Annotated in this window: 56 protein-coding genes, 1 tRNA gene, 2 pseudogenes and 1 riboswitch (2 of these 60 cut by a window edge); of the genes and pseudogenes, 28 read left to right on the top strand and 31 right to left on the bottom strand. The window is 63.6% G+C overall.

The features are described 5' to 3' along the window. Positions 1 to 603, top strand: the 3' portion of a protein-coding gene (locus AWB78_RS14695) for a DUF72 domain-containing protein (protein ID WP_374729467.1). Its footprint begins 525 nt before the window's first position; the window shows 603 of its 1128 coding nt (coding positions 526–1128); its start codon lies beyond the left edge, outside the window; it ends in the stop codon at positions 601 to 603. 7 nt (positions 604 to 610) lie between these two features. Here the strand turns inward: AWB78_RS14695 and msrA are convergent, their stop codons facing one another. Then, a complete protein-coding gene (msrA, locus tag AWB78_RS14690; RefSeq protein ID WP_062605359.1) occupies positions 611 to 1180 on the bottom strand; it encodes a peptide-methionine (S)-S-oxide reductase MsrA in 570 nt (189 codons plus the stop codon). Positions 1181 to 1230: 50 nt separating this feature from the next. On the opposite strand from msrA, the gene AWB78_RS49310 reads away from it, so the two are divergent. Both AWB78_RS49310 and AWB78_RS14685 read left to right on the top strand, forming a co-directional pair. Continuing rightward, on the top strand, positions 1231 to 1365 hold the full coding sequence (locus tag AWB78_RS49310; protein WP_269768932.1) for a hypothetical protein: 135 nt from the start codon (positions 1231 to 1233) through the stop codon (positions 1363 to 1365). A 150-nt stretch (positions 1366 to 1515) separates the two neighbouring features. Beyond that, positions 1516 to 2028: a flavin reductase family protein gene (locus AWB78_RS14685; protein ID WP_062605357.1), complete on the top strand. Its 513-nt coding sequence runs from the start codon at positions 1516 to 1518 to the stop codon at positions 2026 to 2028. A 16-nt stretch (positions 2029 to 2044) separates the two neighbouring features. Here AWB78_RS14685 and AWB78_RS14680 read toward each other — a convergent pair whose 3' ends face one another. Beyond that, a complete protein-coding gene (locus AWB78_RS14680) occupies positions 2045 to 2548 on the bottom strand; it encodes an Lrp/AsnC family transcriptional regulator (RefSeq protein ID WP_062605355.1) in 504 nt (167 codons plus the stop codon). Positions 2549 to 2681: 133 nt separating this feature from the next. On the opposite strand from AWB78_RS14680, the gene kynB reads away from it, so the two are divergent. From kynB to kynA, 3 genes are read left to right on the top strand one after another with little or no spacing between them, the layout of a single operon-like run. Then, positions 2682 to 3308: an arylformamidase gene (gene kynB, locus AWB78_RS14675; protein WP_062605353.1), complete on the top strand. Its 627-nt coding sequence runs from the start codon at positions 2682 to 2684 to the stop codon at positions 3306 to 3308. A 26-nt stretch (positions 3309 to 3334) separates the two neighbouring features. Continuing rightward, positions 3335 to 4594, top strand: a complete 1260-nt coding sequence (gene kynU, locus AWB78_RS14670; protein WP_062605473.1) for a kynureninase — start codon at positions 3335 to 3337, stop codon at positions 4592 to 4594. 14 nt (positions 4595 to 4608) lie between these two features. After that, positions 4609 to 5478, top strand: coding sequence for a tryptophan 2,3-dioxygenase (kynA, locus tag AWB78_RS14665; RefSeq protein ID WP_062605351.1), 870 nt, complete (start codon positions 4609 to 4611; stop codon positions 5476 to 5478). 6 nt (positions 5479 to 5484) lie between these two features. On the opposite strand, the gene AWB78_RS14660 is transcribed toward kynA, so the two are convergent. Next, positions 5485 to 6285, bottom strand: a complete 801-nt coding sequence (locus tag AWB78_RS14660; protein WP_062605349.1) for an IclR family transcriptional regulator — start codon at positions 6283 to 6285, stop codon at positions 5485 to 5487. Positions 6286 to 6432: 147 nt separating this feature from the next. Here AWB78_RS14660 and AWB78_RS14655 point away from each other — a divergent pair, with 147 nt between their 5' ends. From AWB78_RS14655 to AWB78_RS14640, 4 genes are all read left to right on the top strand, one after another. After that, positions 6433 to 7623 (top strand): acyl-CoA dehydrogenase, encoded by a 1191-nt coding sequence (locus AWB78_RS14655; RefSeq protein ID WP_062605347.1) that lies wholly within the window; start codon positions 6433 to 6435, stop codon positions 7621 to 7623. A 291-nt stretch (positions 7624 to 7914) separates the two neighbouring features. Continuing rightward, positions 7915 to 8217, top strand: coding sequence for an ElaB/YgaM/YqjD family protein (locus AWB78_RS14650; RefSeq protein WP_062605345.1), 303 nt, complete (start codon positions 7915 to 7917; stop codon positions 8215 to 8217). A gap of 183 nt (positions 8218 to 8400) precedes the next feature. Further along, positions 8401 to 8781, top strand: coding sequence for a phage holin family protein (locus AWB78_RS14645; protein WP_062605343.1), 381 nt, complete (start codon positions 8401 to 8403; stop codon positions 8779 to 8781). A 20-nt stretch (positions 8782 to 8801) separates the two neighbouring features. Then, positions 8802 to 9299 (top strand): DUF3318 domain-containing protein, encoded by a 498-nt coding sequence (locus AWB78_RS14640; protein ID WP_062605341.1) that lies wholly within the window; start codon positions 8802 to 8804, stop codon positions 9297 to 9299. An 8-nt stretch (positions 9300 to 9307) separates the two neighbouring features. Here AWB78_RS14640 and AWB78_RS14635 read toward each other — a convergent pair whose 3' ends face one another. From AWB78_RS14635 to glyA, 7 genes are all read right to left on the bottom strand, one after another. Beyond that, on the bottom strand, positions 9308 to 9775 hold the full coding sequence (locus AWB78_RS14635; protein ID WP_062605339.1) for a type IV pilin protein: 468 nt from the start codon (positions 9773 to 9775) through the stop codon (positions 9308 to 9310). A gap of 9 nt (positions 9776 to 9784) precedes the next feature. Next, positions 9785 to 10270 (bottom strand): pilus assembly PilX family protein, encoded by a 486-nt coding sequence (locus AWB78_RS14630; protein ID WP_062605337.1) that lies wholly within the window; start codon positions 10268 to 10270, stop codon positions 9785 to 9787. Continuing rightward, positions 10267 to 11055, bottom strand: coding sequence for a PilW family protein (locus tag AWB78_RS14625; protein WP_062605335.1), 789 nt, complete (start codon positions 11053 to 11055; stop codon positions 10267 to 10269). The genes AWB78_RS14630 and AWB78_RS14625 overlap by 4 nt, the downstream gene beginning before the upstream one ends. Further along, positions 11052 to 11447: a type IV pilus modification PilV family protein gene (locus tag AWB78_RS14620; protein WP_062605333.1), complete on the bottom strand. Its 396-nt coding sequence runs from the start codon at positions 11445 to 11447 to the stop codon at positions 11052 to 11054. Before AWB78_RS14620 ends, AWB78_RS14625 begins: the two co-directional genes overlap by 4 nt. After that, positions 11444 to 11998, bottom strand: a complete 555-nt coding sequence (locus AWB78_RS14615; protein ID WP_082883313.1) for a GspH/FimT family pseudopilin — start codon at positions 11996 to 11998, stop codon at positions 11444 to 11446. The genes AWB78_RS14620 and AWB78_RS14615 overlap by 4 nt, the downstream gene beginning before the upstream one ends. Positions 11999 to 12158: 160 nt before the next feature. Further along, positions 12159 to 12641 carry a transcriptional regulator NrdR gene (gene nrdR, locus AWB78_RS14610; protein ID WP_062605329.1) on the bottom strand — a complete coding sequence of 161 codons (483 nt, stop codon included), beginning with the start codon at positions 12639 to 12641 and terminating at the stop codon, positions 12159 to 12161. A gap of 18 nt (positions 12642 to 12659) precedes the next feature. Continuing rightward, positions 12660 to 13907 carry a serine hydroxymethyltransferase gene (gene glyA, locus AWB78_RS14605; protein ID WP_062605327.1) on the bottom strand — a complete coding sequence of 416 codons (1248 nt, stop codon included), beginning with the start codon at positions 13905 to 13907 and terminating at the stop codon, positions 12660 to 12662. A 166-nt stretch (positions 13908 to 14073) separates the two neighbouring features. Then, positions 14074 to 14172: riboswitch (ZMP/ZTP riboswitch) on the bottom strand. Positions 14173 to 14366: 194 nt separating this feature from the next. Here glyA and ydfG point away from each other — a divergent pair. The 11 genes from ydfG (at position 14367) to AWB78_RS14550 (ending at position 23383) form a co-directional block, all read left to right on the top strand. Continuing rightward, a complete protein-coding gene (gene ydfG / locus AWB78_RS14600; RefSeq protein ID WP_062605468.1) occupies positions 14367 to 15113 on the top strand; it encodes a bifunctional NADP-dependent 3-hydroxy acid dehydrogenase/3-hydroxypropionate dehydrogenase YdfG in 747 nt (248 codons plus the stop codon). A 127-nt stretch (positions 15114 to 15240) separates the two neighbouring features. Then, complete coding sequence (gene ybgC / locus AWB78_RS14595; RefSeq protein WP_062605325.1) at positions 15241 to 15699, top strand: tol-pal system-associated acyl-CoA thioesterase; 459 nt, start codon at positions 15241 to 15243, stop codon at positions 15697 to 15699. Positions 15700 to 15862: 163 nt separating this feature from the next. After that, on the top strand, positions 15863 to 16540 hold the full coding sequence (tolQ, locus tag AWB78_RS14590; RefSeq protein WP_008342801.1) for a protein TolQ: 678 nt from the start codon (positions 15863 to 15865) through the stop codon (positions 16538 to 16540). Positions 16541 to 16554: 14 nt separating this feature from the next. Beyond that, positions 16555 to 16998: a protein TolR gene (gene tolR, locus AWB78_RS14585; protein ID WP_062605323.1), complete on the top strand. Its 444-nt coding sequence runs from the start codon at positions 16555 to 16557 to the stop codon at positions 16996 to 16998. Further along, positions 16995 to 18098 (top strand): cell envelope integrity protein TolA, encoded by a 1104-nt coding sequence (tolA, locus tag AWB78_RS14580; protein ID WP_062605321.1) that lies wholly within the window; start codon positions 16995 to 16997, stop codon positions 18096 to 18098. The genes tolR and tolA overlap by 4 nt, the downstream gene beginning before the upstream one ends. Positions 18099 to 18235: 137 nt before the next feature. Beyond that, the gene (gene tolB, locus AWB78_RS14575) at positions 18236 to 19528 is read left to right on the top strand and encodes a Tol-Pal system beta propeller repeat protein TolB (protein ID WP_062605318.1); all 1293 of its coding nucleotides are present in this window, start codon (positions 18236 to 18238) and stop codon (positions 19526 to 19528) included. A 55-nt stretch (positions 19529 to 19583) separates the two neighbouring features. Continuing rightward, positions 19584 to 20090: a peptidoglycan-associated lipoprotein Pal gene (gene pal, locus AWB78_RS14570; protein WP_062605315.1), complete on the top strand. Its 507-nt coding sequence runs from the start codon at positions 19584 to 19586 to the stop codon at positions 20088 to 20090. Positions 20091 to 20117: 27 nt separating this feature from the next. Then, positions 20118 to 20867, top strand: a complete 750-nt coding sequence (ybgF, locus tag AWB78_RS14565; RefSeq protein WP_062605311.1) for a tol-pal system protein YbgF — start codon at positions 20118 to 20120, stop codon at positions 20865 to 20867. A 149-nt stretch (positions 20868 to 21016) separates the two neighbouring features. Next, positions 21017 to 21092 (top strand) — tRNA-Lys (locus AWB78_RS14560). 399 nt (positions 21093 to 21491) lie between these two features. Further along, on the top strand, positions 21492 to 22565 hold the full coding sequence (locus tag AWB78_RS14555; RefSeq protein WP_062605308.1) for a helix-turn-helix transcriptional regulator: 1074 nt from the start codon (positions 21492 to 21494) through the stop codon (positions 22563 to 22565). Beyond that, positions 22562 to 23383, top strand: coding sequence for an SIR2 family NAD-dependent protein deacylase (locus AWB78_RS14550; RefSeq protein WP_062605305.1), 822 nt, complete (start codon positions 22562 to 22564; stop codon positions 23381 to 23383). The genes AWB78_RS14555 and AWB78_RS14550 overlap by 4 nt, the downstream gene beginning before the upstream one ends. A 6-nt stretch (positions 23384 to 23389) precedes the next feature. Here the strand turns inward: AWB78_RS14550 and AWB78_RS14545 are convergent, their stop codons facing one another. Continuing rightward, entirely contained in the window at positions 23390 to 26851 is a 3462-nt protein-coding gene (locus AWB78_RS14545; RefSeq protein WP_062605302.1) for an ATP-binding protein, read from the bottom strand. A gap of 3 nt (positions 26852 to 26854) precedes the next feature. Then, positions 26855 to 28111 (bottom strand): metallophosphoesterase family protein, encoded by a 1257-nt coding sequence (locus AWB78_RS14540; protein WP_062605466.1) that lies wholly within the window; start codon positions 28109 to 28111, stop codon positions 26855 to 26857. 173 nt (positions 28112 to 28284) lie between these two features. On the opposite strand from AWB78_RS14540, the gene AWB78_RS14535 reads away from it, so the two are divergent. Next, positions 28285 to 28539 carry a hypothetical protein gene (locus AWB78_RS14535; RefSeq protein WP_062605300.1) on the top strand — a complete coding sequence of 85 codons (255 nt, stop codon included), beginning with the start codon at positions 28285 to 28287 and terminating at the stop codon, positions 28537 to 28539. Here the strand turns inward: AWB78_RS14535 and rsmA are convergent. The 4 genes from rsmA to AWB78_RS14515 form a co-directional block, all read right to left on the bottom strand. Then, positions 28521 to 29336 (bottom strand): 16S rRNA (adenine(1518)-N(6)/adenine(1519)-N(6))-dimethyltransferase RsmA, encoded by an 816-nt coding sequence (gene rsmA / locus AWB78_RS14530; protein ID WP_062605298.1) that lies wholly within the window; start codon positions 29334 to 29336, stop codon positions 28521 to 28523. The genes AWB78_RS14535 and rsmA overlap by 19 nt on opposite strands. Positions 29337 to 29362: 26 nt before the next feature. Next, a complete protein-coding gene (pdxA, locus tag AWB78_RS14525) occupies positions 29363 to 30346 on the bottom strand; it encodes a 4-hydroxythreonine-4-phosphate dehydrogenase PdxA (protein ID WP_062605297.1) in 984 nt (327 codons plus the stop codon). Positions 30347 to 30353: 7 nt separating this feature from the next. Further along, positions 30354 to 31715, bottom strand: coding sequence for a peptidylprolyl isomerase (locus tag AWB78_RS14520; RefSeq protein WP_483481511.1), 1362 nt, complete (start codon positions 31713 to 31715; stop codon positions 30354 to 30356). Between the two features lie 127 nt (positions 31716 to 31842). Beyond that, complete coding sequence (locus AWB78_RS14515; protein WP_062605295.1) at positions 31843 to 34233, bottom strand: LPS-assembly protein LptD; 2391 nt, start codon at positions 34231 to 34233, stop codon at positions 31843 to 31845. Between the two features lie 227 nt (positions 34234 to 34460). Between AWB78_RS14515 and AWB78_RS14510 the strand changes: the two genes are divergently transcribed. From AWB78_RS14510 to purB, 3 genes are all read left to right on the top strand, one after another. Beyond that, positions 34461 to 35486 (top strand): aminoglycoside phosphotransferase family protein, encoded by a 1026-nt coding sequence (locus tag AWB78_RS14510; RefSeq protein WP_062605294.1) that lies wholly within the window; start codon positions 34461 to 34463, stop codon positions 35484 to 35486. Positions 35487 to 35492: 6 nt separating this feature from the next. Then, positions 35493 to 36194 (top strand): N-acetylmuramate alpha-1-phosphate uridylyltransferase MurU, encoded by a 702-nt coding sequence (gene murU, locus AWB78_RS14505; protein ID WP_062605293.1) that lies wholly within the window; start codon positions 35493 to 35495, stop codon positions 36192 to 36194. A 74-nt stretch (positions 36195 to 36268) separates the two neighbouring features. After that, positions 36269 to 37657 (top strand): adenylosuccinate lyase, encoded by a 1389-nt coding sequence (gene purB / locus AWB78_RS14500; RefSeq protein WP_062605292.1) that lies wholly within the window; start codon positions 36269 to 36271, stop codon positions 37655 to 37657. A gap of 77 nt (positions 37658 to 37734) precedes the next feature. Here the strand turns inward: purB and AWB78_RS14495 are convergent, their stop codons facing one another. From AWB78_RS14495 to AWB78_RS48295, 3 genes are all read right to left on the bottom strand, one after another. Continuing rightward, positions 37735 to 38232: a gluconokinase gene (locus AWB78_RS14495; RefSeq protein WP_062605291.1), complete on the bottom strand. Its 498-nt coding sequence runs from the start codon at positions 38230 to 38232 to the stop codon at positions 37735 to 37737. 10 nt (positions 38233 to 38242) lie between these two features. Continuing rightward, positions 38243 to 39607, bottom strand: a complete 1365-nt coding sequence (locus tag AWB78_RS14490; RefSeq protein ID WP_062605290.1) for a GntP family permease — start codon at positions 39605 to 39607, stop codon at positions 38243 to 38245. A 280-nt stretch (positions 39608 to 39887) separates the two neighbouring features. Further along, positions 39888 to 40043: a YadA-like family protein gene (locus AWB78_RS48295; protein ID WP_232477707.1), complete on the bottom strand. Its 156-nt coding sequence runs from the start codon at positions 40041 to 40043 to the stop codon at positions 39888 to 39890. Here AWB78_RS48295 and istA point away from each other — a divergent pair. Beyond that, positions 40011 to 40997 carry an IS21 family transposase gene (gene istA, locus AWB78_RS14485; protein ID WP_232477706.1) on the top strand — a complete coding sequence of 329 codons (987 nt, stop codon included), beginning with the start codon at positions 40011 to 40013 and terminating at the stop codon, positions 40995 to 40997. The two genes, AWB78_RS48295 and istA, sit on opposite strands and share 33 nt — an antisense overlap. Next, a pseudogene (locus AWB78_RS43470) lies at positions 40994 to 41221 on the top strand (ATP-binding protein); the annotation flags it as partial. The gene istA and the pseudogene AWB78_RS43470, both read left to right, overlap by 4 nt. Before the next feature lie 488 nt (positions 41222 to 41709). Here AWB78_RS43470 and AWB78_RS14475 read toward each other — a convergent pair. The 7 genes and pseudogenes from AWB78_RS14475 to edd form a co-directional block, all read right to left on the bottom strand. Continuing rightward, positions 41710 to 42369 (bottom strand): response regulator transcription factor, encoded by a 660-nt coding sequence (locus tag AWB78_RS14475; RefSeq protein WP_062605288.1) that lies wholly within the window; start codon positions 42367 to 42369, stop codon positions 41710 to 41712. A gap of 307 nt (positions 42370 to 42676) precedes the next feature. Beyond that, entirely contained in the window at positions 42677 to 43855 is a 1179-nt protein-coding gene (locus tag AWB78_RS14470) for a porin (RefSeq protein ID WP_062605287.1), read from the bottom strand. An 843-nt stretch (positions 43856 to 44698) separates the two neighbouring features. Then, positions 44699 to 45121: a DUF2827 family protein gene (locus tag AWB78_RS14465; protein WP_062605286.1), complete on the bottom strand. Its 423-nt coding sequence runs from the start codon at positions 45119 to 45121 to the stop codon at positions 44699 to 44701. Between the two features lie 72 nt (positions 45122 to 45193). Continuing rightward, positions 45194 to 45358 (bottom strand): annotated as a pseudogene (locus AWB78_RS43460) (DUF2827 family protein); the annotation flags it as partial. After that, complete coding sequence (locus AWB78_RS14460) at positions 45355 to 46512, bottom strand: DUF2827 domain-containing protein (protein ID WP_374729466.1); 1158 nt, start codon at positions 46510 to 46512, stop codon at positions 45355 to 45357. The pseudogene AWB78_RS43460 and the gene AWB78_RS14460, both read right to left, overlap by 4 nt. A gap of 614 nt (positions 46513 to 47126) precedes the next feature. Beyond that, positions 47127 to 47759 carry a bifunctional 4-hydroxy-2-oxoglutarate aldolase/2-dehydro-3-deoxy-phosphogluconate aldolase gene (eda, locus tag AWB78_RS14455; RefSeq protein ID WP_062605285.1) on the bottom strand — a complete coding sequence of 211 codons (633 nt, stop codon included), beginning with the start codon at positions 47757 to 47759 and terminating at the stop codon, positions 47127 to 47129. Positions 47760 to 47838: 79 nt separating this feature from the next. Then, positions 47839 to 49788, bottom strand: a complete 1950-nt coding sequence (edd, locus tag AWB78_RS14450; protein ID WP_062605284.1) for a phosphogluconate dehydratase — start codon at positions 49786 to 49788, stop codon at positions 47839 to 47841. Positions 49789 to 50102: 314 nt separating this feature from the next. On the opposite strand from edd, the gene AWB78_RS14445 reads away from it, so the two are divergent. Continuing rightward, the gene (locus AWB78_RS14445) at positions 50103 to 50942 is read left to right on the top strand and encodes a MurR/RpiR family transcriptional regulator (protein WP_062605283.1); all 840 of its coding nucleotides are present in this window, start codon (positions 50103 to 50105) and stop codon (positions 50940 to 50942) included. A 53-nt stretch (positions 50943 to 50995) separates the two neighbouring features. Here AWB78_RS14445 and AWB78_RS14440 read toward each other — a convergent pair whose 3' ends face one another. The 5 genes from AWB78_RS14440 to leuS all read right to left on the bottom strand — a co-directional run. Continuing rightward, a complete protein-coding gene (locus AWB78_RS14440; RefSeq protein ID WP_062605282.1) occupies positions 50996 to 51412 on the bottom strand; it encodes a CopD family protein in 417 nt (138 codons plus the stop codon). Between the two features lie 32 nt (positions 51413 to 51444). Then, positions 51445 to 52716: a glutamate-5-semialdehyde dehydrogenase gene (locus tag AWB78_RS14435; RefSeq protein ID WP_062605281.1), complete on the bottom strand. Its 1272-nt coding sequence runs from the start codon at positions 52714 to 52716 to the stop codon at positions 51445 to 51447. 97 nt (positions 52717 to 52813) lie between these two features. Continuing rightward, positions 52814 to 53905, bottom strand: coding sequence for a DNA polymerase III subunit delta (holA, locus tag AWB78_RS14430; protein ID WP_062605280.1), 1092 nt, complete (start codon positions 53903 to 53905; stop codon positions 52814 to 52816). Positions 53906 to 53927: 22 nt separating this feature from the next. After that, on the bottom strand, positions 53928 to 54530 hold the full coding sequence (locus AWB78_RS14425; RefSeq protein ID WP_062605279.1) for an LPS-assembly lipoprotein LptE: 603 nt from the start codon (positions 54528 to 54530) through the stop codon (positions 53928 to 53930). Further along, positions 54530 to 54754, bottom strand: the end of a protein-coding gene (gene leuS, locus AWB78_RS14420) for a leucine--tRNA ligase (RefSeq protein WP_062605278.1). It continues 2370 nt past the right edge of the window; only the last 225 of its 2595 coding nucleotides appear in the window; the start codon falls outside the window, past its right edge — the gene reads right to left on this strand; it ends in the stop codon at positions 54530 to 54532. Before leuS ends, AWB78_RS14425 begins: the two co-directional genes overlap by 1 nt.

Raw genomic sequence — 54754 nt, 5'->3', positions numbered from 1 at the left:
CTGAACGCGCAAATCGCCATCGACGAGTTTGTGACGCCGTGCATCGGCGGACTCGGCGCGAAAGCGGGCGCGCTCGTGTTCCAGTTCTCGCCGCTGCCCGACGCGATGATCGTCGAGCCGGCGTGCTTCATCGAGCGGCTGTCGGCGTTTCTGAAGGCGCTGCCGCCGCTCGAAGGCGAGTCGTGCTACGCGGTCGAAATCCGCGACGCCGTCATGCTCACGCCGCGCTTCATCCGCGCATTGCGCGACGCGAACGTGCGCTACTGCATCGGCGTGCACGCGCGCATGCCGGATGTACGCCGTCAGGCGAAGGCGCTTGCATTGCTGGATGAAGAACACATGGGAGCGCTCGTCGTGCGCTGGAGCCTGCACAGCGGCTTTCGCTATGAACAGGCGAAGGCGAAGTACGAGCCGTTCGACAAGATCGTCGACGAAGACCACGACACGCGCGACGCACTCGCCGAACTGGCCGCGCGTTATGCGATCGCCGGCCAGCCGGTGGTGATCGCCGCGAACAACAAGGCGGAAGGCTCCGCGCCGCTCACGTGTTTCGAGCTCGCGCGCGGCATCGTTGCGGAGATCGACCGCGCACGAGACGACTAGAAACGCATCACGCCTTCAGCCGATGCGCGAACTTCTTGCGGAACTTGGCCACCTTGGGACCAACGACCGCCGCGCAATAGCCCTGATTCGGATGCTGCGCGAAGTAGTTCTGGTGATACGCCTCGGCCGGATAGTAGTCGTCGGCGAGCGGCACGACTTGCGTGACGATCTTGCCGCCGTAGATATCCTCGCGTTGCAATTCGTCGATGACGTCGAGCGCGGTCTTGCGCTGCTCGTCCGAATGCGTGAAGACGGCCGAGCGATACTGCGTGCCGACGTCGTTGCCCTGCCGGTTGAGTTGGGTCGGATCATGCGTCGCGAAGAAGATCTCCAGAATCTCGCGATAACCGATGACGGACGGATCGAACACGACCTTCACCACCTCGGCGTGACCGGTGCCGCCTTCGCAGACCTGCTCGTAAGACGGATTGGTCACCTTCCCGCCCGCATAGCCCGATTCCACCGACTCCACGCCCTGCACCGCGAGAAACACGGCTTCGGTGCACCAGAAACATCCGCCGCCGAGCGTCGCGGTCTCAAGTCTCGCCTGCTCGTTCTGCTGGTTAGGTTGGGTCATAAGGCGCAACTCCTCATCAAGTGCATGCGGCGATGCCGCGGATCGTGCATATGGATGCGTCCGGCCGCTTCTTCAACTTCCGTGACGCCAACGCCGGGCGCGATGAATCGAGCTTACTGGGTTTGCCCGAACCGCGCAGAAAGCGCCGGGCGGCCGAAATCTTGCTGCATGAGTACGTTCATTGACGGCTGGCGACCGCCGATTCCGCTAAAATCGAGACAAATCTCCAGCTTTTACATGACTTCTGAAAAGGTTCTTCCGACTGAAGCGCGACGCGCGGCCGGCTCGGCAGCACACGACTCATTCGACCGCCCATTTGCCTGCTCATCTGCCAAATGACACGCGCCAAAACCCCGAATTTCGACCCGACCGCGTTTCGCGCCGCGCTCGGCCAGTTTGCAACCGGTGTCACGGTCATCACGACGCGCACCGAGTCCGGCCAGCTGATCGGCATCACCGCGAGTTCGTTCAACTCGGTGTCGCTCCATCCGCCGCTCGTGCTGTGGAGCCTCGCGACGAAATCGGCGTCGATGCCGGTGTTCCGCACGAACACCCACTACGTGATCAACGTGCTCGCGGCGTCGCAGATCGACCTGTGCCGGCGCTTCGCGACCGTCAAGGGCGACCGCTTCGCGGGCGTCTCCCACGCGGCCGGCGACACCGGCATGCCCGTGCTCGACGGCGCGCTCGCGTGGTTCGAATGCCACAACCGCAGCCGCTATGACGAAGGCGATCACGTGATCTTCGTCGGCGAAGTGGAGCGTTGCGGTGTGCGTGAAGACGCGTCGGAGATCGCGCCGCTCGTCTTTCAGGCGGGCGACTTCCATACGCTGGGGTCGCTGAAGTAAGCGGTCAAGCGCCCGCTCAGGGCGCGTGGCCGCGCCCCGGCTGCTCGATCAACGCGACCGGCACGCCCGCGTCGTCCTTCATCGTCTGAAGCACGATGTTCGAGCGGATGTCGATGACGCCGGGCGCCTTGTACAGCTTCGAAAGAATGAAGTCCGAATAGTGCTTGAGGTTGTGCGCGAGCACCCGCAGCACGTAATGCGTGTCGCCCGTGACGACGAACGCGCCCACCACTTCGGGCCATTCGCGCACGGCAGCGGCGAACGTCTCGTGCCAGTTCTCCTGGTCGTTGCGCATCGAGACGTGGACGAATGCTTCCAGTTCGATGCCCAGCCGCTCGCGGTCGAGGCACGCGCGATAGCTCGCGATCACCCCTTCCTCTTCGAGCAGCCGCATTCGGCGCAGACACGCCGACGGCGAGAGCGAGATGCGCTCCGCAAGGTCCAGGTTACTGATCCGTCCATCTTCCTGCAGTACCGCCAGAATTCGGCAATCCGTTGCATCGAGCGTGAAGCCGGTCATTTTTGAGTCCCCTAGCCCGTTTCATCGAATTATGTTCTAAGCGCGGCAGTTTTGGGTGGTTATTTCGCAAGCACCTTTCGAGATAACGCGACTATGATTTGACGCATCTCCACGCTTTCTGCTAGGGCGCGCCATGACGCTGCTGGATATTTCCCCACCGATCGATACCGCGACGCCCGTATGGCCGGGCGATACGCCTGTCGGCATCGAGCGTGTGTGGCGCATGGAGGCGGGCTCGCCCGTCAACGTCGCGCGACTCACGCTTTCGCCGCATACCGGCGCCCACGCCGATGCACCGCTTCACTACGACGAGCATGGCGCGCCGATCGGCGAAGTCGCGCTCGATACGTACATCGGCGCGTGCCGGGTCGTGCACTGCATCGGCGCGGCGCCGCTCGTGATGCCCGAGCACATCGCCGCGCATCTCACCGACGTTCCGGCGCGCGTCCTGCTTCGCACCTATCCGAACGCGCCGCTCGACGCGTGGGACAGCACGTTCACCGCGGTCGCGCCCGAAACCATCGCCTTGCTGGCCGAAAAAGGCGTGAAGCTCATCGGCATCGATACGCCCTCGCTCGATCCGCAGGACTCGAAGACGATGGACGCCCACAAGCGCATCCGCGCGCACGGCATGGCGATCCTCGAAGGCCTCGTGCTCGATGCCGTCGCGCCCGGCGATTACGAGCTCATCGCTCTGCCGCTCAAATTCTCGACGCTCGATGCAAGCCCGGTGCGCGCCGTCCTGCGTCCGCTTTCCTGATCATCCTCAAATATATGGACTTTTCGATGAAACATCGTGACGAAGCCGCGGCGCTCGACCGCGACGATCCGCTGCGCGCCCTGCGCGACCAGTTCGCGCTCGCGGATGACGCGAAGCGCGTGATCTATCTCGACGGCAACTCGCTCGGCGTGCCGCCCAAAGCCGCCGCCGCGCGCGCCGCCGAGGTCATCGCCGCTGAATGGGGCGAAGGACTGATCCGAAGCTGGAACACGGCCGGCTGGTTCGCGCTGCCCAAGCGCCTCGGCAACAAGCTGGCTCCGCTGATCGGCGCGGGCGAGGACGAAGTCGTCGTGACGGACACGATCTCCGCGAATCTTTTCAAGATCCTGTCGGCTGCGTTGAAGCTCGCGAACGAGCGTGATCCGAAGCGCCGCGTGATCGTCTCCGAACGTTCGAACTTTCCGACCGATCTGTATATCGCGCAGGGTTTGATCGATCAGTTGGATCGCGGCTACGAGCTGCGTCTTGTCGATGATCCGTCGGAGCTTGCGTCGGCCATCGACGAGAAGACCGCCATCGCGATGATCACGCACGTCAACTACCGCACCGGCTACATGCACGACATGGCCGCGCTCACGCAGACGATTCATCGCGCGGGCGCGCTCGCCGTCTGGGACCTCGCGCATTCGGCGGGCGCGGTGCCGGTCGATCTGAACGGCGTCGGCGCGGATTACGCCGTTGGTTGCACGTACAAGTATCTGAACGGCGGACCGGGATCGCCCGCGTTCGTCTGGGTGCCCAAGCGCCATCAGAACGCGTTCTCGCAGCCGCTTTCCGGCTGGTGGGGGCACAGGAAGCCGTTCGAAATGGACCCGGTGTATCGGCCGGATGACGGCATCGGCCGCTTTCTATGCGGCACGCAGCCGATGGTGTCGATGTCGCTCGTCGAATGCGGTCTCGACGTGTTCCTGCAAACCGACATGCAGGCGCTGCGCCGAAAGTCGCTCGCTTTGGGCGATCTGTTCATCAGGCTGGTCGAGGAACGCTGTGGCGAATTCCCGCTTTCGCTCGCGACCCCGCGCGAGCACGCGCGACGCGGCTCGCAGGTGAGCTTCGAACATCCGTACGGCTATGAAGTGATGCAGGCGCTGATCGCGCGCGGCGTGATCGGCGATTATCGCGAGCCGCGCATCCTGCGCTTCGGCTTCACGCCGCTCTACACGCGTTTCGTCGATGTTTGGGACGCCGTCGAAACCCTGCGCGACGTGCTCGCGACCGAAAGCTGGCGCGCGCCCGAGTTCGCCGAGCGCGCATCGGTGACCTGAGAGGAGCGTCGATCATGAGCAACACACAAGGCTGCCCTTTCGGTCACGGCGCGAACGTCGAAGAAAAAGGCTGGCACGACGCCAAGCTCGATTTCTCCGATTCGATGAGCTACGGCGACTACCTCGGCCTCGATTCGATCCTCAACGCGCAGCATCCGCTCTCGCCGGATCACAACGAGATGCTGTTCATCGTGCAGCATCAGACGAGCGAGCTGTGGATGAAGCTCGCGCTGTACGAACTGCGCGCGGCGCTCGCGGCCGTGCATCGCGACGAGCTGCCGCCCGCGTTCAAGATGCTCGCGCGGGTGTCGCGCATCTTCGAGCAACTGGTGCAGGCGTGGAACGTCCTCGCGACGATGACACCCTCCGAATACACCGCGATGCGGCCGTACCTCGGGCAGTCGTCGGGATTTCAGTCGCATCAGTATCGGCAAATCGAGTTCATGCTCGGCAACAAGAACGAGCAGATGTTGAAGCCGCACGCGCATCGGCCGGAGATTCTCGCGCAAGTGCGCGAGACGCTGGAGGCGCCCTCCTTCTACGACGAAGTGATCCGCCTGCTCGCGCGGCGCGGCTTCGAGATCAACCCCGAGCGTCTGAACCGCGACTGGACGCAGCCGACCGTGCACGATCCGTCCGTCGAGGCCGCGTGGCTCGCGGTGTATCGCGATCCGTCGCAGCACTGGGATTTGTACGAGATGGCAGAAGAGCTCGTCGATCTGGAGGATGCGTTTCGACAATGGCGCTTCCGTCATGTGACGACGGTGGAGCGCATCATCGGCTTCAAGGGCGGCACGGGCGGCACCGCGGGCGCGTCGTATCTGCGCAAGATGCTCGATGTCGTGCTGTTTCCGGAGCTGTGGCACGTCCGGACGGTGCTTTGATTCCTGCTATGCGAGACGCGCGGCCAGCGCCTTGAGCTTCGGTCCGATCGTCTCGCGGAAGTACGCCTCGTCCATCGACGATGCCGGACCGCTGCTCGACAGCACGAGCCAGCGCCCGTTGCGCAGATCGCGGAACGGCGCGGCGATGGCGTTGACGTCGTCGTGCCATTCGCGGAACGAGTAGCAGCAGCCGTCGCGCGCGAAGTCTTCGATCGAGCGACGCGCCGCATCGACCTTTTCCGCGTCTTCGCTCTTGCCGATCTCATCGAACAGCGCCTCGCGCGCCGCCGGCTCCTGCACGGCGAGATAGGCGCGGCCCATCGAGCTCGTGAGCATCGAGAGGCGCGAACCGGGCGCGAGCCCGAGCGTCAGCGCCGTCTCGCTGCGGATGGTTTCCAGATAGATCATGTCGAGCCCATCGCGACAGCCGAGCGATACCGCCGCGCCGATCTCCCGTGCAAGCGCGCGCATGTGCGGACGCGCGAGTTCGAGCGTATCCGCGCCCGCGAGCAGCGTGTAGCCGAGCGACAGCACGCCCGTGTCGAGCGCGTACTTGCCGGCGGGTTCGTCAAAGCGCAGATAGCCGAGCGTCGTCAGCGTGTAGGCGAGACGATTGACCGTCGCCTTCGGCAAACCCGTGCGCTCGACGAAATCGCGATTGCCGAGCAACGTCTCGCCAGGGCGAAACGCGCGCAGCAGATCGAGCCCACGCGCGAGCGCGACGACGAACTTGCGCTCGTCGATGTCCTCGGACGACACATGACGCGATGAAATCGACGCGGAATTTCGATTGGAATCGGCTGACATCGGGTGCTAAACTCGGGACTTGATTTGCAAAACATTGTTTCGCTTAGCGGAACTCATGTCAAGCGCCCCGCACGTCGGCCGATCGCAACACGCTGTTCGACACCGCTTCGCTTCCGGCGCTTTTCGATGAAAACAGGAGACACTCACATGGCCGACGCCGCCCGCTTCAACTGGGAAGATCCGCTCTTGCTGGATCAGCAATTGACCGAAGACGAACGCATGGTGCGCGACGCCGCCCGCGCCTACGCGCAGGACAAGCTGCAACCGCGCGTCATGCAGGCGTTTCGCGAGGAAAAGACCGATCCGGCGATCTTCCGCGAAATGGGCGAACTCGGTCTGCTCGGCCCGACGATCCCCGAGCAATACGGCGGCCCCGGCCTCAACTACGTGTGCTACGGCCTGATCGCGCGCGAAGTGGAGCGCGTGGATTCGGGCTATCGCTCGATGATGTCGGTGCAGTCGTCGCTCGTGATGGTGCCGATCAACACCTTCGGTAGCCACGCGCAAAAGGAAAAGTATCTGCCGAAGCTCGCGAGCGGCGAATGGATCGGCTGCTTCGGACTGACCGAGCCGAACGCCGGCTCCGATCCGGCCAGCATGACGACGCGCGCGAAGAAAGTGCAGAACGGTTATGCGCTGTCCGGCACGAAGATGTGGATCTCGAATTCGCCGATCGCGGACGTGTTCGTCGTCTGGGCGAAGCTGGAGGAAGACGGCCGCGACGAGATTCGCGGCTTCATCCTCGAGAAAGGCTGGAAGGGGCTGTCGGCGCCGGCGATTCACGGCAAGGTCGGGCTGCGCGCGTCGATCACCGGCGAGATCGTGATGGACGAAGTGTTCGTCCCCGAAGAGAACATGCTGCCGGACGTGCGCGGCCTGAAGGGTCCGTTCACCTGCCTGAACTCGGCGCGGTACGGCATTTCCTGGGGCGCGCTCGGCGCCGCCGAAGCGTGCTGGCATACGGCGCGGCAATACACGCTGGATCGCAACCAGTTCGGCCGGCCGCTCGCGGCAAATCAGCTGATCCAGAAGAAGCTCGCCGACATGCAGACCGAAATCACGCTCGGCCTGCAAGGCGTGCTGCGCCTCGGACGCATGAAGGACGAAGGCACGGCGGCCGTCGAGATCACGTCGATCATGAAGCGCAATTCGTGCGGCAAAGCGCTCGACATCGCGCGGCTCGCGCGTGACATGCTCGGCGGCAACGGCATCTCCGACGAATTCGGCGTCGCGCGTCACCTCGTGAATCTCGAAGTCGTGAACACATACGAAGGCACGCACGATATCCATGCGCTGATTCTGGGTCGCGCTCAGACGGGCATTCAGGCGTTTTTCTAAGAGCTTCGTTCAATCGATGAAGGGCCGGCGCATGCGTCGGCCCTTTTGCGTTCCGGGCGCCGAATCTCTCCGAAGCTGTGTAACTTTCGATAAGCGGCTGAAACTTTTACGGGTCAGATCGTATCAATCCGAAACGGTGTTGATGCATTGACGAGGCATCGGCCGACCGCGGGCAAGCTCGCGCGACTGGAATGGAATCTGCGTCAGTCCGTCCTGCAAGGGAAAAGGCCTCCTCGTCAGCGATCTCATCTTTGGTTACGATGCGCGTAGCCTCACCGATTGGAGCCTTTAATGTCAGAAATCAATAAGGAGCGATTCATGTCGGATATCAAAACCGTACTCGCTGACGCCGAAGATCTTTTGAAGCAGGCGGCTACCGCCACGGGTGAACGCGCTTCCGAACTGCGCGAGTCCGCGCTCGCGCGTCTGAAGCAGGCGAAGGAAAAGGCCGCCGACGCGCAGGTCGTCGTGATCGAGCGGGGCAGGAAGGCCGCGCGCGCCACCGACGACTACGTGCACGAGCATCCGTGGGCGTCCATTGGTATCGCGGCGGGCATCGGCATGGTGATCGGCCTTCTGATCAACCGCAAGTAAGCGGCTGTCTCCCCTCATCAATGGCCCGCAGATTGCTAATCTGCTTTCCATCGCGGTCCACGTTGGATTGAACCGCGAGCGCCCTTCCCCGGGCGCGCGGCTCGACATTCGCGCCGGCCGGCTGCTTCATGCGCCGATCGGAACCATAAAAAGCGGCACCAACGCGCTTCTCGCATTCAAGCCATGACGACAGAACGGTCAACGCAGCAATCGTCTCCCGGACCACTGCGACGAATTCTGAGCTCCGCCTTCGCCATCTTCGAGACGCGCCTTGAACTCATCGGCATCGAGCTTCAGGAGGAGAAGGAGCGGCTCATCGGCGTGGTGTTTCTCGGGCTCGCCGCCATGATGCTCGCGATGATGGCGCTCATCTCGCTCACGGTGCTCATCGCCATTTTCTTCTGGGACACGTATCGCTGGCAGGCGCTCGGCGGCATTACGCTTCTGTACGCGCTGATCGCGCTTGCCTGCGGCCTGCGCGCGCGCAGCAACTTGCGCGACGCGCCGAACATGTTCGACGACACGCTCGCCGAATTCCGCAAGGACCGCGACACCTTCCGCTGATCCCGCGCCCACACCAAGCCATGAGCCAACACGACGACACCTTCAAGACGCCCAGGCGCCACAAGATGCAGAAGCTGCGCACGCCGCATATGCGCGCGCTGCGCAAGGAACTGTTGATCGCACGCGCGGATGTCGAGCGCATGGAGTTGCGGCAGGCCACTTATGATCTGCGCTCATCCGTGACCCACTTCAGTTTTCTGCGCTTCCTGATGCCGGGCGGCGGATCGCGCCGCTGGGGCAAGCGCCGCGCGTCCTCGGGCGGCATCGGCGGCATCCTCGCCACGCTGCTCGGCTCGGGCAATCTCGGCGTGCTGCTCAAGCAATATCCGATCATCGGCTCGGTCGCCTCGCTCGTGCTCACCAAGCCGGTGCGAACGAAGCTGCTGCGCAGCGCGAAACCCGTGCTCAAATGGGGCGGTCTCGCGCTCGCCGGATGGGAAGGCTGGCGCATCTATCAGCAGATGAAGAACGCCGCGCCCGAAACCTCCAACAACGCCGTCGATCCCACGGTGTTCTGACTTCGCCATCAGCCCTTCCCCGCCCAGCAGGCCGCCGACTGTGCCGCGTCGAGCGGCGCGGTCGAGCCGGCCGGATGATTCCAGCGCAGCCCGGTCGCATCGATGACGAAGGTGCCGCAAGCATCGTCCTGCATCGCGCCGGGCGCGACGGGCGTGGCTTCGATCGCGTAGCCGCCGTTCGTCGACGATTCCGCCAGCACGGCGACGCGATACGCCGCCGCACCGCCCGACGGCGCCTGATCGAGCCCGGCGCCGAGCGCGATGCCCTCACCGCTTTCCGATGACTGCGCGAGCCGCGCCGTTTCGACGAACTGGACAGCACGCATCAAAGCGGACACGACATCGAGGCGATGCGCCTTCGCCACGTGCGCCCGATATGCTGGAATGGCGAATGTCGCGATGATCGCGGCGACGCCCAGCGCGATCATCAATTCCAGCAGAGTGAAGGCGTGTTCGGTCTTGCGCTCGTTCTTCATCGCCACTCCTCAAAACGGTCTGGCGACGACGCGCCGCCAGTATTGCGTGCTCGCGCCATCGGTGATATCGATCCGAAGCTGAAGCCATGCTTCGGAATCCGCGGTGGCGCCGAAACCGCGCGCCGTGACGAGATACGAAGCGCCCACCCACGCTTCGATCAGGCGCTGCGGCGCGCGGCGCGCGTAGGGCCATGCCGCGAACGGCGCGATCGCCGGGGCGGACGGTCCTTCGAACGATGTCTTCAGACGCCAGCGCGACGGCTCGTCGCCCGGCGCTTGGCTCGTCGCGGGCAGCGCGAGGGAAAGCATCCGGCTGCATCGGATCAGCGCGCTGTCCGCCGCGTGAAAGGCCTGCACGCGCTCGCGCGCAGCGACCGTCGCGCGCGCCGCCACGAGCAATGTTTGCAGCCATGCGCTCGCCGTGACGAGCATCATCGCGGCGAGAATCAGGACGATCGGCAACGTGGCGCCCCGTGAACGTGAACTTCGCTTCATTGCGCGCCTCCGAAGGTGGCCCACGGCGAATTGCGTATCGCGACGCGCCGCCAGAACGTCTGGCGAACGCGGCCGTCGTCGGCGTAGGCGGGCACGCCTGTGCAATCGACGTAATTCGTTCTGCGTTTGGCCTGCGGGCTGAAGCAGCGCACGACGACGCAAATGTCGGCGGCGTAGACATCGCGCCAGCGCTCGCGCGCGACCGCCGAAGCGTCCAGCGCCGAGGGCGAGCCCGTCAGCCAAAACATCACGCGAAACCGTTCGATGCCCTCGACGATCGGTTGCGCCTGCTTGCCGCTGCCCTCGCAGTAGAGCTCGGGTTCGCCGGTCGAACTGCTGGCCTTAGCGTAGAAGCGGTTGGTGACGAAGCTATCGGAGACCGCCTGACCGAGGCAGTCGGTCGGCACGCCGCCGGTCGATGGCCATGTCGAAACGGTGTCGGCGAAATGGCGAATCTGCACGCCGTCCGAGCGGCTCGTGAGCGATTCACACGACGCAGCCGTATCCGCACCGACGACGCGCCCTTGCGCGCAGCCGAACATCGACGCTTCGACACTCGCGTTCCGGCTCCCGGCGAATCCGGCCATCTGGATCTGCTGGCCGAGCCTGTCGAGCGCGATCGATCCGGCGTCGTGAATGCGCGCGGTATCAGCGGCGCGATCGAATGCGGCGCGCTGCGCGCGATAGAGCGACAGCGACGCGACCACGATCACCATGCCGAGCGCGAGCGCGATCGTCATTTCGAGCAGCGTGTGGCCGCGCGAGGAAAGAATGCGTGTGGTCATCGCGCGAACGCCACCGCGATGCACGACGTGAGCGGCCTCGCTTGCGGCTCAGGACACGGATCGGAGCGATCCTCCTCGCGCCAGCTCACCGTGGCGACACGCACGCCATCGACACGATCGGACACGGCGACATCGCCCGCAGGCAGCATCGCGGCCGCCCTCGCCTGCCATTGCGAGACGATTGCCGCGCGATCCGCATCGCCGCGAATGCCTTCCGCGACCGAATCCGCGATGAGCGCCGCGCGCTCGCGCAGCAACGCCGCCCGCTCGCCGCGCGCGATCGCACTCTGCACCGCGACGATCCCGAGCGCGGTGACGGCCGTGAGGGAAAGCGCGATCATCACTTCGATCAGCGAGTCACCGCGTTGGACGTTCCAGAGCGCGCGCTTCATGCCGACGCTCCGCAACTGCCTGTCGTGATGCGCGCCCGTCCGCCCGCCGCGAGCCGGACGCATCGGCGTGCCCCCGCGTTCGCGGCGGGATCGGTGCCGCGCGGGCCGAACTCGAAACTGCGGAATCCGCCGATCACTTGCCCGGCGGGCGGCGTGAAGGAAAGCTCGGGCGATGTCCCGGCGATCGAAACCGATGTCATCGCCGGCTGCATGCGCAGGAGCGTCGACACGCCATCGCGCTCGACGAACAAGCCCCAGCCGCACGACCAGTCCGTGACACCGTTGTCGCAGCTTCGTCCGACGGCGAGGCAATCTCGCGACGCGTCGATCCGGCAGAGCGTGACGTGTGCGCCGCGCCGCACGGCTTCGGCACGCGCGAGCGAAAGCGTGGAAAAGAGCGCGCGCGAGCGCGCATCGACCTGATCGCGCATCTGCCACGCGATGAACGACGGCGCGGCGAAGGTCGCGAGAATCGCCATCACGGCAAGCACCACACACAGTTCGACGAGCGTGAAACCTTGTTTGAAGCGCGGATCATCTGCATCCCTTATCGATCGAATCGAGCCGAAAAGCTCAATCTAGCGAGAAGGCACGCGCGCCGCCATTGGCCGAATGGCCGAATGGCCGAGTGTTCACGCCGCTCGCGACCCGGCACACTGCGCGGGCGAACGTTCAGGAATCAGGCTCGGGAGGGAAACAATGCGGAAAGAATCAGCGCTTGCGCGAACTCGATTTCTTCGGCGCGGCACGCCGGAACTCATCGAGCACGTCTTCGAATTCCGAGACGTCTTCGAAACGCTTGTAGACGGAAGCGAAGCGCACGTAGGCGATGGTATCGAGCTGTCGCAGCTCGTTCATCACCAGCTCGCCGAGACGCTCGCTCTGCACTTCGCGCTCGCCGCTGCCGAGCAACTGATACTCGATGCGCGACGCGGCGGCATCGATCGCATCGGCTGCGACCGGGCGCTTTCTCAGCGCAAGCTGCATGCTCGCGACGATTTTGCGGCGGTCGAACTCGGTGCGGCTGCCGTCCTTCTTGACGACGCTCGGCAGCGCCAGCTCAACGCGCTCATACGTGGTGAAACGCTTGTCGCACGCGGGACAGCGCCGCCGCCGCCGGATGGCCGCGCCATCCTCCGACACGCGAGAATCCACGACCTGGGTATCTTCGTGTCGGCAGAATGGGCAGCGCATAGGCGTCGGGCTCGCGAGTTAGCGGTAGACCGGGAAACGCTTGGTCAGATCGGCCACTTGCGCGCGCACGCGCTCGATGGTCGCCTGGTCTTCCGGATTGTCGAGCACGTCGGCGATCAGGTTGCCGACGATCTCCGCTTCCTTCGTGCCGAAACCGCGCGTGGTCATCGCGGGCGAGCCGAGACGCACGCCGCTCGTGACGAACGGCTTTTCCGGATCGTTCGGAATCGCGTTCTTGTTGACCGTGATATGCGCGGCGCCCAGCACGGCTTCCGCCGCCTTGCCGGTGATGTTCTTCGCGCGCAGATCGACCAGCATCACGTGGCTTTCCGTGCGGCCCGAGACGATGCGCAGACCGCGCTTCACCAGCGTTTCGGCCAGCACGCGCGCGTTGTCGATCACGCCTTGCTGGTACGTCTTGAACTCCGGCGAGAGCGCTTCCTTGAACGCGACGGCCTTCGCGGCGATCACGTGCATGAGCGGGCCGCCCTGGATGCCCGGGAAGATGGCCGAGTTGATCTGCTTCTCGAACTCCGCCTTCATCAGGATGACGCCGCCGCGCGGGCCGCGCAGGCTCTTGTGCGTCGTCGTGGTGACGAAATCCGCGTGCGGAACCGGGTTCGGGTACAGGCCAGCGGCGACGAGGCCGGCGTAGTGCGCCATGTCGACCATGAAGTAAGCGCCGACGCTCTTCGCGATCTTCGAAAGACGCTCGAAGTCGATGCGCAGCGCGAACGCCGATGCGCCCGCCACGATCAGCTTCGGCTTGTGTTCCTTGGCGAGCGCCTCGGTCTTCTCGTAATCGATGTCTTCGGCCGCGTTCAGGCCGTAGCTCACGACGTTGAACCACTTGCCCGACATGTTGACGGGCGAGCCGTGCGTCAGGTGACCGCCTTCGGCGAGGCTCATGCCCATGATCGTGTCGCCGGGCTTGAGCACGGCGAAGAACACGCCCTGGTTGGCCTGCGAACCCGAGTTCGGCTGGACGTTCGCGGCTTCGGCGCCGAACAGTTGCTTCACGCGGTCGATCGCGAGCTGCTCGACGATGTCGACGTATTCGCAGCCGCCGTAATAGCGCTTGCCGGGATAGCCTTCGGCGTACTTGTTCGTGAGTTGCGAACCTTGCGCGGCCATGACGGCGGGCGAGGTGTAGTTTTCCGACGCGATCAGCTCGATGTGATCTTCCTGACGGCGGTTTTCCTGCTCGATCGCCTTGAGCAATTCGGGATCGACATTGGCGAGGGTACTTTCGGCTCTGTCAAACATACGTTTTCCGTGAGATCAAAACAGGTTGACCGGATCGCGCGTGCACGGCACGTCGGACGGACGCGAAGGACGCTGGAAACCGATGGAGTCCAGGCGCGACGGATGAAGGATGAATCCGGTTTCGCGGAACGGACAGCCACCAGCAACGCAGCGACGGCGCGCGGATCTCAGCTGCCCAGGCGAACGGCAAAACGACGCTCCGCGCTTCCTGGTGGGTTGCTCCACCTTGAATCCGAAGATTCTATCGCCAGTCACGCGGGGTTTGAGCGTTGTAGTGTAATGGGCGGCCCTGCTTTAGGCAACCGGCTTCCCGAGCAATTCCGCGGCCATGCGGACACGTTTAAAGCACGATCGTTCGCGTCCATGGTTGCTTGCCGCTCCGCATCAATGGAAGTACCCTTTGCGCCGTTGCCGGACACGCTCCGGCTCTTCCCATCGCAATTCATTCGGAGTCCGCTCATGATCGTTTTCGTCACCGGCGCGTCCGCCGGTTTCGGCGCCGCCATCGCCCGCACTTTCGTCAGGGGCGGACATCGCGTGATCGCCGCCGCGCGCCGCAAGGAGCGCCTCGTCGCGCTGTCGAACGAGCTCGGCGATGCGCTTTTGCCAGTCGAGCTCGACGTGCGCGACGAAAGCGCCGTCAAGAACGCCATCGCTTCGCTGCCGGAGGCATTCGCGCAGATCGACGTACTCGTGAACAACGCCGGCCTCGCGCTCGGCCTGGAGCCCGCGCAACGCGCGAATCTCGATGACTGGAAAAGCATGATCGAGACGAACTGCACGGGTCTCGTGACCGTCACGCATGCGATCCTGCCGGGCATGGTCGAAAGGAATCGCGGGCACGTGTTCAACATCGGGTCGGTGGCGGGCACTTATCCGTACTCGGGCGGCAACGTGTATGGCGCGACCAAGGCCTTCGTGCGGCAGTTCAGCCTGAATTTGCGCGCGGACGTCGCCGGCACCGCGCTGCGCGTCACCGATATCGAGCCGGGGCTCGTCGGCGGCACCGAGTTCTCCAGCGTGCGCTTCAAGGGCGACGACACCAAGGCGGCGACCGTATACAAGGACACGCAGGCGCTCACGCCCGAGGACATCGCCGATGCGATCTACTGGATCGCCACGCGCCCGGCGCACGTGAACATCAACGCAATCGAGATGATGCCGGTCGCGCAGACGTTCGCACCGTTGCAAATTCACCGCGGCTGATTCCGATATCTGCCTAAGGATTTGGCGGTCGTGCTTCCGGTTCCGGTAAAATGCCGCCGATGAATATTTGTCAAAAAGCGAGCCGGAGCGGGTTTGAGAGCCTCCGCGCGAGCGGAGCGGCGCAAAGGTGAGTGATTCGTTGATTTTCGAGTGGCCGGTTCGGGTGTATTACGAGGACACCGACGCCGGCGGCATCGTCTTCTATGCGAACTACCTGAAGTTCTTCGAGCGGGCGCGCACCGAATGGCTGCGCGCGTGCGGCATCGACCAGCAGCGTCTCGCGGATTCGAACGGCATCGTGTTCGTCGTGAGACGCACGGCTGTGGAATATACGTCGCCGGCGCGCCTCGATGACGTCATTCGCGTCGTGAGCCGCATCGGCCGGCTTGGCCGCGCGTCGGTGGATTTTCATCAGGAAGCGTGGTGCGACGGCGTGCTGCTCGCGAGCGGCGACATCCGCGTCGCTTCGGTGGATCGCGCGTCGATCCGCCCGGCAGCCATCCCCGACGCAGTGCTCGACGGATTGAAACGCGGCCCGCACGCGCCCGCCACCGCGTCATGCGGCGCAAACCCGGATCGAGCCTGACCGATGAGCACATCGCGCCAGAAGCGAAACTGGGCATCGGGAGCAATGGAAGCATTAACGAGCATGAGCCGGGCACGGCGCGGCTTTCGTTTGATTCACATCCCTTTCACGAAAGCATGACGCTTTGACCAGACGCCCCTTTGGGACGTAACAGCGGACCTTTATGAACAATACACAAGACCTGTCGATCATTTCTCTCGTCGTTCACGCGAGCCTGCTCGCGCAGGCGGTGATGGCGCTGCTCCTGCTGCTGTCGCTCCTGTCGTGGACTTTCATCTTCCGCAAGTGGTTCGCCATTCGCCGGGCGCGCGCGCAAACCGAGCGCTTCGAGCGCGATTTCTGGTCGGGCGGCGACCTGCAGGCGCTTTACCAGAGCGCGGCGAACAATCGCCACACCATCGGCGCGCTGGAGCGTATCTTTGAATCCGGCATGCGCGAATTCCTGAAGGGCAAGGAGCGCCGCATCACCGATCCGGGCGCGATTCTCGACGGCTCCCGCCGCGCGATGCGAGCGGCCTTCCAGCGCGAGATGGACGTGCTCGAAGCGAATCTCGCGTTTCTCGCGTCGGTCGGTTCGGTGAGCCCGTATATCGGTCTCTTCGGCACGGTCTGGGGGATCATGAACTCGTTCCGCGGCCTCGCCAACGTGCAGCAGGCAACGCTCGCGAACGTGGCGCCGGGCATCGCCGAGGCGCTCGTCGCTACCGCGATCGGCCTCTTTGCCGCGATTCCGGCTGTGGTCGCGTACAACCGCTACGCGCACGATATCGATCGCCTGGCGATCCGCTTCGAGACCTTCATCGAAGAGTTCTCGAATATCCTGCAACGCCAGGCGCACTAAGAAAGGAGTCCGCGATGGCAGGCCCCATTCGTTCCAGCATGCGCGGCAGTTCGCGCCGCGCGATGTCCGACATCAACGTCGTGCCGTACATCGACGTGATGCTCGTGCTGCTCGTCATCTTCATGGTGACGGCGCCGCTCGTTTCCCCGTCCATCATCAATCTGCCGACCGTCGGCAATGCGCAGCCGCAGGAGCAGCAGCCGCCGCTCGTCATCAACATCAAGGCGGACGGCAGCATGAACGTCCGCTACAAGGAAGACGGCGGCGCGACGCAGGAGCAGAAAATGTCGAAGGATGAGCTCAACACCTTCGTGCTCAACCGTCAGGAGTCGCATCCGGATCAGCCCGTCGTCATCGCGGCGGACAAGACCGTGAAGTATGAAGTCGTGATGAACGTGATGTCCGATATGAAGGCGCGCGGCGTGAAGCGCGTCGGATTGCTCGTCAAATCGCAATGACCCTCTTGCACAGGCAGACACGCGCATCGTCCGCGCAACCGATCCGCCCGCCGCGCGAGCGCGGCACGGGCAAGGCGTTCGCGCTCGCGGCGTTGATGCATCTGCTGCTCGGCTGGCTGCTGTACCACGGCATCAACTGGCAGAACAACACGCCGGCGGGCGCGGAAGCCGAAATCTGGACCGAGATTCCCGATACGTCGGCGCCGACGCCCCGCCCTGCCCCGCCGCCGCCCGCGCCGGTCAAGGTGCAGCCCGCGCCGCCGCCCGCGAAGGACGAAGAAGCGGACATCGCGTTGCAGGAGAAGAAGCGCAAGCAACAGCAAGCGGCCGCGCGTGAAGCCCAGCTCGCCGAACAGCGCCGTCAGCAGGAGCAGGCTCGCCAGGAAGCGGAAGAAAAGCGCCAGCAGCAACTCGCGGCGCAGGCCGCACAGCAGAAGGCGATGCAGGACAAGCAGAAGCAGATCGAGCAGCAGCGTCAGGCCGAGCTGCAAAAGCAGCAGCAACAAAAGGCGCAGCAGGACAAGCAGCGTCAGCAGCAAGCCGAAGCGCAAAAGCAGGAGCAGTTGAAAGAGCAGAAAGAGAAGGAAAAGGAACAACAGGAAGCCAAGGCGAAGGCCGACGCGCAAGCCAAGGCCAAGGCTGAAGCCGACGCGAAAGCGAAGGCGGCGGCGCAGGCGAAAGCCAAGGCCGATGCCGAAGCCAAGGCCAAGCTCGATGCCGAGCGCAAGGCGCGCCTCTCCGCGCTGCAAGGTCAGTTGGGCGGCGGCACGGCGGGCAGCGGCGAAGGCCTCGCGAAGAGCGGCACTGGCAAGGGCGCGGGCGGCAATGCGACCTCGCCCGGCTATGCCGAGAAGGTGCAGCGGCGCGTGCGGCCGAACATCGTGTGGGCGGGCGAAACCGCCGGGCTCGAGACGGTGGTGTCGGTCCGCTGCTCGCCAACCGGCACCCTGCTCTCTGCGAATATCACCCGCTCCAGCGGCAACGAGCAATGGGATCAGGCTGCGTTGCGCGCGGTGCAGCGCTCGGATCCGATGCCGGTGGATATCGACGGCAAGGCGCCTGATCGATTCACGATCACGCTGCGTCCAGCGGGTGGCTGATCGCCCGAATCCAGTGGCATCCGGGCAAAAATGGCCGTGAAGGCGGCCATTGAGCAGCGGGAACGAATTGTGCGACCGCGGGTCTTTTCTGAAGTCCGCGGACACCTGAAAACGCTTTTATCTGGAACCTATACAGCATGAGTTTGATGACGAAGCTTGGCCTGAAAACGCTGGTCGCGTCCTGCCTGATCGCAGCCGGCACCGCCGCACACGCCCAGTTGAACGTACTCGTGACCGGCGTCGGTTCGACCCAGTTTCCGATCGCGACGGCCAATTTCGCCAACGAAGCGAGTTCGGCGCAGCAGGTCAGCGCGATCATTCGCCAGGATCTGCAGAGAAGCGGCAAGTTCACGAATATCGACGCGGGCGGCACGCCCGTCGCCGAAGGCGATTCGGTCGATCTCGGCGCGTGGAAGGCGAAAGGCGCCGACGCGTTCGTGTCGGGCAGCGTGAACAAGCTGCCGAACGGCCAGTACGAAGTGCGCTTCCGTCTCTACGACACCGTCAAGCAGCAGAACCTCGGCGGCCTGTCGCTCGTCAGCGCCGAAAGCGGCCTGCGCATGAGCGCGCACAAGATCGCGGACTACATCTACGCGAAGCTGCTCGGCGGCCGCGGCGTTTTCGCGACGCGCCTGTCCTACGTCATTCAGACGGGCGGCCGTTATCAATTGCAGATTTCGGACTCGGACGGCCAGGACGCGAAGATCGCCCTCTCCAGCCCGGAGCCGATCATCTCGCCGGCATGGTCGCCGGACGGCACGAAGGTCGCGTACGTCTCCTTCGAGAAGAAGAAGCCGGTGGTCTACATCCACGATCTGCCTACGGGCCGTCGCGTCGTCGTGTCGAACCAGAAGGGCAACAACAGTGCGCCGGCGTGGTCGCCTGACGGCCGCAAGCTCGCGGTCGCGCTCTCGCGCACCGGCAACACGCAGATTTTCGAAGTCAACGCAGACGGCTCCGGCCTGCGCCGTCTCACACAAGGCAGTTCCATCGATACCGAGCCGGCCTTCTCGCCCGATGGCAACTCCATCTACTTCACGAGCGATCGCGGCGGCCAACCGCAGATCTACAAGATGCCGGCGGCGGGGGAAAGCGCCGGCGCGGCCCAGCGGGTGACGTTTGCGGGCAGCTACAACACGAGCCCGCGCGTGAGCCCGGACGGCAAGCAACTCGCGTACATTTCGCGCACTGGCGGCGGCTTCAAGCTGTATCTGCAGGACCTTTCGTCCGGCACGGCGACGGGGCTGACCGACACGACGCATGACGAATCGCCAAGCTTCGCGGCGAATGGTCAGTACATCCTCTACGCCACCCAAGTGAACGGACGTGGCGTGTTGGCAGCCGTTTCGACCGACGGTCGTACGCGGCAAGTCTTGTCTGTTCAGGGCGGTGTGGTGCGCGAGCCGTCCTGGGGTCCGTTCATGCAATAAGTTCAGCAATAACGTTTCAAAGACAACGTTCAGCTACAACACAAGGAGAGGTACCATGATGTCGAAACTTCGTATCGGCCTGGCAGTTGCGATGGTCGGCGCATTGGCGGCGTGTCACTCGGGCGTGAAGCTCGACGAAGGCCAGAACAAGGGTGCAGTCGGCACGCAGCCGAACCCGACGGACGTGAAGCAGGTCAACATCGATCCGCTGAACGACCCGAACAGCCCGCTCGCCAAGCGCAGCATCTATTTCGACTTCGACAGCTACGCCGTGAAGGACGACTATCAGCCGCTGCTGCAGCAACACTCGTCGTACCTGAAGAGCCATCCGGAGCGTCACGTCCTGATCCAGGGCAACACCGACGAGCGTGGCACGAGCGAGTACAACCTCGCGCTCGGCCAAAAGCGTGCGGAAGCCGTGCGTCGCGCAATGTCGCTGATGGGTGTGGCCGATACGCAGATGGAAGCCGTGAGCCTCGGCAAGGAAAAGCCGATGGCGACGGGTCACGACGAATCGTCGTGGGCGCAGAATCGCCGCGCCGACCTCGTCTATCAACAGTAACGTAACCAGACACGGGTGAGTCGCCCTATGTTGTATCGCTTCCCCTTGCTGCGCGTCGCCGCAGCCGCATGCGTGCTCGGTTCGACGATGCTGAGCGTGCCCGCGCACGCCGGCGTCTTCGACGACAACGAGGCACGCAAAGCCGTGCTCGATCTGCGCACGAAGACTGATAGCCTGTCCAATCAGTTGCAGGCCGCGCAGCGAACGATCCTCGATCAGCAAAATCGTATCGACCAGCTCAATCAGCAGGTCGCGACGGTTCGCGGCCAGAACGAGGATCTGGCCAATCAGGTCGCGACGCTGCAGAAGCAGCAGAAGGACTACTACGCCGATCTCGACTCGCGCATGAAGAAATTCGAGCCGCAGCAGGAGACGATCGACGGCATGACCGGTTCGGTGCAGCCTGGCGAGACGGAAGCGTTCAACACAGCGTCGACTCAATTCCGTAACGGTGACTACAAGAACGCCGCGGCCTCATTCAAGGCGTTCGTGGCGAAGTATCCGCAGAGCCCGTATCAGCCCACGGCGCGGTACTGGCTCGGCAATGCCTTGTACGCTCAGCGTGACTACAAGGGATCGACGGCGATCTGGCAGGACCTGGTGAAGCAGTATCCGACGCATCCGCGAGCGCCCGAGGCGTTGCTCGCTATCGCGAACAACCAGATCGAGCAAGGCCAGAAGGCGGCTGCAAAGCAGACGCTGCAGCAGATCATCTCGCAGTACGGCGGTACGGAAGTCGCGCAGACCGCGCAGAGCAAGATGTCGCAGGTGAAGTAAGCGGTGTGTCCGGCGCCTGTGTTTCGCGCCTCTCGAAGAGAATGCCCGCGGGCAATGAAAGCTGCGGGCGTTTTCTCTCGAAGTTTCGGCTGTTCTTCGGCGAAGGGTTGACAAATCTCCGAACCGCCGATTATAATTTTGCCTCTTTCGGGTCGTTAGCTCAGCTGGTAGAGCAGCGGACTTTTAATCCGTTGGTCACAGGTTCGAATCCCGTACGGCCTACCAAAAGAAACAAGTAGAAAGCCCAGTCATCGCGACTGGGCTTTTTGCTTTGTGGATTTCTTGTAGACAACCGATTAACGATGGCCGGCTTGCTTAGCGCCATATCTTCAGTAGCCGCCCGCACGCATCGGTGCGCCCTGCGCCACCGACGCTTTTCCTCAGTCCGACGTTCCCATTGCGCGCCGCACCTGCGGTTCTCAATCGATTCAATCGGCATCTAAGACGTGCCACCTTCCGCAGGCGTCTAGAAAAGGCGGATAAACCACTCGCATCCACTATTACTACGGATTCCCTAGCGTCATAGCCGGATAAGAGCAGCGCGATTCACCTCCTGTGCCATCAAGACACCATCTGTCTCGATCGTCCCTATAATCGAGACCGACACTCTTCTTTCCGAGCCCCATGACCTCCAGCCTCGACGAAGCCATCCTCCGCGTGCTGCCTACCGAACGGGACGCGACTGCCTGGCTTTCGACGCCCGAAGTGCGCCGGCGGCTTGAAGAGCGCGGCCATCGCGTCGGCTATACGAAGAAGGTGCAGCGCCACCTGAGCGCGCTCGAAGCTGACGCGCGCGTCGTGTCGATGATCAACGGGCGCGAGCTGCACTGGCAGCGCAAGCCATGGCTGCACGGCTTGCAGGAAGGCGTGAGCGGCCTGATGAGCGCGTCGGAGGCGGTCGCGTTTCACATCCTGCAGCGCTTCGCGGGCAACAAGCTGCCGAACGCCGTCACGCGCGACATCGATCCGCTCTTCAAGGCGGCCGAAGCGCGGCTGTCGCAGGAAAAGGCCGACAGCCGCATCTACCGGGCATGGGCGGACAAGATCGATTCCGTCGATGGCGCCTTCACGCTGATTCGGCCGAAGCTGCGTCCGGAGATCTTCCAGACCGTCGCGACCGCCACCTTCTTCGAGCGCGAACTGCTCGTGCAATACCGCGCCGCCTACAAGAGCGAGCCAGGCAACGAGCCGAGAACGAGGACGCTCTGGCCGCTCGCGCTCGTCGAATCGGCCGGCGTGATGTACATGGTCGCGCAAGACCCGAATCGCGCGCCGCGTCCGGAAAAGGGCGAAACGGAGTGGATGCGCACGCTCTACCGGCTCGACCGCATCCGCTCGGTGACAGAATCCGGCGCTTCGTTCACGTACCCGGAAGACTTCAAGCTGCGCAAATACATCGAGACGCAGCAGGTATTCGACTTCCTGCCCGAGCCGCCGGTGCGTCTCGAACTCGCTTTCGACGGCAACGCCGGCAATCAGCTGCGCGAATCGCCGATGTCGAAGGATCAGCAAATCGACACGCTTCCCGATGGCCGCATGAAGGTCACGGGCACCGTGACGCCGAGTCTCAAGCTGCGCTGGTGGCTGCGCGCGCTCGGCGCGGGTGTCGAGATTCTCAAGCCTCACGGTTTGCGCGACGAATTCGCCGAAGACTATCGGAAGCTCGCGCGGCGCTATGGTCAGGGCGACGCGCAATGAACCAAGCCGCGATCTTCGAGCAGGCCGCCGCATGGCTCCGCGAAGCCGATGGCTTGCTGATCACCGCCGGCGCGGGCATGGGCGTCGACTCCGGACTGCCGGATTTTCGCGGCCCTGAAGGGTTTTGGCGCGCCTATCCGGCGCTGCGGAATCACGGCTTTTCGTTCGAGGAAATCGCGAACCCTGAAGGCTTCGTGCGTCATCCCCAGCTCGCGTGGGGTTTTTACGGGCATCGGCTTGCGCTGTATCGCTCGACCGCGCCGCATGACGGTTTTCATGTGCTGAAGCGCTGGGCCGCGCGCATGCCGCGCGGCGCGTTCGTCTTCACGAGCAATGTCGACGGTCAGTTCCAGCGTGCGGGCTTCGGGCCCGAGCGCGTGGCCGAGTGTCACGGCGCGATCGACGCGCTGCAATGCATCGACGCGTGTACGAACGACATCTGGCCCGCCGACGGTTTCGATCCCATCGTCGACGAGCGCCGCTGCGAGCTCGTCAACGCGATGCCGCGCTGTCCGCATTGCCACGCACTCGCGCGTCCGAACATCCTCATGTTCGGCGACTGGAGCTGGATCGAGACGCGCTCGGCGCGGCAGGCGCGGCGGCTCGCCGCGTGGCTCGATGGCGTCGCAAGGCTCGTGGTCGTGGAGCTCGGCGCGGGCCGCACGGTGCCCACGGTGAGGCGCTTCAGTGAGCGCAACGGGCCGCGCGTCATCCGCATCAATCCGCGCGAGCATGCGATTGCGCCGGCCTTCGGCGTCGGCATAGCGGGCGGCGCGCGCGAAACCTTGCTGCGCCTCGACGGCATGCTGCGCGCCTGAAGCGTGTCAGCCCATGTAGCGCACGTTGACTTCGGGTCCGAACACGTCGCGAACGATATCGACCAGATGATCGTGGTGGCTCAGAAAGATCACCTGCGTGCGTTTTGCGATGTGCGCGAGCACGCGCAGCCCGGCGCGCGCGCGGCCATCGTCGAAATTGATGAAGAGATCGTCGGCGACGAACGGCAGCGCCGACGCCTTCTCGCCATGCTCCTCCAGCGCCGCCAGCCGCAGCGCGAGATAAAGCTGATCGCGCGTGCCTTCGCTCATGCCCGCGATCTCGACGTGCTCGCCGCTGGTGCGGATCGCGGACAGCGCCATCGGCTGACGGTCGTAATCGACGACGAGGCGTGAGAACGTGCCGAGCGTGAGTTCCGAGAAGATCGTGCTCGCGCGCGAGAGCATCGGGCCCTGACGACGCTCGCGATAACGGTCGATCGCCCACTTCAGCAGCGTCGATGCCGTCTCGACCTTCACGAAGCGCTCGGCGGCATCGGCCATGACGGCGAGCGCTTCCTGGCGCTTCGCTTCGGCGCGCGCGGCGTTCGCTTCGCCTGCGATCGCGTCGAGTTCGCGGCGCGCGGTGCCGAGCGCGGCCGCGCTTTCGCTCGCGATTCTCACCGACTCGGACAGCGCAGCGCCGATGCGCGAAAGCTCGGCCTGCACGTTCGGCATGTCGGCGTCCTCGAGTTCCGCGACGAGCTCGTCGAGCGTCAGGCCGTCGCCGCCCTTGATGAGCGCGGCGCGCGCGTCGTCGACGGCGGCGGTCAGCTCGCGCTTTTTCTGCGATTGCGCGATCAGGACCGCGAGCGCGTCGGGCGCATCGACACGGGCCCGTTCGTAGAGCGGACGCAGCGTTGCCTTCGCCTCTTCGACGTCCGCACGGGCTTGGCTCACCTGCTCCGTCGCCTGTGCGTGTCGTTTCTTCAGGCGCTCCAGCTCGGTTTGCGCGGCGCACGCGCGATCCAGGCGCGCCGATAATTCCGTCGCGATCGCGTGCGCGCCGAGCGTGGCGAGGGATTCGTCGAGTTCGCGCGCGAGCTGTGACGCATCGGCGTCGAGCGCGGCGAGCGCCGCGCGCATCGTGTTGATCTGGCCGCTGCGCATCGCGTCGATCTGTGTCAGCTGCTCGCCGATCTTCTTCGCGATGTCGATGGCCGCTTCGGCCGCCGCCTGCGAATCCGCCGCGTTCGCGAGACCCGCCTTCGCGATCGCCGCCGACCACTCGCGCTGCCAGCGCTCGAATGCTTCGCGAGCCGCTTTCGCCGCGCCTTGCCGCGCGATGCGCTCGGCGTGCGCTTCGTCGAGCTGCGTCGCGACGTGGCGCCGCGTCACAGCTGCCTCGTCGATTGCGCCGATATGGGCTTCGGCCCCGTCGCACAGCATGCCGAGACCGGCGTCCGCGTCGATGCGCGCGCCCGCTTCTTCCAGATGCCGCGCGAGCTCGCTGCGGCGCGCGTCGGCATCGGCGGATTCGCGCGCGAATTCTTCCGTGCGTGCATCAAGCGTCTGCGCCGCCGCCAGCGCCTTGTCGCGCGATGCGAGCCACGACGGCGCATCGTCCAGCGACATCTCTGCGAGCTGCGTTTGTGCCGCGAGCGCGCGCCACGCTTCGTCGAACACCGTCAACGACGACTCGGCTTCGCGCACGCTTTCTTCGCGCCGCGAAAGCGTCGATTGCTCGCTCGCGATACGCCGCTTCAACGCCGCGAGCTGCGTCGCGTGGCCGACCGAGCCAAGCTGGCGATCCGCCAGGCCATCCGCCGCGTGCATCGCATGCTCGAAGCCGGACGCGCCTTCACCGGGCGCCACGTCGCCGGATTTGATCGCGCGCCATGCCGCATCGCGTGTGGCGCGTGCATCGCGCACCTGATCGCCGGTCACGACATCGTGCGCTTCGACGAGATCGTCGAGTTCCGCGCGCGTCGCGTGGAGGGTGTCCTGCGCCTCCCTCGCACGGTCCGCCGCGAGCGTCACCCGCGACATCAGATCCAGCCGTTCCGTGCGCAACGCGGCGATGCGCTCCGCTGCCGGCAGCGTCATCGCCTTCAGTTCGGCGATCGGCCGCGACCATCGACCGAGCGACGCAATCGCTGCTTCGAGCATGTGCGCCGCGTCACGCTTCGCGTCGTCGAGGCGCTGCTTCGCCGCGCCCGCGTCGCGATACTTCTGCGCGGCACGAAACGCCGCGCGCAGGCCCGGCGATACGTCCCCGCTCGCGATCGCCGCGAGCTTCGCTTTCAGCGCGTCGATCTGCGCCGCGCATGCTTCGGCTGCCTGCTCCGCGTTGCGTGCCGCGAGTTCCAGTTCGCCGCGTTCGAGCATCAGGCTCGTGACCGTCTGGAGCGCGAGCGCGCCGGGCATCGCGCACCGCGCGCCCGCTTCGTCTTGCGGCCAGCCGAGTTGCGCGCCGTCCTGCGCGATCTGCCGCAGGCGCAGCGCGACTTCCTGTTCGAGCCGCGCGATGTCGTTCGCGTGATTCGCGCAGCGCTGTCGCATCGCGTCGAGCGCCCGAATGCGCGCTTCTGCCGCCAGCAACGCGCGATCGACGCGCACCGCCGCCAGATCCATCTGCAATTGCTCCGCGGTTTTCGCGTGCACATCGAGCGCGCCTTGCGCCGTCGCGAGCCGCGTCAGCGCGTTTTGCAACGTCGCTTCGGCGTTCGCGGGCAGATCGACGACGTCGCCCAGTTCGCGCAGCTCCGCCGCCTTCTCGCGCCACACGTTCAGATAAGGCGCGACGCGCCTCACCCGCTCCAGCTTGCCGCGCTGCGCTTCGAGTTCCACGCGGTGCGTTTCTTGCTCGCGGCTCTTCTCCTCCGCCTCTTCAACGGCCCCATGCGCGCGACGCCACTGCGTCGTTCTCACGCTCGCGGTCTTCAGCTCGGCGATGGCTTCGTCGTATTGCTTCAGGCCGATGTAGTACGCGCGGTCGCCCGACTTGCGCTTCGCCCAGAGCTTGTCGGCCTCGTCCGCGAGACGCTGACGCACGTCACCGAGACTCGCGATGCCCGCCGCCGACTGGAACAGCACCTGCCCGACATCGCTCGACGCATCGAGAATGGCCTCGCCGCCGCGGCGAAGCGCCTCGTGATTGAGGCAGTACATCTGCTCGAAGAAGCTCTTGTCGGCCGCGCCGAGAAACGTGGCCAGGGCATCGGCGGGCAGCGCATCGCCGTTCAGCGCACTGAGCGATGATTTGCGGCTCTTGGTGCGATGAAACGCGAACGTCTCGCCGCCCGCTTCGATCGACGCGCCGAGACGCAAATCGCTCTGCGGATGCACGAACGCGAGCGGCGAGCTGTGCGGCATGCCGAACAGCAGTTCCGATATCGCGTTCTTGATGGTCGACTTGCCGGCCTCGTTCGGACCGACGACGAAGTGGAAATCGAGCTCCGCCGCCGGAAACTCGACGGCGTGATCGGTGAACTTGCCGTAGCGGATGAGTTCGAGCTTGCCGATACGCATGGCCTACTCCGCGTCCGCGAGTTGTGCGATCAGGCCTGAGCGCACCTCGCTCACGAGCTTCGCGAGTTCGCCGTTGCGCACGTGGTCGAGCTCGGGCACGGACTTCTGCAATTCGCTCGGCGCCTGCGACGCCAGCGCGAAGAGTCTTTCCTTCAGCATGCTCAGAAACTCCGGGTCGGTTTCGGCCTCGATCAGGAGGCCATGAAGATCGGCGAGCGCATCGATGCGCCCGGTTGCCGGTTCGCTGTGTGCGAGCGGCTCGGTCGCGATCTTCACTTTTTCGAGCCAGAGGCGGTCGTGGCTGATCGCGGCGATCTGCGCGAGCACTTCGGCGCGCAGTTGCGTTGCCAGGCCGAACAGTTCGCCATGCGCCTGCGTCGCGCCAGTGATCGTCACGCGCACCGCGTGCGGCACCGGCGACGCCGCCGACTCGACGAGCGCTTCGAGCTCACGCCCGATGGCGAGCGCCACTTCATCGAGCGTGCTCGCCTGCGACGCATCCACGGTGACCGACTCCCAGCGCAGCACGTCGATGAAAAGCCGCTCGACGCTCACCTCTTCCGTGTCCGACACCGTGACGAGCACCGCGCCGCGCCGGCCCGTCTCGCGGATGTTGCGTCCTTGCAGATTGCCCGGAAACACGATGGTCGACGCTTCCTGCCAGATGGCGTAATCGTGGACGTGGCCGAGCGCCCAGTAGTGATATTCCTTCGCGTGTAGTTCGGCGACCGAGCACGGCGCGTAGCTCGCGTGCATCGAGCCGCCTTCGAGCGCGGTATGCAGCACGCCGATGTTGAAATAGCCCGCGACCGGCGACGGATATGCGGTGACGAGATTCGTCGTGACCGCCTTCTCCTTGAAGCTGTGGCCGTGCAGCGCGACCTTCAGCGTGTCGATGCGAAAGGTCTGCGGCTTGCGCGTCGAGAACGTGTGGACGTTGTCGGGCAATTGAAGCTGGCTCGTCATTTCGCTTTCGGCGTCGTGATTGCCGAAGAGCACGTAGACAGCAATGCCCGCGCGGCGCAGCCGTCCCATCTCGCGGCAGAAGAAGATGCCCGTGTTGTGATCGCGCCAGGTGCCGTCATAGAGATCGCCTGCGATCACCATGAAATCGACCTGCTCGTCGACGGCCACCGACACGAGCTTCGAGAAGGCCTCGCGCGTGGCGTTGCGCAGCATGTCGGCAGGTGCGTCCGCGTAGGCGGAAAGGCCGTGCAACGGGCTGTCGAGATGAATATCCGCCGCGTGTATGAAGCGCATGCGCTGTCTCCCTTGAAGGATGTCTTTCTGCCCCGCATCGATGCGGACGACGATCATAGCAGCCGTTTCGGACACATCGCGTCCCGGTTTCGCCCGACGCTTCGAGACGTGAAATGTCCCGCCTCGCTCCCAGAATTCATCGCTCGGATTCAACGCGACACGAGGCCAGAACGATGAACGAAACACTCGAGCGAGACGCCACGATCACGAGCCCGTACACGCCCAGGAATGTCGATGCCGCGATCGGGCATCTGGAGCGCGTGCTGTCGGCGGAAGGCGCGAATTCGCTGTTTGGACAGACCTATTGGCGCACGCGCGTGCGGCAGGTGAGCGCGACGCGCGGCTTGCAGCGCGACCAGCGCGCGCGGCTGGAACGGTTGATGAAACTGCTCGCGGATTCCGGCTGCGTTCAGGCTTTCGAGCGCTGAACCGCCTGCGCCAACGCGACGAATTCCGCGACCGGCACTTCCTCGGCGCGGCGCGCGAGATCGAAGCCGAGCGCATCGAAATCGATCGTGTCGCGGTACGCGCTCAGGTTGTTGCGCAGCACCTTGCGACGCTGCGCGAACGCGGCCTTCACCACGTCCGAAAGCACGGTGTCATCGACTTCGGGCAGCTCGTGCGGCGCGAACGGAATCATCCGCACGATCGCGGAATTCACCTTCGGCGGCGGATTGAACGACTCGGGCGGCACGTCGATCAGCTTGTCCATCACGTAGCGGTATTGCAGCATCACCGAAAGACGCCCGTAGTCCTTGCTCGCGGGCTCCGCGATCATGCGTTCGACCACTTCGTCCTGCAGCATGAAGTGCTGGTCGACAACCTTGTGCGCGAACGTCGTCAGGTGGAAAAGCAGCGGGCTCGAAATGTTGTACGGCAGATTCCCGACGATGCGCAGCGTGGGCTTCTCACCTTCGAGCGCGAGCACGCCGAAATCGAAGTCGAGCGCGTCCGCCGAATGCACGACGAGCCTGTCACCGAAGCGCTTCTCTAGCCGTCCGATCAGATCGCGGTCCAGTTCCACGGCATGCAGCGGCGATTCGGGCGTGGCAAGACGCTCGATCAGCGGCTCGGTGAGCGCGGCGAGCCCCGGCCCGATCTCGACCATGCGCTCGCCGCGCTTCGGCGAGATCGCATCGACGATGGAATCGATCACACCCTGATCGACGAGAAAGTTCTGCCCGAAGCGCTTGCGCGCGAAATGGCCTTGATGTTTGGTCGACATACTGATTCGAATGAATGCGCGCGAGTTCAGGCGCTGCGCTTGTGCCGCGCCATCGTGACGGCGGCGTCGATCGCGGCGATCATGCTGCCCGGATCGGCGCGGCCCGTGCCCGCGAGATCGAGCGCGGTGCCGTGATCCACCGACGCGCGGATGATCGGCAAGCCGAGCGTCACGTTGATGCCTTCGCCGAAGGTCGCGTATTTCAGCACCGGCAAGCCCTGATCGTGGAACATGGCGAGCACGCAATCGGCGTCTTTCAGATAGCGCGGCTGGAACAGCGTATCGGCGGGATACGGACCCGGCGCATCGATGCCGCGCGCGCGGGCGCGTTCCAGCGCGGGCGTGATGACGTCGATTTCCTCGCGGCCCAGATAGCCGTTTTCGCCCGCGTGCGGATTGAGCCCGGTCACGAGAATGCGCGGCGCGGGCAAGCCGAAATGCGCGCGCAGATCGTGATCGATGATGGTGAGCGTTTCGACGAGGCCGTCGATGCTGAGCGCCGCGGACACATCCTTCAGCGGCAGATGCGTGGTCGCGAGCGCGACGCGCAACGGACGCTCGCTCGAACCCGCGAGCATCATCACGACGCGCGGCGTATGCGTGCGCTCGGCGAGATATTCGGTGTGGCCGGTGAAGGGAACACCGGCATCGTTGATCGTGCTCTTTTGCAGCGGCGCGGTGACGATGGCGTCGAAGCGGCCCGAAACCGCGCCGTCGATCGCGGCATCGAGCAGACCGAGCACGTAGCGCCCGTTCGCCGCATTCAGCTTGCCCGGCTCGGCGGGCACGGCAAGCGCGTGATGCTCGATTTCGATGACATCGCCCACGGCGGGCCACGCACCGCCTGCGCGCGACGTCAGCAAGTCACGATCGCCGAGCACCGTGAAGCGCGCCGACGGCCAGCGCTCGCGCGCCTCTCTGAGCGCCGCCGCCGTCAGTTCCGGGCCGACACCGGCAGGCTCACCAGTCGTAATGGCGATGTGAAGCGGTCGGGTGTCGACGGCACTCATGTTATTGCTATTGCGGCTGCTGGGCCGCGATGCCCTTGTACTGCACGTACGCGGTGTCGCGCAGTTCGCGCAGCCAGTCGGAATACGCCTGCTCGGCCTTGCGCTGGCCGATGGCCTGACGCGCGATATCGAGCTGCTTCGTCGCCGAGCCTTCCGCGTCGCGACGGCCGAGCACCTGGATCAGGTGATAACCGTATTCGCTTCGCACGGGATCGCTGACGGCGTTGTCCTGAAGATTGTTCATCGCGCGCTCGAACTCCGGCACCGTTTCGCCCGGGCTGATCCAGCCGAGATCGCCGCCTTGCGACGCCGAGCCGTCCTGCGAGTACGTGCGCGCGAAATTGGCGAAATCGCCGCCTGCGATCACTTGCTGCTTGATGTCGAGCAACTTTTGACGCGCGGTCTGTTCCGACATGCCGTCCGACACACGCAGCAGGATATGGCGCACGTGCGTCTGCACGAGCTTGGGCGCATCGGCGGCCGTGCCCTGACTCGCGCGGCGATCCACCAGCTTGATGATCTCGAAGCCACCGTCGGTGCGCAGAAGCGTGGGCACGACCTGACCCGGACGCAGCGTCGATACCGCATTCACGATGCCCGCAGGCAGCGAGGCCGGCGCGCGGAAGCCGAGATCGCCGCCCTTGCCTGCATCGGTGTCCTGCGAGTTCTGCTTGGCGAGCTTGCTGAAATCCTCGCCGCCTTGCGCCTGCTTGAGCACGGCGTCGGCCTGGGCCTGGACCTTCGCGACGTCGCTTTCCGGCGCATTCGGCGCGAGCTTGAACATGATGTGCTGAAGATGCAGATCGCTCGTGTTGCGCGCGCCCGGACCGCGCTGGCTCGCGATGTAGTTCGCGACTTCGCCGTCGGACACGGTGACCTTGCTGTCCACTTCCTTCTCGCGCAGCTTGGAGAGCGTGAGTTCCGTGCGCGCGTCGCGCATGAAGGTGGACCAGGGCACGCCCTGCGCCTCGATGCGTGCGCGATAGACTTCGAGCGTCATCTGATTTTGCTGCGCGAGACGCTGGAGCGTGCGGTTCACGGTCGCGTCGTCGATGTTGATGCCGTCTTCCTTCGCACGCTGGAGCTGGATGCGCTCGAGGACCATCTGATCGAGCACCTGCTGCTGCATCTGGGCCGCGGGCGGCACCGGCGCGTTCTGCTGCTGCAGACGCTTGGCGATGAGCGCGGTGCGGTCTTCGAGTTCGCGCTGCGTGATGACGCCGTCGTTCACCACCGCGACGACGGAATCGGCGACTTGCGCATTGCGATTCGACAACGCCTGCGCACCGGCCGGCGAATTCAGGATCAGCGCGGCAGCGAGCACGCCCGCTGCGATTGCCGTCGATCGAAACATATTCACGTTTGCCACAGATACTCCATCAAATACGGGCTGCACCCGATCGTGTCCTACTTGTGTGTTCCACCCTGCGTGCGGCGCCGGGGCCGCCATTCACTGCCTGTCACATTGGATACCGCGCGCGGGCGAGCGTTGCGGCTTACTCGTAATCGCTGTACCGGGCGAGCGGAGGCGCGGCCGGAGGCGGCGGCTGATAACCCTGGACGCTCGCGCGGAATGCGCTGACGAGGCCGTTGTCGACATTCGACAAGCCCTTGAACGTCAATTGCGCGAGCACGCGCGTGCCCGACGAAGGCTGGCCCTGCGTATTCACGCCGTTGGCGTAACGCTGCATGCCGAAGCCGAACGCCCAGCAGTCGGCATCGTACTGGAAGCCCAGCAGCCCGTCGACGAGACGATGGCTCGCGAGATCATAGTTTACGCGGCCGACGGCGTAGAGGCGGTTCGTGAGCGGCCACTCGCCGGACAACAGAATCTGGTTGATCGGCTCGTTCACCAGGGTGGTCTGGTTCGAACGCGTGTAGCGGTAACCGACGTTGATCACCCTGCGCTCGCCCGGACTGAACGCGAAACCGATGCTCGAGCGCACGAGCTGGTTGTTGTCGACATTATATTGGAACGCCGTTTCCGAGGCGAAACCGGCTCCGAGCTTGATAGCCGCGCCCGCGATCAGGTCAGAGTGCTTCGCCTGCTCGGGCAGTTGGCCCGGCGTGATCGTGACGCGCTGACTCTGGAAATAATACTGCTGCGCGATGACGAAACGCGCACGCTCGTCGCCCGTCGCCGGGTTGATGAAGCGCGTCGTCAGGCCCGCGGTGATGCGGTTCGCGTCGGCGATCCGGTCGTTGCCGACGAACGTGTTCGGCGTGTAGATCTCGGCCAGGCCGAAGTCGGCTTCGGCAGTATCGAAGATCGGCGCGAAGTCCTGATTGTGATACGGCGTGTAGACGTAGTAGAGCCGCGGCTCCAGCGTCTGGATGTAATCCTGCCCGAAAAGCCGCACCGAGCGGTCGAACACGAGACCCGTGTCGAAGCTGATGGTCGGAATCGATTCGGTGAAATTCTTGGGCTGCCCCGTCACCGGCGGCGACGAACCCGCCACCTGCGTCGTCGCGATATGGCTCAGGTCGTACGACGCGAAGTGCCACTGCACCTTCGGCGTGACGAAGTAGCCCGGCGCATTGATCCCGTAGCTGAGGTACGGATTGAAGTACAGCCGGTTGCCGTCGGTCGCGCCGTCGGTGGTGATCGTGAAGCGCGTCGTGTCCAGTTCCGCGCCGTAATCGAAGCCGCCGACGTTGTACTTGTTGTACTGAACGTTCACCTGCGGCTCGCGCGCGTACGGCGGAACCGACGGTTGCAGCGTCTGCCAGCGTTGCTCGCGCGCGAGCACCGACCACGGGCCGTTGTTGTAGGTGAGCCCCGCTTCCTGCTGATACAGCAGTTGCGTGCCGTTCAGGAACTGGTTCGACGCGTTGCCCAGGTCTTCCGGATATTGATCGTCCGAAACCTTGTTGTAATTGATGTAGCCGCCGAACCCGTTGCCGAAATTCTGGCGATGCTGCCAGAAGATCGCATAACGGTTCGTGTGCGTCTCGCGGTCGTTCGGCAGAAAGTCGCCGGTGAACGAGCCCGAGTAAGTGGGCGACAGATAGCGAAAGGTCGCTTCGCCCAGCACGCCGCGCCGCGTCATGATGCGCGGCGTGACAGTCAGATCGCGATTCGGCGCGATGTTGAAATAGTACGGAATCGTCGCTTCGAAGCCGGTCGTCGAGCTGAGCGAGAAGGTCGGCGGCAACAGGCCGCTGCGACGATCGCCGGTGAGCGGAAACGACAGCCACGGGCTTCCGAAAACCGGCACGCCCTGGAAGAACAGCACGCCGTTATGCGCGATGCCCTCTTCGGCGCCGGTGTCGAAATCGAACGATGTGCCCTTGATGTACCAGGCCGGATCGGATTCGCACTGGCAGGCCGTGTACGTGCCGTGATCGATGCGCGCCCGCTCGTTGTCGATCATGTCGGCGCGCTCGGCGCTGCCCGATCCGCCCGTCAAGTTGAAGTGGTACTTCGGGTTCGTCATGAACCCTTCGTTCGCCTCCACCTTCAGATGCGCCTCAGGACCGACGAACGACACGCCGTTGTTGATCAGCCTGACATTGCCGAAAGCATCGGCCATGTCCGTATCCTGGTCGTAATGCAGCGCGTCGCCCTTGATGACCGTCACCGTGCGCCGGATCTCCGCCGAGCCCTTCGCCGCCATGTCCTCGTCGGTGGTGCCGGTGGCCTTGTCGCTCAGGAGGAATGTCGAAGGCTGCTGGCCGTTTTGCAGCGGGCGCTCTTCCAGTTGCGGCGCGAGGCGCAGGCTGCCGGGGCCGTCGAGCGGCTGCGGATAAGCGGCGTCGCCCCCGAGTTGGGCGTGCGCGAGAGCGGGCATCAGACCCGGAACGGATAGAAGCGCGACGACGAGCCGCCGCCTGCGTGGCTGAGCGTCGCCTTGGATTTTCGATACGGGAAACTGTCGTGGCGGCATGTATGGGTGGCGGTTCGATCCCGTTCGCGTCCCACGCGCCCGATGCCGCCGGGCAGGCGGCCGCGCCCTTCCCACAGTCACGAACTTGACGGTCCTTGCCAAGCGGGAACGACACTCCATCGAACGGTGACGCTCACAGTCGTCGGGGGCCTGGCGCCAGGCGTGAAACGGATCGCTTAAAAAAGTCGTGGGGTATTATATGGCAAGATGTTTGGCCCCTCGAATTTATGACGCACATTCCTTCCGACGCCCGCCTGAACCAACTCCGCTCGTGGCTCGACAATTTCACCGGACACTACCGGCTGAACCTCGCGAGTCTCGCTCCCGCCTCCGCCGATGCAAGCTTTCGCCGCTATTTCCGGCTGGAAAGCGATTCGACGTTCGGCAAGACCCTCATCGCCGTCGATGCGCCGCCGCCGGAAAAGTGCCGGGAGTTCGTGCAAGTCGCAGGTCTGCTCGAAGCGGCGAACGTGCACGTGCCAAAAATTCTCGAAGCCGATTTCGACGCCGGCTTCATGCTCGTGACCGATCTCGGCACGACGACTTACATTTCCGTTCTCGACGAGAAAAACGCGCGGCCTTTGATGCGCTCCGCGATCGACACGCTGATCCAATTCCAGCAAACCGCGCGCGAAGGCGTGCTGCCGGTCTTCGACGAAGCGTTTCTGCGCCGCGAGATGGAACTGCTGCCCGAATGGTTCATCGGCCGCCATCTGGGCCGGGAAGTCACCGCCGACGAGCGCAAGACGCTCGACGAAACGTTCGCGCTGCTCGTGCAGAGCGCGCTCGCGCAGCCGCAAACCTTCATGCTGCGCGACTACATGCCGCGCAATCTGATGGTGTGCGAGCCAAATCCCGGCGTGCTGGACTTCCAGGACGCGGTGTACGGCCCGATCACCTACGACATGGCGTCGTTGATGCGCGACGCGTTCATCAGCTGGGACGAAGAGTTTCAGCTCGATTGCGTCGCCTATTACTGGGAGCGCGCGAAGAAAGCCGGGCTTCCGGTCGATCCGGATTTCGGCGAGTTCTACCGCCAGCTCGAATGGATGGGCCTGCAGCGCCATATCAAGGTGCTCGGTCTTTTCGCGCGCATCCACTATCGCGACGGCAAGCCGCGTTATCTCGCCGATCTGCCGCGCTTCATCGGCTATGCGCGCAAGGTCGCCGAGCGCTATGCGCCGCTGTGGCCGTTCGCGCGGCTGCTCGATTCGCTGGAAGGCCGCGCGGTCGAAGTCGGCTATACCTTTTAAATCACGATGACGCACGCTTTGAAAACGGCGATGATCTTCGCCGCCGGACGCGGCGAACGCATGCGCCCGCTCACCGATACCTGTCCGAAACCGTTGCTCGAAGCCGGTGGCAAGCCGCTCATCGTGTGGCAGATCGAGCGCCTCGCGGCGGCAGGCGTGCAAACGATCGTCATCAATCATGCGTGGCTCGGCGAGCAGATGGAAAAGGCGCTCGGGCGTGGCTCGCGTTGGGGCGTCGAATTGCGCTATTCGCCCGAGACCGAGGCGCTGGAAACGGCGGGCGGCATCGCGCAGGCGCTGCATCTGATCGGGGATGGCGTGTTCATCGCGGTGAGCGGCGACGTCTTCTGCGATTTCGATTACGCGACCTTGCGTGACCGCGCCACAGCGCTGGAAACACGCGACGAACCTGGCATCCATCTCGTGATGGTGCCGAACCCGCCGTTTCATCCCAAAGGCGATTTCGCTTTGCACGACGGCACGCTCGCGCTCGATGGCGAGCCGCGCTTCACCTTCGGCAACATCGGCCTCTACGACACCCGCATGTTTCGCGATCTCGCACCCGGCACGCGCCGCGCGCTCACGCCCTACTACCGCGCAGCCGTCGCGGCGGGACGCGCGAGCGGCGAGCTTTACACAGGCCGCTGGGAGAATGTCGGCACGCCCGCGCAGCTGGAAGCACTCGACCGAGAACTGCGCAGCCGCTGAGCGCCCGGGAATGGGACGCATCCGATGGTAAAATGCGCGGTTCTCCCGTCTTTTCCTTCCTGCGGCACGCAATCATGTCCGATACCCGTCCCGATACCCTCTTTGCGCTCACCGCGCTCTCGCCGCTCGACGGCCGCTACGCCGCCAAGACCGAAGCCCTGCGCGACTGGCTCTCCGAAGCCGCATTCATGCGTCATCGCGTGACGGTCGAAATTCACTGGCTGATCGCGCTGTCGCGTGCGGGCTTCGCGGAAGTGCCGCGCTTTTCCGAAGCGTCCGAGCAGTTCCTGCTGAGCCTCGCCGAGCGCTTCACCGCGCACGACGCCGCGCGCATCAAGGACATCGAGCGCGTCACGAATCACGATGTGAAGGCCGTCGAATACTGGCTCAAGGAGTCGGTCAAGGGCCAGCCGGAACTCGAACGCGCCAGCGAGTTCATCCACTTCGCGTGCACGTCGGAAGACATCAACAACACATCGCACGGACTGATGCTCGCCGGCGCGCGCGAGCGCGTTATCCTGCCTGCGCTGCGCTCGGTGCATGAACGCCTCGTGAAGCTCGCGCATGCGCACGCCGAGCAGCCGATGCTCTCGCGCACGCACGGCCAGCCCGCCAGCCCCACGACGCTCGGCAAGGAAATCGCCAACGTCGGCGCGCGTCTCGCGCGTGCGATCCAGCGCATCGAGAAAGTCGAGCTGCTCGGCAAGATGAACGGCGCGGTCGGCAACTTCAACGCGCATCTGTCGGCGTATCCGGAGTTCGACTGGGAAGCGTTCTCGAAGGATGTCGTCGAGAATCGCCTGAAGCTCACGTTCAATCCATACACGATCCAGATCGAGCCGCACGACTACATGGCCGAACTGTTCGACGCCGTCGCGCGCGCAAATACGATCCTGCTCGACCTCGATCGCGATGTCTGGGGCTATATCTCGCTCGGCTACTTCAAGCAAAAGACGAAGGCCGGTGAGATCGGTTCGTCGACGATGCCGCACAAGGTCAATCCGATCGATTTCGAAAACTCCGAAGGCAACCTCGGCCTCGCGAACGGGACGCTGCGCCATCTCTCGGAAAAGCTGCCGGTGTCGCGCTGGCAACGCGATCTGACGGATTCGACCGTGCTGCGCAACATCGGCGTGGCGTTCGGCTATTCGCTGCTTGCGTACGACGCGCTGATCCGCGGCCTCGACAAGCTGGAAGTGAACGCGGCTCGCCTGAACGAAGACCTCGACAACACGTGGGAAGTGCTCGCGGAGCCGGTTCAGACGGTGATGCGCCGCTATGGCATCGAGAATCCGTATGAGCAATTGAAGGAGCTCACGCGCGGCAAAGGCATCACGCGCGAGGCACTGCAGACTTTCATCGGCGGACTGGCGATTCCGGCCGATGCGAAGAAGCTGCTGCTGGAGATGACGCCCGGCTCGTATATCGGCAAGGCCGTCGAACTGGCGAAGCGCATCGCTTAAAGATCGCGCGGCATCGCACCAATGAGAAAGGCCCCGCGTCTCGCGACGCGGGGCCTTTTTCTTGATCGAAGCGCCAATCAGTCGCGCGTCTTGAGTTCCTCAATCACGATATCGACGATCTCCTCGGGCGTATGCTCGATGCTCACGATGATCGCCTCGTCCTCACCCGGTGGTTCGAGCGTATCGAGCTGGCTCTGCAGCAGCGACGGTTCGAAGAAGTGGCCCGTGCGCGATCCAAGCCGCTCGTGCAAAACCTCGAACGTGCCTTCGAGATAGACGAAGCACACGTCCTTGTCGCCCTCGCGCAGGATGTCGCGATACGAACGTTTCAGCGACGAACACGTGAACACGGCTGTCTCACCCGCGCGCTGCTTTTCCTCGATCGCGGCGCGAATCGTCCTCAGCCACGGCCAACGGTCGTCGTCCGTCAAAGGGATGCCCTTGTGCATCTTTTCCTTATTCGCGGCGCTGTGAAACGCGTCGCCATCGGTGAACGAACATTGCAAGCGTTCCGCCAGCAGTTCGCCGATCAAAGACTTGCCGGCGCCCGACACGCCCATCGCGATCAAAATCATCTGATTCTCCTTAGACGAACGCCGCAAGCACGAAGGTCAAACCGAGGCCCATCAGGGAAATGATGGTCTCGAGCAACGACCACGTCTTGAACGTTTGTCCGACCGTCATCCCGAAATACTCTTTGATCAGCCAGAAGCCGCCATCGTTCACATGCGAAAAAATCAGCGAGCCGGAGCCGGTGGCGAGCACCAGCAGTTCCGGACTCGTGTGGCCGCCGGCCGCGGCAGCGATCGGCGCGACGATGCCGCAGGCGGTGGTCATCGCGACGGTCGCCGAGCCGGTGGCAAGACGGATCAGCGCGGCGACGAACCAGCCGAGCAAGAGCGGCGACAAGTTCGCCTGCGACGCGGTGGCGACGATCTGCTGGGAGATGCCGCTATCGCGCAGAACCTGGCCGAAACCGCCACCCGCACCGACGATCAGCGTGATGCCCGCGATCGGCGCGAGACATTCGCCGCAGAACTTCTGGATCTGCTCGCGATTGAAGCCGCGTGCCGCGCCGAAGGTCCAGAAGCTGACCAGCACGGCGATCAGGAGCGCCATGTCCGATTGTCCGATGAAGCGCAGCAGATCATTCGGCAGCGTTTTCGGCGCGAAGACGAGATCCGCCCAGCTTCCGACCAGCATCAGAATGACCGGCAGCAGAATGGTGAACAGCGTGATGCCGAAGCTCGGCAGATCGCGCTTCGTCTGCGTATCGCCGTGCTTTTCGGTGAACTGGTCGGCGAGCGCGTTCGCATCCGGCAGTTTGATGTATTTGTGGATCAGGAGCGCGAACAGCGGACCCGCGACGATCGCCGTCGGCACGCCGACGATCAGGCCGTAGGCAATCGTCTTGCCGATGTCGGCGTGATATTGCTGCACCGCGAGCAGCGCGGCCGGGTGCGGCGGAATCAGGCCATGGACCACCGAGAGGCCGGCGACCATCGGCAGGCCGATCAGCAGCAGCGATTTGCCGGTGCGTTTGGCGACGTTGAACGCGATCGGAATCAGCAGCACGAAGCCGACTTCGAAGAACACCGGCAAGCCGACGATGATCGCGACGACCATCATCGCCCAGTGGATGTTTTTTTCGCCGAACAGATGAATCAGCGTATTCGCGATGCGCTCGGCGCCGCCCGATTCGGCCATCATCTTGCCGAGCATCGTACCCAGACCGACCACGACCGCAATGTGGCCGAGCGTGTTGCCGTTGCCGGTTTCGAACGACTTCACGATTTTGTCCATAGGCATGCCGACCGCGAGGGCCAGCAGCACGGACACGATCATGAGAACGAGGAACGGGTAAACCTTGTAGCGCGCGATCATCAGGATCAGAACCGCGATCGCGATCACCGCGTAGAGCAAGAGCATGCTCCCGTGGACGGCTGGCATAACGCCTCCTTTGATTTTGTTGAGGTTTGTGCGCTATGTATGCGTTTGCCGTCGCTGCACTGCACACATCGGCAATGTCCAGCAAGCGCAAACACGGCGCTGGGCAACGGAATTTTACTTGCTGGCGGGCAAATCGACTGCAAAACGCGCTCGGCACAGGAACGTGGCCGTTCCGTCGTCAGTCGGACGTCAAGAGAAAAAAACCGATGCTCTGCCGAGACATCGGTTCGAATTGCCGGAAACGCGTTGGAACTCGCGCGCGTTGGCACCGCGCACTCTCTTACCAGCGATACGATCCGATCGCTCCGTATACCGTACCGCCGCGGGTGGTGCCCGCATCGGCCTTCAGCATGAGGTTCTGCGTGACGCGAAGGTTCAGCGCGACCGCCGCAGCGCCGTAGCCCTGGTACGACGCACCGCCGACACCGATGGACACGGTTTTGTCCTGGTCGATTTGATCCGAGAAGTTCGTCCACCCAAGCAGCGTGGCTTCGAGGTGCGCTTCGAGACGCCGGCTGGAGCTCAAGCTCAGGTGGACTTTGCTCACTTCAATGTCGAATTTGATGACGTCCCTGGACAGCGGCGCTCGATCTGGTTGTTCTCGCTCGTGCTTGGACACAGCCGTTATTTGTGGGGCCGCTTCGTCGAGCACCAAGACCTTCAAACGGTTTTGCGCTGTCACATGGAAGCGTTTGAGCACATCGGCGGTGTTCCTCGAGAGGTGCTTTACGACCGCATGAAGGCGGCCGTGCTGGGCGAAGTCGAGAAGCACATCGTCTACAACGCAAAGCTCGTCGCATTCGCGCAGCACTATGGCTTTGCTCCGCGCGCATGCAAGGCATATCGCGTCGAACGCCCATTTCGATACATCCGTCAGGACTTCTTCCTCGCTCGACGATTTCAGAATCTTGCCGACATGAATCGCCAGTTGCGTGAGTGGCTTGACTCAGTAGCCAATGTTCGTGTGCATGGCACGACGCACCGAGTTGTCGCGGAGCATTTTCTTGAGGAGCGCCCGACGTTGCAAGCGCTTCCCGCCGGTTTGTTCAATGGCGTGATCCGACTCGAGCGGCGTGTGAGTCACGAAGGACTCGTCTCAGTCGGCGGAAACTACTATAGCGTGCCCGACCGAACTCGCAAACGCACCCTCGAAGTTCACAGTCTGGCTCACGAAATCCGGATCTACGAGCAGGGCGAACTGCTGGCAGTGCACCCCGTGCTGGAAGGCCGACGACGAACGTCACTGCTGCCTGGCCATAGGCGCTCCGGTAAGCGCAAGCCGCAAACCGGACGCGCGCTGCCGTCTTCAAATACACGCGTCGCACGCCGGCCCCTATCGTTCTATGATCAGGTCGCAAAACGCCTAGCTGACGTTGGGAGGCACGCATGAACAGCGTTCCAAGCTCGACTGTCGAGCGGATACAGCGTTACCTCGTTGGCTTGCGCATGCCACGCGCTCTCGAAGCTCTAGATGCCACTCTGAAGCGCTTTGAGCAGGGCGACAACTCAATGCTGGAAGTGCTCGAGACGCTGCTGGGCGAGGAATTCACTACTCGCGAGACACGGCGTATTCGGATGGCACTACAGACGGCAAGACTGGGCACAATCAAGACTCCACGCACTCGTACACGTTCGCCCATGCGCCGCTGCTATCCGGAAACCATCAGTCAATTGGCCGACCGCTGGACGGTACTAGTAAACGAGTTGAACCGCTACAAGGACGGGAGGTACCCCGACCTGCTCTATCGAGACGTGCTTCAGTTCATTCGGGAAGTCGAGCGTCTTGTCATCCCCGATCCGTTCGAACAGGACATACTCATTACGTCCCGCAGTCTGGTTGAGCAAGGGGATCCCAAGACAGCGATGTTCAAGGTGCATGAAGTCCTAAGCGGGCGGCTCTCATCGCGCGCTCAAGCTCTGCGCCTCCGCGTCGTTGATTGGTGCCCTACCGGCGTATTGACTACGAATCCCGGGAAAGCCGCTGATCGCGATTCTGTCACTGTCAGACGTCGCCGCTCTACCTGATAAGGCTGCGATGTGCCGAATGATCGAGGGCTCTGTGCGACTACACGGACCGGCGATCGATCGCTAATCCTGACGCCTCAGCTTAGGCGATACCCAACACCGCGGATGGTCAAGATGGTGTCTTCGCCGAGCTTGCGGCGCAAACTATTCACGTAGACCTGAATCGTGTTTGTGCCGCTTTCTTCCTTTCCAGCGCTTGCGTACACCTTCTTCTTGAGTTCCGCCATACTCACTACGGCCGCGGGCACTTCAATCAAGGCGTGCAATACCGCAAATTCCCGCGGCGTGAGATGCAGCGGCTTGCCCGCAATTTTTGCTTCGCGCGCAGTGGGGTCGAGCATCAGTTCACCGTGCCGAAACAATTTTTGCGCGTGCCCTTTGCGTCGGCGTAACCAAAAGTGAACCCTGGCCGAGAGCTCGTCTTGATCCAACGGCCTCGTCATATGATCGTCCGCCCCGGCATACAGTCCGCGTACGCGCTCGGCGGCTTCCCCTTGTTCTGTCAGGATGATCGCAGGGGTTGTGCCACCGGCTTTTCGGTGGCTAATGAGCAGTTCGATGCTGTCGAGTTGCGGAACATTCAGTGCCAGTAGCAGGAGATCATAATTTTCGCGGGAGAGCGCCTGCCTGGCAGCGGCGCCATCACTTTTCCAGTCTATTGAATAGTCCGCGAGCCGCATCCACGCAATCACTGTTTCGGCTTTTGCGTCATCGCCCTCAACCAAGAGTAACCGCATTGCAGAGAGTCATTAAAAATCCAACGATGGTCTTAGCCCTCGCGGCTGACCGTCGTGCATCGATGGATTTAATTGTCGTTCAGTTTAGTTGCAATGAATCTTGCATTGCCCGAATGGGAGGCGCACCTCGAACCACGGTTGCTTCGCAAAACATTTTACAGCAATGACGTTCAAACTTGTCTCGGTAGAGTCCAACAACGCCGCCTTGCCGAGCGCATAGCCGCGCGAGGCCAGTCAACCCGTCGCAATAAACAAAAAAGCTCGAACGCAAACGCGTTCGAGCTTTTCCGTGGTGGCCTAGATGTGCTTAGAACTTGTGGCGAACACCGACGATCACGATTTCCTGATGGTCCGAGCCGCTTGGTGAGAAGCCGCTGCCGCCGTACGAACCGACCGAAGCTTGTGCAGAGGAAGTCACGCCAGCCGCGTCCTTCTGCGTGCCGCTTGCCTTCTGCCATGCGCCGACAGCGTACAGGTCCGTGCGCTTCGACAGCGAGTAGTCGGCACCCAAGCTGACCTGATTGTAGTGGGCACCCGTATCGCCGCTTGCCTTCGTGTACGTGTAGCCAAGGCCGAGCAGCATCGCCGGCGTAGCCTGGAAATTCACGAACGCGTTGCCCGTGTTGAACTTCTCCTGTGACGTGAACGTCGAGTTGCCGTCGCTCTTGTACTGCGCGAAGCTATACGAAGCGCCGAACGTCATCGGGCCGACTGAGTATTGGCCGGCAGCGCGCGCGATGCCGATCGAGTGCGCCGTCTGATAGCCGTTGTTGATCGTGCTGTTGAACAGCGAATCCGACGACGGGCTGTTCCAGCCGCCGGCCGGGCTAGTCGTGCGGCCGGCGCTCGGGTTGTTCACGTACAGGTAGCTGGCCGCGAGAGCCAACGGGCCGTTGTTATACGTTGCTGCGCCCGACCACGTCTGGCCTTGGCCGGTCGCGCCTGCCAGGTTGCTGAAGCCGTACAACCCTTCCAACTGGAAGCCGGCGAAGTTCGGCGAAACGTACTTGACGGCGTTCGACACGCGAAGGCTGTTGTCGTAGTTGTCGACGTCACCCGGCGTTGCGATGATGGCGCCCCAGTAGTTGTCACCGGTGATGCCTTGCACCATGTCGACCGACGGGTCGTATTGGCGACCGAACGTGACCGTGCCCCACTGGTTGCCGCTCAAGCCGACGTATGCCTGACGGCCGAATTCGCGGCCGCCCTGGTTCAGTGTGCCGGTGCCGACGTCAAAGCCGTTTTCCAATTGGAAAATCGCCTTCATGCCGCCACCCAAGTCTTCCTGACCCTTCAAGCCCCAACGGCTGCCCGATAGGTTGCCGCTGATCATGCCAAAGAGGTGATCGCCATTCGCGTTGGCGTGACTCACGTAACCCAGACCAGTATCGATCACGCCATAGAGCGTCACGCTGTTTTGGGCTTGTGCTGCGCCGGTGACGCCGAGGAGCGCCAGCGAGAGCGTCGCGATTTTCGTTCGGTTCATACAATACACTCCGGTATTTATAGGTTGTGCGCTAATGACGAAGCGAAGGATACCGCTTGCTTGGCCCCGTTTCATAATATGTTGCAATTCCGCGACACATTTGGTTTCATCCATTACAGGCCCCAAAGCGTCCTCGTATTCGGACAGCGCAACGGCTGACTTGAACCGTATTGCGAACTGATGACGGTCCGGAAGAAAGCATCACTTCGGATTGAACTAATCCGCTTGGCCGCAGTCTATGGGCCGCTGGCGTAGGGTCCAGCCGCGTCCTCCCGCGCCGAAGCCCCACTTCGCGTTCCGGCATTCACGTCAAGCTTTAACCAGCGCCGCTAGTAATGCGAATTCAGTTTCAATTTCCGCTGCCGATTCTGTGGAAGCCGATCAGCATCTGGGCCGATTAGCCAGTCAGATAATATGAAGCGGGAATAAGCGGCGGATGCGGGAATAAGCGGATGCGGGAATAAGCAATCCGTGGCAATCGAAGTCCGGCTTCTCATACTCGGCTATCCGGCTATCTCGAATTCGGCGGATACCACAGTCCGCGTTGCCTCGTTTGGGTGTGCTACCCGACTTACTTTTATGCGAACCAAAAGCACAGCGATGCGCCGACGCCGCACGTGACGATAGGCTGTCCATCGAATCGGTCGGGTCCGGATTGTCCTGGAAGCCGCGCATGGCCCGGACCGCGGACCGGACCGTCGACCGGTTGCGCGGCGGTCGACTTCAGCTTTTAGTGCGATCGCGCGTGTCGGTTTTCTCCGGACGAGCGCGCCACTTAGGTGTCACGCGAACTCGCCCGAGCGGTGACTCTAAAGCGCGTCGGCACACTTTTTAAGGAGGCGTTTAGCGTCTTTTGTGCCGGAATGCTGTGCCGCGCGCCGCGCGGTCGGCCGCAAAGCCTTGCGCAGTAAGGCTCCGCGATTTCCCGAGTCGAACGCAGTATGACACCAGATGCACGCCGCGCTGCTTCAGATAGTCCGTCGCCATCGGATCCATCTGACCGCCGAGCTCGATCAGCACGTCGAGATCGTCCTTGACGTCGTGGAAGATTCTGGTGGGCCAGCGATCCAGATCCCACGGCAACTGATCGGTGATGCGGATATGCGTCGTGTTGACGAGCACGACGCTTTGCACATTAGGACAATTCTTGAGCGCTTCCGCCAGAAACACGGCGTTCTGCTTGATGCCGATGTTCCACAGCGTTTCGGCCTCGTGATGCAGTCCGATCGTGATACCAATACGCAGCTTCTTTATTGCCCGCTCCATTGCCCTGTTGCTCGTTCATCGCTTCGTCGAATGTCTTCGTCATGTTTGGGCAACTACTATGTGATCGACATCGAGATACGTGGATTTGACGCGCGGCGAGCGAGTCAGCAGCATGACCAGATAAAGGCAGTTCTGAAAGATGCCGTTTTCCCAGAGCGATTGCTCGCCCTTGCGAATAAAGATCGATACGCCGACATTCAGCCGCTCCGGCATACGGCTACTGGCTTGCTTGTTCATACGCCGAGCTTCGCCCCACTGCGATGACAGAGATGCAGCAACCGGTCCGCGAAGGCGTGCAGGTTGGCTTGATTGAACGGATTGACCGCATCGATGACGCGCTGCGCACGCTGGCGATAATCGGCGAGCGACGCGTCGTGTTCACGCGCGGCGCGCAGCAACTGGCGACCGCCTTCCTGCGCGTTGAAACCGGGGTAGTAGTAGCCCGCGTCCAACCACTGCGAGTTGTGCACGAGCGGATAGCCGCCATAGAGCACGTCGAGATACAGATAGTTCTGGTCGTTGCCCCACTGATGCGATACCACCGCGTCGGCGAATTGCGCCATGAAGCCGGCGATGTCATTGCGGCCGTGAAACGTCGCCTTGCTGTCCTTGACGATATTCAGCGAGTTGGCCATGTAGGTGAGCGTCGGGTGATCCTTCATGTGCAGCGTATTGAGCACGTGCATATGCGAAACGCTCGAAGGATCGGCGCGATACGCCTCTTCGCAAACGAGCATCGGAATGCTGGACGTTTTGACGACTGAAATGTTGGGTTCGAACATGGCCACGCGGAAACCTTGAGTGTGCGGCGGCCCCTGCAACGCGACATCGGTTCGTTTCTGATAGCCGTACGTGAGTCCATGCTCATTGACTTCGGCGATGCGCCGTTCGAGAAGCTGCGGATGCCAGATGAACGGAATCAGGTGCACGTCGCAACGATGCAGCGTGCGCATCATCGGGACGGAGAGGCGATCCTTCGGCATCAGCCACACTTCGTCGTAACGCTCCGGTCGCATGAAGTGGAGGGGCTTGTCGAACACCGGCGCCTCCACCAGTCCGACATACGGCTGACCGCAGCAGTAATACACCACCTTCTTGCCCCGGGCGCGCATGAGATCGAGCCATTGCGTGTCGAGTGCGCCGCCCATTTCGAATACGACTTCCACTGCGTCGGTCGCTTCCTGAATGCACATGATGTGCAAACCTTTCGACGCCGTAGCGACTTGCGGTGGCATGGCGTTCTGATCGCCGACATCGATCAGCGAAACGCTTTCCACGAATGGAAGTTTCTGCAGTACTTCAGCAAAAAAGATCACATTCTGACCAAGACCGTTTTGCCAGATGTTCTGACCGTGATGCGTGACGACTGAAATTCCGACTCGAATAGTCACCGGATTTATATCCCAAAAATACGATGATGCGCTTGTAGAAAAAGCCGCTGCTTCAATCCTTAGCGATCCGCATCATGCTGCAGCACGCGCGCCGGAGCGGCGCGCTACGATCGCTTCAAAGCCATGCCCGAGAGACGAGAGGGCGATAAGGGTAGCGGCTGCGCCCCTGTATGCATCTTCGATGAGATCAAGTACATAGAATAATCTCTAAATTTAACAATCTTTGAGATTTAATGAGATTAGTCTTATCGCGATGGCGGGCGCAATAAATTGAAGTGGCGTTCACTATTTCGATTCGATTATCGATGTGCTTCAAAAGCTGAATCGAACGGCATCGAAATGCCGTGGACGCCAAATCAATGATCGCAGCATGCGTCTTACAGCAGACATTCAATAAGACGCGCATCTGAATGCATGATGCGGTGAACCGTCAACGCTGGGGAAATGATTCGGCTCGAGGCCAGGCGACGATGAGCGTGACGCGATCGACGGCGAGCGACTGGTCCGGCGATGCGAAGGATGGGAGCGGAGATGGATCAAGCCGTCCGCAGACGGCGGTTGCCGGAAAACGGCGATGAAAGCGCGACGCGTGGCGTCGCGCTTTCGCGAAAGCTTCAGTTGTGCGGCGCGAGTTCGCTCGCGGCACGCGCGAGCCGCGTGACTTCTTCCCAATTCTGCGCCGCCAGCGCGGCTTTCGGCGTCAGCCATGAACCGCCGACGCACACCACGTTGGGCTGCGCAAGGAAGCTCGTCGCGGTCTCCGCCGTGATGCCGCCCGTCGGACAGAATTTCAGATTCGGGAACGGTCCGTAGAACGCCTGCAACATCGGAATTCCGCCCGCCTGCTGCGCCGGGAAGAACTTGACGATCTCGTAGCCCAGTTCCATCGCCGTGATGATGTCGCTCGGCGTCATCACGCCCGGGAGGAGCGGCAGACCGGCATCCTGCGCGGCTTTGTGCATGTCCCTGGTGAGACCGGGCGACACGCCGAACTGCGCACCCGCCTTCTTTGCCTGGGCGCAGTGCTCGGGCTTCGTGATGGTGCCTACACCGACGACGATATCGTCCGCCAGCTCGCTCGCGCGCTCGATCGCGCCGATGCCCGCCGGCGTTCGCAGCGTGATCTCCAGCACCTTCACGCCGCCCGCGTGCAGCGCGCGCGACACGTGTTCGCCCTGCTCGACCGTTTCGAAAGCGAGGACCGGAATCACCGGCCCGAGACGCACGATTTCACTCACCGTTTTCATTTGTTGCGACTCCTGGTCTTTGATGCGGCACCTGTTCCATCGGTCCGCGGGTTTCTCTCAGATTCGAGCGCGTGCGCACTCAATGCGCGGCGTGCGCCTTGTTCAGCGCCGACGCCGCCGCGCGCGCGTTGTCGCGAAGCGCGTTTCTTTCCTGCGTGTTCGCCGCGCCGTTCGCCTGCCCGTCCTGGCCGGCCGATGCGCCGATCAGCGCGCCGAACACCGAAGCGCCCTCTTCCGCCGGCAGCGCCGCGCTACGGAACACGCCGAACAACTCGCGCCCGAAGCCGGCTTCGTTCTCCGCCTGGTTCCGCGGCGCTTCGACCACGCGCGCTTCCCACTCGCTCGCGCCGATCTCGATGTCGAGCACGCCCGCGGGCGCGTCGATGACGAGCATGTCGCCGGTGCGCACCTTGCCGAGCGGACCTTGCAGCAGCGCTTCAGGCGACACGTGAATAACAGCCGGCACCTTGCCCGACGCACCCGACATGCGACCGTCCGTCACCAGCGCGACATGGAAGCCCTGATCCTGCAACACGCCGAGAAGCGGCGTCAACCGATGCAGCTCCGGCATCCCGTTCGCGCGCGCGCCCTGGAAACGCACGACGGCGACGAAATCGCGCTTCAGTTCGCCCTTGTCGAACGCTTCCTGCACTTCTTCCTGCGAATTGAAGACGATGGCCGGCGCCTTCACCACGCGATGCTCCGGCGCCACCGCCGAGATCTTGATCACGCCGCGACCGAGCTTGCCCTGCATCAGACGCAGTCCGCCGTCCGGCTGGAAAGGCTCGCCGATGCCGCGCAGCACCTTGGTGTCGTGGCTTTCCTCAGCGCCGTCGACCCATTGCAGCTTGCCGTCGATGAGCTTCGGCTCCTTCGTGTAATGCGACAGACCTCGGCCGACGACCGTCTGCACGTCCTCATGCAGCAAGCCGCCTTCGAGCAGGTTGCGCACGAGGAACGCGACGCCGCCCGCCGCGTGGAAGTGGTTCACGTCGGCCTTGCCGTTCGGGTAGATCTTCGCGAGCAGCGGCACCGCTTGCGAGAGTTCGTCGAAATCGTTCCAGTCGATGACGATGCCCGCCGCACGCGCGATCGCCACGAGATGCAGCGTGTGATTGGTCGAGCCGCCCGTCGCCAGCAGCGCGACGATGCCGTTCACGATGGCCTTTTCATCGACGACATGGCCGATCGGCGTGTAGTTGCCGCGTTCGAATGTGAGATCGAGCACCCGGCGCGCCGCCTCGGCGGTGAGCGCATCGCGCAACGGCGTGTGCGGATGCACGAAAGCCGCGCTCGGCAGATGTAGGCCCATCACCTCCATCAGCATCTGGTTGCTGTTGGCCGTGCCGTAGAACGTGCACGTGCCGTGACTGTGATAGGCCGCCGCTTCCGCTTCGAGCAGCGCGCCGCGGTCGCACTTGCCGGTGGCGAACTCCTGGCGCACTTTGGCCTTTTCGTCGTTGGTGAGGCCGCTCGTCATCGGGCCGGCGGGCACGAAGATCGTGGGCAGATGGCCGAATTGCAGCGCGCCGATCGCGAGCCCCGGCACGATCTTGTCGCAGACGCCCAGGCACAGCGCCGCATCGAACATGTTGTGCGTCAGCGCGACGGCCGTGCTCATCGCGATGACTTCGCGCGAGAAAAGCGACAGCTCCATGCCCGCGTTGCCCTGCGTGATGCCGTCGCACATGGCCGGCACGCCGCCCGCGAACTGCGCGATGCCGCCGTGCTCGCGCGCCGCCTGCTTGATGATGTCCGGAAAGCTCTTGTAGGGCGCATGCGCCGAGAGCATCTCGTTGTACGACGACACGATGCCGATATTCGGCTCGCGCACCGCCTTGATCGCGAACTTTTCCTGGCCCTCGAGACCGGCGAAACCGTGAGCGAGGTTCGCGCACGACAGCGCACCGCGAGCCGGAAAATGACCTTGCGCGGCGTCGATGCGCGCGAGATACGCCGCGCGCGTGGCCTTGCTGCGCTCGATGACGCGATCGGTGACTTTTTTGAGTTGCGGATGCGGGGAAACCATCGAAGCTCCTTCGTCTCACTCCCGGCGCGCCTGCCGTCGAGGATTGGGTTTTGGATAGTGCGAGGACCGGCGGTTGACTTTTGTTCTTGATGCTCGTTCCGTGTGCTCGCCGCGCAACGAAATACTAGTAGAAAAACTACATGCTGACAACGGCCTAGCGCATCTATCTGCTCAACCAGCGTTCAAATATCTAGGTTAGCCAGCGGGGCGCTCAGGGAAAACACTGAGAATGCACCACATAAACATGTAGTATTTGTACAAAGCGGATCATCCGCTATAGTCCGAAGCAATTTTCAGCATAGGCGAGATTTCCGATGTTGCTGTCCCAAGTCGAAGCGATGCGCGAGCAGTTGCGGCCGTCCGAGCGCAAGCTCGCGGATTACGTGCTCGAGGCGCCGCGCGAAGTGCTCGATCTGTCGATGACCGATTTCGCCGCGCGCGCGGGCGTGAGCCAGCCGACCATCGCCCGATTCTGTCAGGCGCTCGGTTTTTCAGGGTTTCGCGAATTCAAGATCCGCCTTGCGCAGAGCGTAGCAGCGGACGTTCCCACCGTTTATCGCGATGTGCGCAGCGACGAGCCGCCGGCGGGCGTCGCGGCGAAGGTGCTCGACCGGACCATCGGAGCGCTGATCCAGGTGCGCAACAGTCTGTCGACGGACAGCGTAGCCGCGGCGATCGAGATTCTGAGCGCCGCGCGGCGTATTGAGTTCTATGGCGCGGGCGGCTCGGGCATTGCGGCGCTCGACATGCAGCACAAGTTCTTTCGGCTGGGCGTGCCGTCGGTCGCCTACGCGGACCCGCATACCTATACGACGTCCGCCGCGCTGCTGGGCGCGAACGATGTCGTCGTCGCGATATCCAACACCGGCCGCACCCGCGACATTCTCGACGCGTGCCGATCCGCGCTGAACGGCGGAGCGAAAGTCATCGCGATCACGCACGGGAATTCGCCGCTTGCGCGCCTCGCGACGGTCGGATTGTTCGCCAATGTCGATGAAGACACCGACATCTTTTCACCCATGACGTCACGCGTTTCGCACCTCGCGATCGGCGATATTCTGGCGGTCGGACTAGCGCTCGCGCGCGGGCCGGAACTGGCGGAGAAGCTCGCCGATGCGAAAGGCGTGCTGGAAAGACGGCGGGTCGGGATTTAGCGGCCGCGCGTCGATCTGGCGAATGCGCGCGCCGCGCAGTGAATCGGGCGCTATCAGAACGGCTTGATCACGACCAGCAGCGTCGCGCCGAGCAGCCCGAGCACCGGCAGCTCATTGAACATCCGGTACCACTTGTCCGAGCGCCTGTTCTCACCGCGCTGGAACGTGTGCAGCAAGCGCCCGCAATACGCGTGATAGGCGATCAGCAACACGACGATCGTCAGCTTCGCGTGCAGCCAGCCCTGCCCCGCGCCGATTCCGGCGACGAGCCACAGCCACAGACCGCACGCGAGCGCGGGCACCGCGATGAACGTCATGAAGCGAAACAGCTTGCGCGCCATCAGCAGCAGGCGCGCGGTGGCTGCGGGGTCCGTCTCCATCGCGAGGTTCACGAAGATGCGTGGGAGATAGAAAAGCCCCGCGAACCACGAGGCGACCAGCACGATATGCAGCGATTTGATCCAGAGCATCGTTCTTCTTGCTTCTTCTCGTCCGATCGCGCTTATTGACGCACTTCGCCGCGCCCGAGCACCACATACTTGAGCGACGTCAGACCTTCCAGCCCGACCGGGCCGCGCGCGTGCAACTTGTCGTTCGAAATGCCGATTTCCGCGCCGAGCCCGAACTCGAAGCCATCGGCGAAGCGCGTCGAAGCGTTCACCATCACGCTCGCCGAATCCACTTCGCGCAGGAAGCGCATTGCGCGGTCGTGATCTTCGGTGACGATGGCATCGGTGTGATGCGATCCGTAGGTATTGATATGGTCGATGGCTTCATCGAGACCGCCGACGATCTTGATCGCGAGCACCGGCGCGAGGTATTCCGTGCTCCAGTCTTCCTCGGTCGCATCGACGAGCGCGCCGATGTTCGCCGCTTCGAGCACGCCGCGCGCTTGCCCATCGACGCGCAGTTCCACGTCTTTCGCCTGGTACGCGCGCGCGAGCATCGGCAGCGCTTCCTTCGCGATGCCGCGCGCGACGAGCAGCGTTTCCATCGTGTTGCAGGTGCCGTAACGATGCGTCTTCGCGTTGTCGCAAATGACCGCCGCCTTCGCGAGATCCGCGCGGTCGTCGACATAGACGTGGCAAATGCCGTCGAGATGCTTGATCATCGGCACGCGCGATTCTTCCATCAGGCGCGCGATCAGGCTCTTGCCACCACGCGGCACGATCACGTCGACGAACTCGGTCATCGTGATGAGCTTGCCGACCGCCGCGCGATCCGCCGTCTCGACGACCTGCACCGCGTCCTGCGGCAAGCCCGCGGCTTCCAGCCCGACGCCGATCAGCTTCGCGAGCGCCGTGTTGCATTCGAGCGCCTCGGAGCCGCCCCGCAGAATGGTCGCGTTGCCGGATTTGAGGCAGAGCGCGGCGGCGTCGATGGTCACGTTCGGCCGCGATTCGTAGATGATGCCGATCACGCCGAGCGGCACGCGCATCTGCCCGACCTGAATGCCGCTCGGCCGAAACTTGAGCCCGCTGATCTCGCCGATGGGATCGGCAAGTGCGGCCACCTGACGCAAGCCTTCGACCATCGTGTCCAGCGCCTTGTCGGAGAGCGTGAGACGGTCGATGAACGCAGCGTCGTGACCCTTTTCGCGTGCGCGGGCGAGGTCGCGCTCGTTCGCCTGCTTCAGCGCTTCGCGCTCGCGCTCGATGGCTTCCGCGACCGCGAAGAGCGCCGCGTTCTTCGCCGCCGTCGACGCCCGCGCCATGGCGCGCGACGCCGTGCGTGCGCGGCGGCCGAGGTCGGTCATGTATTGATCGATGTTCATCGTGAGTCTCTATGTGGCCGCATTCGCAAGGAGCCGAACGCTCAAACGATCATTCTAAGCTGTTGCACGGATTGCAACAGCGCGTAACAGAAGCGCCCTAGCGACGCGGTCGTGGCGCTGGCGCCGCCTGCGCCGGCTTGCCGCCGTGCGCGACCGCCATCGCCAGTTCGAACATGCCGGCCCACGGGTCCGGCGGCGGCTCGCTGCCGCGCTTGCCCGTGCTGCCCGAGAGCCCCTTCACCTGACGGTCGAGCCGCGCCGCGAGCGACAGCGCCTTCTCCAACGCTTCGTCCGTCACCCGCGAGAGCGCCGGGCCGATCAACCGCTCGCGCGGTCCCCACACGCGGTTCTCACGCATGAGCGTGGCGAGTGGCTTGCCCGCCGCGACACCGCGCTTGATGCGCAACAGCGTGCGCACTTCCTCGACGAGCGCCCACAGCACGAGCACGGCGGCTTCGCCTTCGCCCTTCAGACCGTCGAGCATGCGCGCGAGCCGCCCGACATCGCCGGTGAGCATCGCCTCGTTGAGCTTGAACACGTCATAGCGCGCGACGTTCAGCACGGCGTCGTGAATCTGCTCGAAAGTGAGCACGCCCTCGGGATACAACAGGCCGAGTTTCTGAATTTCCTGATGCGCGGCAAGCAGATTGCCTTCCACCCGTTCCGCGATGAACGACAGCGCGCGCCGCCCTTCCTCGCCGGGCGCGACGCGCTGGCCTTGCTGCGCGAGCCGCTGGCCGACCCACATCGGCAATTGCGCGCGCTCGATCGGATCGATCTTCAGCGCGACGCCCGCGCCGAGCAAGGCCGTGAACCAGGCAGACTTCTGCGTCGCGCTGTCGAGGCGCGGCAGCGTGACGAGCGTCACGACGTCGGGATTGTCGGCGCCGGCGAGAGCTTTCAGTGATTCCGCGCCTTCCTTGCCGGGCTTGCCGGTGGGAATGCGCAGCTCGATCAGTTGACGGTCGCCGAAGAGCGACATCGACTGCGTCGCGCCGATGAGCGCGCTCCAGTCGAAGCCGCGCTCGACCGTGAACACCGTTCGGTCGGTAAAGCCGCCCGCGCGTGCGGCGGCACGGATGCGGTCGCACGCCTCCTGCGCGAGCAGATGCTCGTCGCCGTAGACGACGTACAGACCTTTCAGGCCCTTCGCGAGATGCGCTTCGAGCGCGTCGAGCTTCAGTTGCATGATGCAGTGCGAGCGCGACCGGTCACAGCGGCGGCACGGGCAGCGGCGCGCGCGGCGTGACGCCCGGCGTCTGCTCGCCCGGCGCCGGATGCAGCGAGCGCACAGTCGCGAGTCGGCGCGTCAACTGATCGACGGCGTCGTTGCGCATGTCGTTGTAGAGCAGCGTCGATTCCTGGGCCTTCGCGAGCGTGTACTGATCGCTATAGGTCATCGAGCGGTTCAGCGCAATGACGCTCGGTGGAATCAACAAGGTGCCGTCCGCGCCGAGCAGCGAATAGTTCAGGCTGTAAACGAGCTCGTACTCCTGCACCACGCCCGCCGCGTTCAGGCTCAGCGTGCGCAAGCCAGTGCCCTCGGACAGATTGAGCGTCGCGTCCGGCTTCTCGAACGGCCTGACGATCACCGTATCGCTGCCGCCCTGAACCATGCGCTCGAGGCGCGCGACCATCTGCGGCGTGCCGCCCGTGACCGCGAGCCGCTTGAACGCGTAGTCCTGCTGGCCGCGCAGCTGAAAACCGCACGCCGACAGCGTCACCGCGCCGCCGAGGAGCGCGAGGAACGAACGCCTGCTTACGCCTTTTTCGACGGCTTTCCCGGTCACATCGACTCCTCTCGTTTTGCGCATCAGACGACCACGTTGACGAGACGCCCCGGCACCACGATCACCTTCTTCGGTGCGCGGCCTTCCGCAAACTTCTCGAACATCTCGTGCGCGACCGCGGCCTTTTCGATGGCTTCGCGCGATGCGTCCTTCGCGACCGTCAGCGCGCCGCGCACCTTGCCGTTCACCTGCAGCACGAGCTCGATTTCCGATTGCTCGAGCGCGGCTTCGTCGACCTTCGGCCAGGG

It is taken from the genome of Caballeronia calidae (genome assembly GCF_900044055.2).
GTDB lineage: Bacteria > Pseudomonadota > Gammaproteobacteria > Burkholderiales > Burkholderiaceae > Caballeronia > Caballeronia calidae.
This window is presented reverse-complemented; position numbering and strand designations above follow the sequence as displayed.

Excerpts from the sequence above, each read along its gene's own strand:
- msrA (WP_062605359.1), bottom strand. The coding sequence starts at position 1,180 with ATGACCCAACCTAACCAGCAGAACGAGCAGGCGAGACTTGAGACCGCG.
- AWB78_RS49310 (WP_269768932.1), top strand. The coding sequence starts at position 1,231 with ATGGATGCGTCCGGCCGCTTCTTCAACTTCCGTGACGCCAACGCCGGG.
- AWB78_RS14685 (WP_062605357.1), top strand. The coding sequence starts at position 1,516 with ATGACACGCGCCAAAACCCCGAATTTCGACCCGACCGCGTTTCGCGCC.
- AWB78_RS14680 (WP_062605355.1), bottom strand. The coding sequence starts at position 2,548 with ATGACCGGCTTCACGCTCGATGCAACGGATTGCCGAATTCTGGCGGTA.
- kynB (WP_062605353.1), top strand. The coding sequence starts at position 2,682 with ATGACGCTGCTGGATATTTCCCCACCGATCGATACCGCGACGCCCGTA.
- kynU (WP_062605473.1), top strand. The coding sequence starts at position 3,335 with ATGAAACATCGTGACGAAGCCGCGGCGCTCGACCGCGACGATCCGCTG.
- kynA (WP_062605351.1), top strand. The coding sequence starts at position 4,609 with ATGAGCAACACACAAGGCTGCCCTTTCGGTCACGGCGCGAACGTCGAA.
- AWB78_RS14660 (WP_062605349.1), bottom strand. The coding sequence starts at position 6,285 with ATGTCAGCCGATTCCAATCGAAATTCCGCGTCGATTTCATCGCGTCAT.
- AWB78_RS14655 (WP_062605347.1), top strand. The coding sequence starts at position 6,433 with ATGGCCGACGCCGCCCGCTTCAACTGGGAAGATCCGCTCTTGCTGGAT.
- AWB78_RS14650 (WP_062605345.1), top strand. The coding sequence starts at position 7,915 with ATGTCAGAAATCAATAAGGAGCGATTCATGTCGGATATCAAAACCGTA.
- AWB78_RS14645 (WP_062605343.1), top strand. The coding sequence starts at position 8,401 with ATGACGACAGAACGGTCAACGCAGCAATCGTCTCCCGGACCACTGCGA.
- AWB78_RS14640 (WP_062605341.1), top strand. The coding sequence starts at position 8,802 with ATGAGCCAACACGACGACACCTTCAAGACGCCCAGGCGCCACAAGATG.
- AWB78_RS14635 (WP_062605339.1), bottom strand. The coding sequence starts at position 9,775 with ATGAAGAACGAGCGCAAGACCGAACACGCCTTCACTCTGCTGGAATTG.
- AWB78_RS14630 (WP_062605337.1), bottom strand. The coding sequence starts at position 10,270 with ATGAAGCGAAGTTCACGTTCACGGGGCGCCACGTTGCCGATCGTCCTG.
- AWB78_RS14625 (WP_062605335.1), bottom strand. The coding sequence starts at position 11,055 with ATGACCACACGCATTCTTTCCTCGCGCGGCCACACGCTGCTCGAAATG.
- AWB78_RS14620 (WP_062605333.1), bottom strand. The coding sequence starts at position 11,447 with ATGAAGCGCGCGCTCTGGAACGTCCAACGCGGTGACTCGCTGATCGAA.
- nrdR (WP_062605329.1), bottom strand. The coding sequence starts at position 12,641 with ATGCGCTGCCCATTCTGCCGACACGAAGATACCCAGGTCGTGGATTCT.
- glyA (WP_062605327.1), bottom strand. The coding sequence starts at position 13,907 with ATGTTTGACAGAGCCGAAAGTACCCTCGCCAATGTCGATCCCGAATTG.
- ydfG (WP_062605468.1), top strand. The coding sequence starts at position 14,367 with ATGATCGTTTTCGTCACCGGCGCGTCCGCCGGTTTCGGCGCCGCCATC.
- tolQ (WP_008342801.1), top strand. The coding sequence starts at position 15,863 with ATGAACAATACACAAGACCTGTCGATCATTTCTCTCGTCGTTCACGCG.
- tolR (WP_062605323.1), top strand. The coding sequence starts at position 16,555 with ATGGCAGGCCCCATTCGTTCCAGCATGCGCGGCAGTTCGCGCCGCGCG.
- tolA (WP_062605321.1), top strand. The coding sequence starts at position 16,995 with ATGACCCTCTTGCACAGGCAGACACGCGCATCGTCCGCGCAACCGATC.
- tolB (WP_062605318.1), top strand. The coding sequence starts at position 18,236 with ATGAGTTTGATGACGAAGCTTGGCCTGAAAACGCTGGTCGCGTCCTGC.
- pal (WP_062605315.1), top strand. The coding sequence starts at position 19,584 with ATGATGTCGAAACTTCGTATCGGCCTGGCAGTTGCGATGGTCGGCGCA.
- ybgF (WP_062605311.1), top strand. The coding sequence starts at position 20,118 with ATGTTGTATCGCTTCCCCTTGCTGCGCGTCGCCGCAGCCGCATGCGTG.
- AWB78_RS14555 (WP_062605308.1), top strand. The coding sequence starts at position 21,492 with ATGACCTCCAGCCTCGACGAAGCCATCCTCCGCGTGCTGCCTACCGAA.
- AWB78_RS14550 (WP_062605305.1), top strand. The coding sequence starts at position 22,562 with ATGAACCAAGCCGCGATCTTCGAGCAGGCCGCCGCATGGCTCCGCGAA.
- AWB78_RS14545 (WP_062605302.1), bottom strand. The coding sequence starts at position 26,851 with ATGCGTATCGGCAAGCTCGAACTCATCCGCTACGGCAAGTTCACCGAT.
- AWB78_RS14540 (WP_062605466.1), bottom strand. The coding sequence starts at position 28,111 with ATGCGCTTCATACACGCGGCGGATATTCATCTCGACAGCCCGTTGCAC.
- AWB78_RS14535 (WP_062605300.1), top strand. The coding sequence starts at position 28,285 with ATGAACGAAACACTCGAGCGAGACGCCACGATCACGAGCCCGTACACG.
- rsmA (WP_062605298.1), bottom strand. The coding sequence starts at position 29,336 with ATGTCGACCAAACATCAAGGCCATTTCGCGCGCAAGCGCTTCGGGCAG.
- pdxA (WP_062605297.1), bottom strand. The coding sequence starts at position 30,346 with ATGAGTGCCGTCGACACCCGACCGCTTCACATCGCCATTACGACTGGT.
- AWB78_RS14515 (WP_062605295.1), bottom strand. The coding sequence starts at position 34,233 with ATGCCGCCACGACAGTTTCCCGTATCGAAAATCCAAGGCGACGCTCAG.
- AWB78_RS14510 (WP_062605294.1), top strand. The coding sequence starts at position 34,461 with ATGACGCACATTCCTTCCGACGCCCGCCTGAACCAACTCCGCTCGTGG.
- murU (WP_062605293.1), top strand. The coding sequence starts at position 35,493 with ATGACGCACGCTTTGAAAACGGCGATGATCTTCGCCGCCGGACGCGGC.
- purB (WP_062605292.1), top strand. The coding sequence starts at position 36,269 with ATGTCCGATACCCGTCCCGATACCCTCTTTGCGCTCACCGCGCTCTCG.
- AWB78_RS14495 (WP_062605291.1), bottom strand. The coding sequence starts at position 38,232 with ATGATTTTGATCGCGATGGGCGTGTCGGGCGCCGGCAAGTCTTTGATC.
- AWB78_RS14490 (WP_062605290.1), bottom strand. The coding sequence starts at position 39,607 with ATGCCAGCCGTCCACGGGAGCATGCTCTTGCTCTACGCGGTGATCGCG.
- AWB78_RS14475 (WP_062605288.1), bottom strand. The coding sequence starts at position 42,369 with ATGCGGTTACTCTTGGTTGAGGGCGATGACGCAAAAGCCGAAACAGTG.
- AWB78_RS14470 (WP_062605287.1), bottom strand. The coding sequence starts at position 43,855 with ATGAACCGAACGAAAATCGCGACGCTCTCGCTGGCGCTCCTCGGCGTC.
- AWB78_RS14465 (WP_062605286.1), bottom strand. The coding sequence starts at position 45,121 with ATGGAGCGGGCAATAAAGAAGCTGCGTATTGGTATCACGATCGGACTG.
- eda (WP_062605285.1), bottom strand. The coding sequence starts at position 47,759 with ATGAAAACGGTGAGTGAAATCGTGCGTCTCGGGCCGGTGATTCCGGTC.
- edd (WP_062605284.1), bottom strand. The coding sequence starts at position 49,788 with ATGGTTTCCCCGCATCCGCAACTCAAAAAAGTCACCGATCGCGTCATC.
- AWB78_RS14445 (WP_062605283.1), top strand. The coding sequence starts at position 50,103 with ATGTTGCTGTCCCAAGTCGAAGCGATGCGCGAGCAGTTGCGGCCGTCC.
- AWB78_RS14440 (WP_062605282.1), bottom strand. The coding sequence starts at position 51,412 with ATGCTCTGGATCAAATCGCTGCATATCGTGCTGGTCGCCTCGTGGTTC.
- AWB78_RS14435 (WP_062605281.1), bottom strand. The coding sequence starts at position 52,716 with ATGAACATCGATCAATACATGACCGACCTCGGCCGCCGCGCACGCACG.
- holA (WP_062605280.1), bottom strand. The coding sequence starts at position 53,905 with ATGCAACTGAAGCTCGACGCGCTCGAAGCGCATCTCGCGAAGGGCCTG.
- AWB78_RS14425 (WP_062605279.1), bottom strand. The coding sequence starts at position 54,530 with ATGCGCAAAACGAGAGGAGTCGATGTGACCGGGAAAGCCGTCGAAAAA.